Source organism: Pseudomonas sp. m6p (assembly GCF_055760375.1).
Genome location: NZ_CM147084.1, coordinates 399,439 through 456,455 on the forward strand (window position 1 = coordinate 399,439; position 57,017 = coordinate 456,455).

The window sequence follows — 57,017 nt, forward strand, 5'->3', positions numbered from 1 at the left end:
AACTTCCGTAACGAAGGCGTTTCGACCCGTCACAACCCTGAATTCACCATGTTGGAGTTCTACCAGGCTTACGCCGACTACGAAGACAACATGGACCTGACCGAAGAGCTGTTCCGTGAACTGGCGCAACTGGTGCTGGGCAGCACCGACGTGCCGTACGGCGACAAGGTGTTCCACTTCGGCGAGCCGTTTGCCCGTCTGTCGGTGTTCGACTCGATCCTCAAGTACAACCCAGAGCTGACTGCCGATGACCTGAACGACATCGACAAGGCGCGCGCCATCGCCAAGAAGGCCGGCGCCAAGGTGCTGGGCTTCGAAGGTCTGGGCAAGCTGCAGGTGATGATTTTCGAAGAACTGGTCGAGCACAAGCTGGAGCAGCCGCACTTCATCACTCAGTACCCGTTCGAAGTGTCGCCGCTGGCTCGTCGTAACGACGAGAACCCGAACGTCACCGACCGTTTCGAGCTGTTCATCGGCGGCCGTGAAATCGCCAACGCCTACTCCGAGTTGAACGACGCGGAAGACCAGGCCGAGCGTTTCATGGCGCAGGTGGCCGACAAGGACGCTGGCGACGACGAAGCCATGCACTACGACGCCGACTTCGTGCGTGCGCTGGAGTACGGCATGCCGCCAACGGCCGGTGAAGGCATCGGCATCGACCGTCTGGTGATGTTGCTGACCAACTCGCCATCGATCCGCGATGTGATCCTGTTCCCGCACATGCGACCGCAAGCGTAAACGTTTCAGTTAAAAAGCCGCCTAAAACAGGCGGCTTTTTATTGCCTGTCTGGTACAAATGTATCAATTGGTTAATTTTGCAATAGCAGAGGAAGTCCAGTCGTGATGGTTGCAATCGCTCAAGAAGGTGCAGCGGGTATCGCCACTGCGGTCGCTGAAAGTGTTCAGTACCAGGGCCGCAAGGCCAGCCGACAGGGCAGTGAGCAGCGTCGACAGGACATTCTCGACGCGGCGATGCGCATTGTCGTGCGCGACGGCGTGCGTGCCGTGCGCCACCGGGCCGTGGCGGCCGAGGCCGGTGTGCCACTGTCGGCCACCACCTATTACTTCAAGGACATCGATGACCTGCTCACCGATACCTTCGCCCAATACGTCGAACGCAGCGCGGCCTACATGGCCAAGCTGTGGATCAACAACGAAGGCTTGCTGCGCGAGATGGTCGTCAGTGGCGACGGCAGCCCCGAGTCGCGCTCGCAACTGGCCGACGACATCGCGCGGCTGATGGCGGACTATGTGCACCGGCAACTGGTCAACCGTCGCGAGCATCTGATGGCCGAGCAGGCGTTCCGCCAGGAAGCGCTGCTCAACCCGCGCCTGGCGGATCTGGTGCGCTCGCATCAGCAGATTCTGCTGCAGGGCACCTGCCAGTTGTTCCAAGTCCTGGGCTCGCGTGAACCGCAACAGGATGCCAAAGTGTTGACGGCGATTATCGGACGGATGGAATATCAGGGCCTGCTCAACGACGCCGAGCCTTTGGCCGAACAGGACATGCTCGGGATTCTGACGCGGTACATGCATCTGGTCCTGGCCTCGGTGTAACGCCAACCCCTTTGGGAGCGAGCCTGCTCGCGAATGCGGTCTGACATTGAACATCTCTGTTGCCTGACACACCGCTTTCGCGAGCAGGCTCGCTCCCACAGGTGAAATGGGTGATCGTCAGGGCGGGATATGTTCATAGGGAGTGTTGAATGAAAGCCTGGCGTGGCGTGCTGATCGCCTTGTCGTTCCTGCTGCTCAGTGGCTGTCTGGTGACTTTCAAGGATCCGTTGCCCGCCAGTGAGTCGGCGCCCAAGGGCCTGCTGGGCACGTGGTCGAGCACCAATGCCTGGGGCGAGCCGATGAACCTTGAGTTGACCCGCGTCGGCCATGATCGCTATCAGGCCGTCACCTGGTTCAAGGCCCGGCCTCACGAGCGCGAGGCTTACCCGTTCACGGTGTCGCGCCACGGCAGCCGCTGGTACCTGTCGGCGAAAGTGCCGGCGCGTTACGGTGGCCAATACGCCATCGCCGGTTTCGAACTCACCGACAAACACGAACTGGTGGTGTACAACCTCGACCTCGAACAGATCAATCAGGCGATCAAACAGCAAGCCCTCGACGGCAAGGTTTTCCAGACCGAGGACGACGGCGACGGCGTGCAAGTCGACAGTAGCCTCGACAAGGTCTTTGCTTACCTCGACGATCCGGCCAATTCCGACGTATTCGTCGAGGCCGCGCGCTATCAGCGCCAGGCCCGCGCCAAATAATTCAGTTTTCTACAGGAGTTTCGGGTGGACGATTACCAGCAGACGATACGCACGTTGTCCGATCGCATTGTGCTGGCGCAGACGCCGATCCGCGTGCTCGATGCGGTGAAGTGGGACGAGAACATCCGCAAGGGCTTTCTCAAGGCCAAGGGCAAGGAAATGCCGGCGGTGGATCGCGACTACTACCTCAATCGGCCGCTGTCCTTCGATTCGAGCAAGGTCAAACTCGAGTTCCAGAACATCGAACGCGACATCACCCGCCAGCTCGGCCAGTTCAACCCGGTCGGGCAGATCATGCGGCGCATGTGCAAGGAATACCGCATGGTGGTGCGCATGCTCGAAGCGCGCGGCACCGAAGATTTCGGCCTGATCTCGCAAGAGCTGTACGGCGCCGCGTCCGATGCGTTTCACGCCGGCGACCCGACCCTGGCCGACCTCGGCCTGATGATGTCCGACTACCTGAACAACATCGATGGCCGTGGCGACCTGAAGGACGAGCCGAAAGTCCTCACCGCCAAGGACGCCGTGCACCTGCTGCAAACCCGCTTGAACAAGGTGTTTGGCGAGGCCGAGGAAACCATCCGCGTGTTCGAGTCCGACGGCATCGTTGCCGACGCGGCCGCGGGCGCCGATTACATCAAGATCCGCACTGACGCGCTGTTCAACGACCGCGACGTGCGTGCACTGGAAGTCCATGAAGGTCTGGTGCACGTCGGCACCACGCTCAATGGCTTGAACCAGCCGATCTGCACCTTCCTGTCCAAAGGCCCACCCTCGTCGACGGTGACCCAGGAAGGCCTGGCGATCCTGATGGAAATCATCACCTTCGCCTCCTACCCGAGCCGCCTGCGCAAACTGACCAACCGCACCCGCGCCATTCACATGGTCGAGGAGGGCGCGGACTTTTTGCAGGTGTTCGAGTTCTTCCGCGAACAGGGTTTCGAAATGGCCGAAAGCTACGGCAACGCCAGCCGGGTGTTCCGAGGCTCGACGCCAACCGGTCTGCCATTCACCAAAGACTTGTCCTACCTCAAGGGCTTTATCATGGTTTACAACTACATTCAGTTGGCCGTGCGTAAGGGCAAGCTTGAGCAGGTACCGCTGCTGTTCTGCGGCAAGACCACGCTGGAGGACATGCGTACCCTGCGTCAACTGGTCGATGAAGGTCTGGTGGTGCCGCCGAAATACCTGCCGGAACAGTTCCGCGACATGAACGCGCTGTCGGCGTGGATGTGCTTCTCCAACTTCCTCAATCACTTGAGCCTGGACCGGATCGAGGCGGATTACTCCAATATCCTCTGAACTACCAATATTTCCTGTGGGAGCGAGCCTGCTCGCGAATGCGATTTAACATTCAACATGATTGTTGGCTGACACACCGCTTTCGCGAGCAGGCTCGCTCCCACATTTGATTGCGTTAATTCCACTTTTTCGCGAGGTTTCACCGGATGAGAATCCTCGGCATCCTTTGCCTGCTCCTGACCCTCGGCGGTTGCAGTTCGCTGTTGTTTTACCCCGAGCCGGGCCAGGTCTTTACCCCGGAAAGAGCCAAGCTCGAATACCGCACCGTCACCCTGACCACGGCCGACGGCCTCAAGCTCAACGCCTGGTGGCTACCGGCCAAGCCCGGTGTCGAGGTCAAAGGCACCGTCCTGCACCTGCACGGCAACGGCGGTAATCTGCCGATGCACTTGGGTGGCAGTTGGTGGTTGCCGAAAAACGGCTATCAGGTGCTGCTGGTGGATTATCGCGGGTATGGCTTGTCCGAGGGCGAGCCGAGCCTGCCGGCGATCTATCAGGACATCGACGCTGCGTTCGCCTGGCTGGATCAGGCGCCAGAGGTCAAAGGCAAGCCGCTGATCCTCCTCGGCCAGAGCCTCGGCGGCTCAATGGCCGTGCATTGGCTGGTGCAGCACCCCGAGCGGCAGAAACAGCTGAAAGCCTTCGTGCTCGACGGTGTGCCCGCCAGTTACCGCAGCGTCGGTCAGTACGCCCTCAGCACGTCGTGGCTGACCTGGCCGTTCCAGGTGCCGTTGTCGTGGCTGGTGCCGGACGGCGACAGTGCGATCAACTCGATGCCGCAGCTTAACGGCGTGCCGAAACTGATCTTTCACAGCATCGACGACCCACTGGTGCCAATGTCCAACGCCATCCGCCTGTATCAGGCAGCGCCGCCACCACGGGTGTTGCAGTTGACCCGCGGCGGCCACGTACAGACCTTCGGCGACCCGGTCTGGCGCCAGGTGATGCTGCGTTATCTGGAAGATCCCGAGCACTTCAACGGCCTGCGCCGCCTCGGCGAGATTCCCAATTATCCGCAACCCCCGAATTCTGAAGACGAGAGTCCGCAATGACTGAAGAACGTAACGCCATCCCGCTGATCATCACCGGTATCTGCAGCATCCTCGGCACCGTTGGTGCCCTGTGGTATTACGGCTACCTGCACTTCGCCAAACCCGAGGATGCGCTGCTGCTCAACGAATTCACCATGCTCAAGACTGTGCCGGGCGAAGACTACAAAGTCTCGCTGGACCCGGCGCCGCAGGTGGCGCAGTGCATCGATGGCGTACTGGTGCTGTTTGACACCGAGCAGAAAGGCCTGACCGGGGTGCTGATCAATGCGCAGAAAAAAGCCGTGCGTTGCATGGGCCAGGAAACCCCGCAGAAACTCGAGCCTTAAACGCAAAAGATCGCAGCCTTCGGCAGCTCCTGCATTGGAATACGATCCCTGTAGGAGCTGCCGCAGGCTGCGATCTTTTGATCTTCAACAAAAAGCCCCGCCTGATTCAGTCAGGCGGGGCTTTTACGTCACTGCGTGTTGCTTAGTTCGAGCTGACCGCCGAACGTGGCACCACTGGCTGGTTGTCGTTGGAAATGGTCACTTCCACACGACGGTTCATCGCACGACCGGAAACGCTGCCGTTGTCGGCAACCGGGTATTCCTTGCCGTAACCCTGAACCACGATGCGCGAAGGATCTACGCCCATCTTGATCAGCGCGACTTGAACCGAAGTCGCACGACGCTCGGACAGCGACTGGTTGTACGAAGCAGCGCCGGTGCTGTCGGTGTAACCCTCGACGATCACTTTGCGATCCGGATTTTCCTGGAGGAACTGCGCCAGTTTGTTGATGTTCACCAGACCGCTGGATTTCAGGTCAGCCTTGTTGGTGGCGAACAGCACGTCACCGAAAGTCACCAGCGTACCGCGATCGGTCTGCTTGGCGTTCAGGCTCTGCTGCAGTTGTTTGATCTGCTGATCACGAGCGTCCAGACGCGCTTGGGCACGTTGCGCGGCAGCGTTTTTCAGGTTGTTCTCAGCGGTGCGCAGGGCGATGGTCTGCTTGGCCACTTCCACGCGCTGGTTGGTCAGGTAGGCCAGTTGGTCAACCTTGGCTGCGTCTTGCTTGTCCAGATAAGCCTTGTCGGCCTTGTCCAGGTAATCGCTGGCGTCTTTGGTTTCCAGGGCCGCGACTTTGCTCGCCTGTGGGTTGGCCTGCAGGCCGGCGTAGTTGGTGCGCGCCTGTTCCAGGTTCGGGTTAGGCGGGGTGGAGCAGGCAGCCAGGGCAACGCTTGCGGCCAGAAGAGCGGGGATCATCAGTTGCTTACGCATAATTTGTCGTCCTTTCTATCGATAAAAGTTTCAGCTTTGCGATTCGGGATGCGCGCTTACTGCACGGTGCGCTGACTTTCCTGACGCAGTTCCTGAACACCTTTCTGGGAATCCTTCACAGCCTGTTCGGCCTTGGCAGCCTGAGCCTTGCGTTCTGCTACGCGAGCGTCCCATTCGGCTTGTTCGGCGAGGGTACGAGCCTGTTCATACTTCTTGTCGTGCATGGCGATTTCGGCTTGCTTGAGCTTGTCCTGCGCCTGCTTCATTTCTACTGCAGCGAACTCGGTACCACCGGCGCTGACCGCACTGTTGACCGCCGATTGGGTCACGGCGTACTGCTCGGTTGGCGGGTTACCGGCGCAACCGGCCAGTACGAAGCTGGTACCGATGGCCAGAGCAGCCAGTTTCAGACCGCGCAGGTGGGAGAACGAGGTTTGGGTCTTCATGGTCTTCAACTCCATTGTTTAACTCCTGATAAAACCGAAAATCCATCCTGGTCGAGGAGCCGCAAGCGTCGTGTAAAAGCGCGTTTTTGAAACGCTCGTTCCAGGCGTGGTTACAGCTTCCGACCGAAGGCGTTTTTCAAAAGTTCAGAAAAGATGGCCTATCGCCAAAAGTTTTTTTGACCAAGTCGACAAGGCTCTAAACCGGGAACTTTGGAGGAGGGGAGAGGTACGCGCGGGGTAAAAAGCGTGCGATTTTTGAAGTTCGATACAGTCAATGTGGGAGCGAGCCTGCTCGCGAATGCGGTGAATCAGTCGCTATCAATGTCGGCTGAAATACCGCATTCGCGAGCAAGCTCACTCCCACAGTTTGATCTTTGTTGTGTCAGTGTTTCTGCTTGCCGGCAGCGGCGGACAAATACTGCAAATGCCGGCGTGAAAGCGCCAGAAACCGCGGCGTCGGACCGACGTCCTCATACAGCGGATCACCTTCTTCATCCGTCGCCACCACCGTCGAACCTTTCACATACGGCAGGCTCGCCTCGAACTCTTCGAGCGCGGCGCCGATCAGTTCGCCGAGCAGTTCTTCCGGATGACGTTTGGGGTACATCTCGGCAATCGCCGCCAGGCGCGCAGCGGCCTCGACGTCCAGATGAATCGTGTAGCCAGTGTCGGTCAGGCGACCCTTGGCGTTTTCTTCCCAATGCTGGGCGAGTTCACGGATTTTCATGATGACCTCATGTCGTACCTGCTCATGGCAGGATCGGGTGAGTGTCCGGCGCGGCCGGCAAGCCGTTGTGCGGCTTACTGTTGAGACTAGCTTCAGGCCGCAAGGTTTAAAGTCCCTTCGTCGTCTGCTTGTAAGAAGCGCCACAGAGCGGCACTCTCTGGGCAAAGCATTCGTTTCTGAGCCGTCCCGATTACCGCTGGAGAACTGCTGATGACCGATATCGATGCACGCTTGCGCGAGGACGTTCACCTGTTGGGTGAGCTGTTAGGCAATACCATCCGCGACCAGTACGGCGAGGAATTTCTCGACAAGATCGAGCAGATCCGCAAGGGCGCCAAGGCAGATCGCCGTGGCTCGATGGACGCCGAACTCAGCGCCAGCCTCAATCAGTTGAGCGAAGACGAACTGCTGCCGGTGGCGCGGGCGTTCAACCAGTTTCTCAACCTGGCGAACATCGCCGAGCAGTATCAGCTGATTCATCGCCGCGAAGAGTCGCAGCCTGCGCCGTTCGAATCCCGCGTACTGCCGGAACTGCTCGCCCGCCTGCGTAACGAAGGCCACAGCGCCGAATCCCTGGCCCGGCAACTGGCGCGCCTGGAAATCGAACTGGTGCTGACTGCGCACCCGACCGAAGTGGCGCGGCGCACGCTGATCCAGAAGTACGACGCGATCGCCGCGCAATTGGCCGCGCAGGATCACCGCGACCTGACCAGCGCCGAGCGCGAACAGATCCAGAACACCCTGCAACGCTTGATCGCCGAAGCCTGGCACACCGAAGAAATCCGCCGTACCCGGCCGACCCCGGTCGATGAAGCCAAGTGGGGTTTTGCAGTCATCGAACACTCGCTGTGGCAGGCGATTCCCAACCATATGCGCAAGGCCGACAAGGCGCTGTATGAAGCGACGGGCCTGCACTTGCCGCTGGAAGCGGCGCCGATCCGCTTTGCTTCATGGATGGGCGGCGACCGTGACGGCAACCCGAATGTCACGGCAGCGGTGACCCGCGAAGTACTGTTGCTGGCGCGCTGGATGGCTGCCGACCTGTACCTGCGCGATGTCGATCATCTGGCTGCGGAACTGTCGATGCAGCAGGCCAGTGATGCGCTCAAGGCCAAGGCCGGTGACAGCGCCGAACCTTACCGTGCGGTGCTCAAGCAGTTGCGCGAACGCCTGCGTGCCACGCGCAATTGGGCGCATGCCTCGCTCAGCGCCAGCACACCGGCGCCGGCCGACGTGTTGCACAACAACCGCGATCTGCTCGATCCGCTGGAACTGTGTTTCAACTCCCTGCACGAATGCGGCATGGGCGTGATTGCCGACGGGCCGTTGCTCGATTGCCTGCGCCGGGCAGTGACTTTCGGCCTGTTTCTGGTACGCCTCGATGTGCGTCAGGATTCGACGCGGCACTGTTCGGCAATGACCGAAATCACCGATTACCTTGGCCTCGGTCGCTACGAAGACTGGGACGAAGAACAGCGCATCAGCTTCCTCACCCGCGAATTGAGCAATCGTCGCCCGTTGTTGCCGGCGCATTTCAAACCGTCCGCCGACACCGCTGAAGTGCTCGCCACCTGCAAGGAAATCGCCGCCGCGCCGGGCGCCTCGCTGGGCTCTTATGTGATCTCGATGGCGGGCGCGGCTTCCGATGTGCTGGCGGTGCAACTGCTGCTCAAAGAGTCCGGCGTGTTGCGGCCGATGCGCGTGGTGCCGCTGTTCGAAACCCTGGCGGACCTCGACAACGCCGGGCCGGTGATGGAGCGTCTGTTGCTGTTGCCGGGCTACCGCGCAAGGCTGCAAGGCCCGCAGGAAGTGATGATCGGCTATTCCGACTCGGCCAAGGACGCGGGCACCACCGCTGCGGCCTGGGCGCAATATCGCGCGCAGGAGCGGCTGGTGGAGATCTGCCGCGAGCAGCAAGTCGAACTGCTGTTGTTCCACGGTCGCGGTGGCACCGTGGGCCGTGGCGGCGGTCCGGCGCACGCGGCGATTCTGTCGCAGCCGCCGGGGTCGGTGGCGGGGCGATTCCGCACCACCGAGCAAGGCGAAATGATTCGATTCAAATTCGGCCTGCCGGACATCGCCGAGCAGAACCTCAATCTGTATCTGGCCGCGGTGCTCGAAGCGACGCTGTTGCCACCACCGCCGCCGACGCCCGAATGGCGGCACCTGATGGATGAACTGGCCGCCGACGGCGTCGCCGCGTACCGCGCCGTGGTGCGTGAAAATCCGCAGTTCGTCGAGTATTTCCGCCAATCGACGCCGGAGCAGGAACTGGGGCGCTTGCCCCTTGGCAGCCGTCCGGCCAAGCGCCGTGCCGGTGGGATCGAGAGCCTGCGGGCGATTCCGTGGATCTTCGGCTGGACGCAAACGCGGCTGATGCTGCCGGCGTGGCTCGGCTGGGAAAGCGCGTTGAGCAAGGCGCTGGAGCGCGGCGAAGGCGAACTGCTCGGGCAGATGCGTGAACAGTGGCCGTTCTTCCGCACCCGTATCGACATGCTGGAAATGGTCCTGGCCAAGGCCGACGCTGACATCGCGCTGTCGTACGACCAGCGTCTGGTCGAGCCGGACTTGCTGCCGTTGGGCGCGCAGTTACGCGACCTATTGTCGCAGGCGTGTGCGGTGGTGCTTGGTCTGACCGGGCAGTCGCAGCTGCTGGCACATAGCCCGGACACCCTGGAATTCATCCGTCTGCGCAACACTTATCTTGATCCGCTACATCTATTGCAGGCCGAGCTGTTGGCCCGATCACGGCAGCAAAATGTCGAGCAGGGCAGCCCGGTGGAGCAGGCGCTGCTGGTGTCTGTGGCGGGGATTGCCGCCGGGTTGCGCAATACCGGCTAAGGTTTTTGCGGTGGTATCAGGCGCCCGGTGCACAGGCCGGGTGCCGCTTTGTACACGGGCAGAAAGTGCGGGCAGGCGACAGTTAATGATGGGGTTGCGACTTGGGTTACCGCGTCGCAAGGTCGCGGCGGGCGCCGGTTTCTCCGACTTTTGGCGTCTTGTGTGGGCGCAGCCTGCTGTGTATCTTGATCAGCCTTTGGCCGTTTGTGCGGCCACGACCCGTTTTTTTGAGATTGGCCCAAAGAGGCGAATCCCGTTGTTTTCTATATAAAAAATTGAGGAGCACATCGATGCGCGTCATTCTGCTGGGAGCTCCCGGGGCCGGTAAAGGTACTCAGGCTAAGTTCATCACCGAGAAATTCGGCATTCCGCAAATCTCCACCGGCGACATGCTGCGTGCTGCGGTCAAGGCCGGCACTCCGCTGGGCGTTCAAGCCAAGAGCATCATGGATGCCGGCGGCCTGGTGTCGGATGACCTGATCATCGCGCTGGTGCAGGATCGCATCGCTCAACCCGACTGCGTCAATGGCTTCCTGTTCGACGGCTTCCCGCGCACCATTCCACAAGCCGAAGCCCTGGTGACTGCCGGTGTCGAACTGGACGCCGTGGTTGAAATCGCTGTTGAAGACGAAGAAATCGTTCAGCGTATCGCCGGTCGTCGCGTTCACGAGGCCAGCGGCCGCGTTTACCACATCGTCTACAACCCGCCGAAAGTGGCTGGCAAAGACGACGTTACCGGCGACGATCTGGTGCAGCGCAAGGACGACACCGAAGAAACCGTGCGTCATCGCCTGTCGGTCTACCATTCGCAGACCAAGCCGCTGGTGGATTTCTACCAGAAGCTCTCCGCTGCCAACGGCAAGCCGAAGTACAGCCACATCCCGGGCGTTGGTTCGGTTGAAGCGATCACCGCCAAGGTGCTCGAAGCGCTGAGCTGAAAAAGCTGATCCGCTGCATCATCCACGGCCCGCTTGCGGGCCGTAGTTGTTTATACTGACACCCTTTTTCTCCCACCTGTTTTGGAAACATCGATGAGCACCTTGCTGGCCCTGGACACCGCGACCGAAGCTTGCTCCGTTGCCTTGCTGCATGATGGCAAGGTCACGAGCCATTACGAGGTGATCCCGCGTCTGCACGCGCAGAAGCTGCTGCCGATGATCCAGCAACTGCTGGCCGACGCCGGCACCACGTTGCAAGCGGTGGACGCCATTGCCTTCGGTCGTGGGCCGGGGGCGTTTACCGGTGTGCGGATCGCCATTGGTGTGGTGCAAGGTCTGGCGTTTGCGCTGGATCGTCCGGTGCTGCCGGTGTCCAACCTGGCGGTGCTGGCACAGCGCGCATATCGCGAACACGGTGTGAGCCAGGTCGCGGCGGCCATCGATGCGCGGATGGATGAAGTGTATTGGGGCTGCTACCGCGAGACCGCCGGCGAGATGCGTCTGGTCGGTGCCGAAGCGGTGCTGCCACCGGAAGCCGCGGCGCTGCCGGCCGATGCCAGCGGCGAGTGGTTTGGTGCGGGCACCGGTTGGGGCTATGGCGAGCGGATCGCGGTCAGCCTGAGCGGCTCGGATGCCGGCATGCTGCCTCACGCCGAAGACCTGCTGACCCTGGCGCGATTTGCCTGGGAGCGCGGCGAGTCGATCCCGGCCGACGATGCGCAACCGGTTTACCTGCGCGATAAAGTCGCTACTCCAAAGGCTCGCTGAGTCCTGACTTCTAGCGGGGGAAGCCTCTGTGGTGAGGGGATTTATCCCCGATCGGCTGCGAAGCAGTCGCTGATTTTGGGGCCGCTTCGCGACCCATCGGGGATGAATCCCCTCACCACACAAGGCTCTCCACAATCCCCCTGCTTATTCCAAATTCTGCCAATCGTCAGTTTCCAACCCCGCGCTTTAAACCTTTTACGCTTTATGTGTTCTAGTTATCACTCGGCGGTTTGCTAAGTCGGTCAAGTGCCGCTAAATTGCCATCATCGATACCGAGCATGAAATTATGCGTATAGACGGCCTTTCCTCTCAGTCCTACCCCATCAAGCGCAAGCCTCGCAAAGGTAATGTGGCGCTGGATGAGTCCGTCGACGATATCGATGGCGAGCTGGAATTCCCGACTGAAGAGCAACTGGCCGCCCGCGCTGCCAAAGCCTCCGCACAACGCCTGGCCAATCTGCCTGCCCGTCAGCAAGACATGATTTATCACCGCGCCATGAGCAAAAGCGTAGCGATGGCCCTGGCCAGCTACCTGAGCACCGCCGGTTTTGTCGATTGGGATGCGGATGTGCTGGGCCTCGACCTGTACATCTGATGGATCTGCCTTACTACCTCGGTTGTCCGTCCTGGAGCGAAAACGCCTGGCGCGAGTATCTGTACCCCGAAGACGCCAAGACCTCCGACTTCCTCGCTCTCTACTCCCAAGTATTCAATGCCGTCGAAGGCAACACGACCTTCTACGCCAGCCCCTCGCCGGCCACCGTGCAGCGCTGGGCCGAGACCATGCCCGAACATTTTCGCTTCACCGCCAAGTTTCCCGGCGACATCAGCCACAGCGGTGACCTGCGCGATCAACTGACCGCCGCCGAAACCTTCGTAAATCTTCTCAGCCCGCTCGGCGAACGGGTTTCGCCGCTGTGGCTGCAATTGTCGAAAAGCTTCACCCCGCATCGATTGCCCGAGCTGACGGCGTTCATCGACGCGCTGGACCGGCCACTGGCAGTGGAAGTCCGTCACGAACAGTTTTTCGCCAAGGGCGAGAGCGAGCGCCTGCTCAATCGTCTGCTGCTTGAACGTGGCGTGGAGCGCATCTGCCTCGATCCACGGGCGCTGTTCAGTTGCCTGTCGACCGAGTCTTCGGTGATCCACGCGCAATCGAAAAAGCCTCGGGTGCCGACCCGTCCGGCGGCGTTCACTCAATGTCCGCAGGTGCGCTTCATCGGCCACCCGGAGCTGGAAGCCAACGATCCGTTCCTCGTGCCATGGGTGGCGAAAATCGCCGAGTGGATCGAAGAGGGCCGCACGCCGTACATCTTCCTGCACACCGCCGACAACGTGATGGCGGCGAAGCTGGCGCAACGATTTCACGCACAATTGATGCAACGTTTGCCTGGCCTGCCGTCCCTTCCTGAGCTATACAGAGAACCCGCCGCCGAGCAACTCGGCTTGCTCTGAAGGCGGATTTTTCCCCTGCCCAGGAGCCTGCCGATGGACGCCCACGCCCTTCAAGAACAAGCCCGTAAAGCCCAGGCCTTCAAGGCCCTGCATGAAGGTGCGGGGATTTTCGTCATCCCCAACCCGTGGGATGCCGGCTCGGCGAAAATGCTCGCCAGTCTGGGCTATCAGGCGTTGGCGACCACCAGTGCCGGTTATGCGTTTTCCCAAGGCAAAGCCGATGGCGCCCTGAGTCTCGATGACACCTTGGCCAATGTCCGGGCAATTGTCGCAGCCACCGATCTGCCGGTGGCGGTGGACCTGGAAAACGGTTTCGCCGATGACCCCGCCGAGTGCGCGAAAAGCTTGCTGCGTGCCGCCGAGGCGGGCGCGGTGGGCGGTTCGATCGAGGACGCCACGGGCCGTGCCGACGCGCCGATCTACTGCTTCGAACACGCTGTGGCGCGCATCGAAGCCGCCGTCGCCGCAGTGTGCACGCTGCCATTTCCCTTCACTCTGACCGCGCGTGCGGAAAACTACTTGCACGGTAATCCCGATATCCACGACACCATTCGCCGCCTGCAAGCCTTCGCCGAGGCCGGCGCCGACGTGCTGTACGCGCCGGGTTTGCGTAACGCCGAAGAAGTGCTGGCGGTGGTGCGCGCGGTGGCGCCAAAACCGGTCAACGTGCTCATGTCCGGCGGTTTGAAACTGACCGTACAGGAGTTGGAAGAAATGGGTGTGCGCAGGATCAGCACCGGTTCAGCGCTGGCTTTGGCAGCGTTCGGTGAGTTCTTCCGCGCGGCTGAAGAAATCCAGCAGCGCGGTACCTTCGGCTTCACCGCGCAATCGATGCCGTACGCCAAGGCCAATCAGTTTTTCAAAGGCTGAGCATGGGCCGCTGGATCGCGCTGTCGGTACTGTTGATGATTGCTGGCGCCGTGGTCAGCGTCTGGCGCGGCTGGGTCGACGTGCCGGCCGAGTGGAACCCGTGGGCGCCGCTGGACGTGAAGGCAGCGCCGAACTGGTTGACCGGTTTCAAGCTGATGCGCCTGCGCGGCAATCCCGAATTATGCGCACAGGTCCTGAGCAACTCGGGTCTGCGCATCACAGCGCAAGCCGACAGTCCCGATACCAAGTGCCCGCTGATCGGCACCGTGCGCGTGCAGGGCGGTGAGGTGGTGCTGAGCAGCAGCTTCCTCGCCAGTTGTCCGCTGGCGGTGGCTTACGCGATGTTTGAACGGCATACCCTGCAACCCGCCGCGCAATCTGTTTACGGGCAGAACGTGGCGCGCCTTGATCACCTCGGCAGCTTTGCCTGTCGCAACGTCTACAACCGCGAGAGCGGGGCGCTCAGCCGCCACGCCAGTGCCGATGCGCTGGACATCAGCGGTTTTCGTCTGGCGGACGGGCGCAACATCAGTGTGCTCAAAGACTGGCCGAAGCAAAACCAGGACGCGCAGTTTCTGCGTCAGGTGCGCGATGGCGCCTGCGAGGCGTTCAGTGTGGTGTTGAGTCCGGATTACAACGCCGCTCATCGCAATCACTTTCATGTCGATGTCGGGCGCTGGAGCGTGTGTCGCTGAAGTATCAGGCAGCGAGGCGCAGGTTCTGCAGGACGATCGGGCGCGCCCAGCCGTTGTCGAAGTCCAAAGCCTTCTGCTGCTCGACGATTTCTTCCGGCGGGAACGGCGGATAAGGTTTTTGCAGCAGGTCGAGATCGAACTCGGCAATCGGCAGGTACAGCGGCTTCTTCTGCGGTGCCGGACCCGGCTCTGGCACAGGCTGACCGTTGTTGATCACGATCGGACGGACCCAACTGCTGTCGAAGTCCTGCTGCTCCTGCTGAGCCTTGAGTTCTTCTGGCGGGAACGGTGGGAACGGCTTGTCCAGCAGATCGGTTTCGAACTCTGCGATCGGCAGGAACAGCGGCTCTGGCGGACGCACTTCGGTCTCGACCACGTCGCACTGACGCTGCTCGACGATGTGCGCGTGCAGCTCGCTGCCCAGGGTCGGTTCTTCCGGGCTGTTCAGGTCAACCGGTGGAAACGTGCCACACGCCGGCACCACATCACTCGTCTGTTCGGCCATCGCCTGGGCAAAGAAATCCTGCCACAGGTGACTGACGCCGCCCAATGCTTGAGTGTTATGACGGCTGAAGTCGCCCTTGGGCGAAATGTAGCCAATCGATGTGGGAAGTATGCCTGACATTTTTTTCGGTTGACGCTCAGCTCTGGCAAAATGCGCGTTGATTGGTTTATCGGCCACTTTTTGCCGATCCTTAACTTTTTTGAGCGTGTTTTCATGATTGAGCAACCCGCGGCCTGCCGCATCCATGTCCAGGCCCTCGGCCCGACGTTTGAAGCGCAAGCCGAGCAATGGGCCGAGCGCCTGGGCCTGCCGCTGCAGGAGGACGACGGCGAGTTCGCCTTGCAGGTCGGCGAGCAGGGTTTGCAGCTGCAGCAGCTCGGCCCGGATGCGCCGGGACCGGTGCGGGTGGACTTTGTCGAGGGGGGCGCGGCGCACCGGCGTCTGTATGGCGGCGGCAGCGGGCAGATGATTGCCAAGGCGGTTGGCATCGCCCAAGGCGTGCGCCCTCGGGTGCTGGACGCTACGGCGGGGTTGGGCAAGGACGCTTTCGTGCTGGCCAGTCTGGGTTGCGAGATGAGCCTGATCGAGCGCCAGCCGCTGATCGGGGCGTTGCTGGAGGATGGTCTGGCGCGGGCGGCGGAAGATTTCGACGTGGCGCCGATTGTCGCGCGGATGACGCTGCTCAAGGGCAACTCCATTGAGGTCATGCGCAATTGGCAAGGCGAGCCGCCGCAGGTGATCTATCTCGATCCGATGTTCCCGCACCGCGAGAAGACGGCGCTGGTGAAGAAAGAGATGCGTCTGTTCCGGCCGCTGGTCGGGGATGATCCGGATGCGCCGGCGTTGCTAGAAGCGGCGCTGGCCCTGGCGACACACCGGGTGGTGGTCAAGCGCCCGCGCAAGGCGCCATGCATCGAGGGGCCGAAGCCGAGCCATGCGCTGGATGGCAAATCCAGTCGGTATGACATCTACCCGAAGAAAGCGCTCAAGGCTTGAGACCGAGTCGCCTCAATCGCTGGCAAGCCAGCTCCCACAAGTTTTTGTGTCGTTCGCACAATTTGTGTTCAGCACGATCCCTGTGGGAGCTGGCTTGCCAGCGATGACGTCAGAACAGGCGCTAAAAAATCAGGGCCGATACGCCCGCATGAACAACCCCACCACTTCTTGCACATGACTCTCTGCCGCTTCTTCGCTCAGCGGCTCACCGCAGCAATACAGCAAACGAAAATTCCCCGCACCCTTGAGCAGGCAGAAGAAATGCTCGGCGGCATTGCGCGGCAGGTCGATGCTCAGCACGCCGGTCTCGTCGATGCGTTTGAGCAGTCGCTCCATGCCTTGCACCATGCGCTCGGGGCCGGCTTCGAAGAAGATCTGCGACAGCTTCGGATCCTGCGTGCCCAGCGCCATCATCAAGCGGTGCAGATTCACCGACTCGTCGCTGTTGATCAGTTGATGAAAGCCCCGGGCAATGTTCAGCAACACATTTTCCACGGGGATGCCGGCGGGCAATTCGAAGAACAGCGGCGGTAACTGCTCCTCACATTTGGCCATTACCGCGGAGGAGAACAACGTCTCCTTGTCGTTGAAGTGGCTGTAAACCGTCAGTTTCGACACGCCCGCCTCGGCGGCGACCGCGTCCATGCTGGTGTTGGCGTAGCCGTGACTCAGAAACAGGGTTTTCGCCGCATCGAGGATCGCCCGGCGCTTGGCCGGATCCTTCGGACGGCCCGGGCCGTTTGGAGCTGAAAGATTGTTCGACATTCTTCGCTTTTAATACTGGACTGGTGAGTTTGCTATTAATACCATACTGGCCAGTATAAATATTCCAAGCACCATAAGCGAAAGGTCCGTCACCATGTTCCGCTATGCGTTGTCCTTTGCCGTGCCAGTCAGCCTGGCTGTTTTATTGTCCGCTTGCGGTCAGGAAGAGGCGACGCCAGTCAGCGTTCGACCGGCCATGGTGGTGCAGCCAGAGCCTTCGGCGCAGGCGATGGAAAGTTATCCGGGTGAGGTTCGCGCCCGCTACGAGCCCGATCTGGCGTTCCGCATTGGCGGCAAAGTCAGCCGACGACTGGTCGAGGAAGGTCAGCGCGTGAAGGCTGATCAACCATTGGCCGAGCTCGATCCGCAGGACGTGCGCCTGCAACTGGAAGCCACCCGCGCCCAGGTCGCCGCCGCTGAAGCCAATCTGAACTTGGTGCGCGCCGAGCGTGACCGCTACAAAACCTTGATGGAGCGGCAGATGGTCAGCCGTTCCGCCTATGACAACGCGGAAAACCTCTACCGCTCCGGCGAAGCCCGCCTCAAGCAGATCAAAGCCGAATTCAACGTCTCGACCAACCAGGCCAGTTACGCCGTGCTGCGCGCGCCGCAGGACGGTGTGGTGGCCAAGCGTTCGGTGGAAGTCGGGCAGGTGGTCGCCGCCGGGCAAACCGTGTTTACCCTCGCCACCGACGGCGAGCGCGAAGTGTCGATCAGCCTCCCGGAGCAGAGCTTCGGGCGGTTCAAGGTCGGCCAGCCAGTGACCGTTGAACTGTGGACCCAGCAGAACCAGCGCTTCGCCGGGCAGATTCGTGAGCTGTCGCCGGCGGCCGATCCGAAATCCCGTACCTTCGCCGCGCGCATCTCGTTCACCAGCGGCAAGGTCCCGGCTGAACTCGGGCAGAGCGCCCGGGTGTTCGTGCAATCGGCAGACAGTGTGCCGCTGTCAGTACCGCTTTCGGCCCTGACTGCCGAGAACGGTGCGACCTATGTCTGGGTCGTCAGCGCCAACAACACCCTGAAGAAGACCCCGGTGCGCATCGGCCCATTCGGCGAGAAAAGTGTGCCGGTGCTCGAAGGCCTCAACGCCAGCGACTGGGTGGTGGCAGCCGGCGTCCATGTGTTGCTCGATGGTCAGCAGGTGCGTCCCGTGGATCGCTCCAACCGAGTGGTCAATCTGGCGGACAAGGAGTAAGTCCCGATGCGCTTCAACCTTTCCGAATGGGCGCTGCGTAATCGCCAGATCGTCCTGTTCCTGATGCTTTTGCTGGCCATCGTCGGGGCCTTGTCCTACACCAAACTCGGCCAGAGCGAAGACCCACCGTTCACCTTCAAGGCCATGGTTATCCAGACCCGCTGGCCGGGGGCGACCGCGCAGGAAGTCTCGCGGCAGGTCACCGAACGCATCGAAAAGAAATTGATGGAAACCGGCGAGTACGAGCGCATCGTGTCGTTCTCTCGCCCCGGTGAGTCGCAGGTCACCTTCATTGCCCGTGACTCGATGCACTCCAAGGAAATCCCCGACCTCTGGTACCAGGTGCGCAAGAAGGTCAGCGACATTCGCCAGACCTTGCCGCCGGGGATTCAGGGGCCGTTTTTCAACGATGAATTCGGCACCACGTTCGGCAACATTTACGCGCTGACCGGCGACGGTTTCGACTACGCGGTGCTCAAGGATTACGCCGACCGCATCCAGATCCAGCTGCAACGAGTCAAGGATGTCGGCAAGGTCGATCTGCTCGGTTTGCAGGACGAGAAAATCTGGGTCGAGCTGTCCAACGTCAAACTCGCCACCCTCGGTTTGCCACTGGCGGCGGTACAGCAAGCACTGGAAGAGCAGAACGCGGTGTCCACCGCCGGTTTCTTTGAAACCGGCAGCGAGCGGGTGCAACTGCGGGTCTCGGGGAGTTTTCAGACGGTCGAGGAGATCAAGAACTTCCCGATCCGCGTCGGTGACCGGACGTTCCGTATCTCCGATGTCGCCGATGTGCATCGCGGTTTCAACGACCCTCCGGCGCCACGCATGCGCTTCATGGGCGAAGACGCCATTGGCCTCGCTGTCGCGATGAAGGACGGCGGCGACATTCTGGTGCTGGGCAAAGCGCTGGAAGGCGAGTTCTCGCGCCTGCAGAAAAACCTCCCGGCGGGCATGCAACTGCGCAAAGTCTCTGACCAACCGGCGGCGGTAAAGACCGGTGTCGGCGAGTTCGTCCAGGTGCTGGTCGAGGCGCTTGCGATCGTGTTGCTGGTGAGCTTCTTCTCCCTCGGCGTGCGCACCGGCATGGTGGTCGCGCTGACCATTCCGCTGGTGCTGGCGATGACCTTCGCCTGCATGTATTACCTCGGCATCGGTCTGCACAAAATCTCGCTCGGCGCGCTGGTGCTGGCGCTGGGCTTGCTGGTGGACGACGCGATCATCGCCGTGGAAATGATGGCGATCAAAATGGAGCAGGGCTTCGACAGGATCAAGGCCGCAAGCTATGCCTGGACCAGCACCGCGTTCCCGATGCTCACCGGTACGCTGATCACCGCCGCCGGCTTCCTGCCGATTGCCACCGCGCAGTCCGGCACCGGCGAATACACCCGTTCGATCTTTCAGGTGGTGACCATCGCGTTGCTCGCGTCATGGGTGGCGGCGGTGATGTTCGTGCCGTATCTGGGGGAAAAACTGCTGCCGGATCTGGCGAAGATTCATGCGGCCAAACACGGCACGGCTGACGGGCAAGCCGATCCGTACGGCACGCCGTTCTATCAACGGGTGCGGCGTCTGGTGGAGTGGTGCGTGGCGCATCGCAAAACCGTGATCGTGCTGACGGTGGGGCTGTTCATCGCGTCGGTGATGCTGTTCCGTTTCGTCCCGCAGCAGTTCTTCCCGGCCTCCAATCGACTGGAGTTGATGGTCGATCTGAAGCTGGCCGAAGGGGCGTCACTGGCCAACACCACGGCCGAGGTCAAACGCCTGGAAGCGATGCTCAAGGATCACGCCGGCATCGATAACTATGTGGCGTATGTCGGCACCGGTTCGCCGCGCTTCTACCTGCCGCTGGATCAGCAACTGCCGGCGGCGAGCTTCGCCCAGTTCGTGGTATTGGCGAAAAACATCGAGGAGCGCGAGACCCTGCGCACCTGGTTGATCGAGACCCTCAACGAGCAATTCCCGGCCCTGCGCTCGCGGGTCACGCGTCTGGAAAACGGTCCGCCGGTGGGCTACCCGGTGCAGTTCCGCGTCACCGGTGAGCACATCGAGGAAGTCCGTGCGCTGGCGCGCAAAGTGGCGGCCAAGGTGCGCGAGAACCCGCATGTGGTCAACGTGCACCTGGACTGGGAAGAACCGAGCAAAGTGGTGTACCTGAACATCGATCAGGACCGCGCCCGGGCACTCGGTGTGAGCACGGCCAATCTGGCGAAATTCCTCCAGAGCTCGCTGACCGGTTCGAGTGTCAGTCAGTATCGCGAGGACAACGAACTGATCGAGATCCTGTTGCGCGGCACGGTGCATGAGCGTACCGAGTTGTCGTTGCTGCCGAGTCTGGCGGTACCGACCGATAACGGTCGCAGTGTGGCGTTGTCGCAGATTGCCACGCTGGAATACGGGTTTGAGGAGGGGATCATCTGGCACCGTAATCGTCTGCCCACCGTGACGGTGCGTGCCGACATCTATGGCAAGGAGCAGCCGGCGACGCTGGTGAAGCAGATCGCTCCGACGCTGGATCCGATTCGTGCTGAATTGCCTGACGGGTATCTGTTGGATGTCGGCGGGACGGTGGAGGATTCGGAGCGTGGGCAGAAGTCGGTGAATGCCGGGGTGCCGATGTTTATCGTGGTGGTGCTGACGTTGCTGATGGTGCAATTGCGTAGTTTCTCGCGCACGGCGATGGTGTTTCTGACGGCGCCGTTGGGGTTGATCGGGGTGGTGTTGTTTCTGATGGTGTTCCGCCAGCCGTTCGGGTTTGTGGCGATGCTGGGGACGATCGCGCTGTCGGGGATGATCATGCGCAACTCGGTGATTCTGGTGGATCAGATCGAGCAGGATATTGCTTCTGGTCTCAAGCCTTGGCAGGCGATTATCGAGGCGACGGTGCGGCGGTTTCGGCCTATCGTCTTGACGGCTTTGGCGGCGGTGCTGGCGATGATTCCGTTGTCGCGCAGTGTGTTTTTCGGGCCGATGGCGGTGGCGATCATGGGGGGGTTGATTGTGGCTACGGCTTTGACGCTTTTGTTTTTGCCTGCTTTGTATGCGGCTTGGTTCCGAGTGCGTCGGGAGGGGTGAGGCTTTTTTGGACTTGGCGGCCTTTGGGCCGACCAGGTTCTTGGGGTTTTGGGTGTTTATCCGTTGCTTCGGGGGTTGCGGCTGGCGGTTTCGCCCTTACGGCGAGTCACTTTTCCAGACGCCGAAAAGTAACCAAAAGGCTTGGCCCCGGCGTACGGCCCTCGCCTAGGCTCGGGTTCCTTCGTTGCGAGGTTCATCCGGGGGCATCGCCTCCGGTTTGCTTCGCTGCACCTCCTCTCGATGTGTTTGGCTGCGCCAAACGGTCGCTGCGCTCCCACCCCCGGATAAACCCCTCCACTCAGCCTGCCGAAGGGGCCGGCACGGTAAGATCAAAAGCTGCAGCCGAGCTAACGCTCATCCTGTTGAGTGGTGAAAAGCATGCGGTCTGCATGGACTGCTTTGCTTTTTTGTGGGAGCGAGCTTGCTCGCGAAGGCGGCCTATGGGCCGACCAATTTCCAACAGACCGCACCCAATCCACCTGTGGGAGCTGGCTTGCCAGCGAAGGCGGCCTGACAGCCGACCAGTCTCCAGCTGCCAACACCCATTCCCACTGTGGGAGCGAGCCTGCTCGCGAAGACGGCCTATGAGCCGACCAATCTCCAACTGCCTGTACCCAATCCAAATGTGGGAGCGAGCTTGCTCGCGAAGAGGCCCGCCCAGCCACCCAACATCTTTGGTCTTTTTAAAGATGTTCCAGATATCCAGAACTTTCCCATAAGGTTTTCAGGTTGCCTGTCGCAAGCGCGATCTCTAGCCTGAGTCTGTCGCTGCCAATTCACCGACCGGATCTGTAAGCCCGCCCATCATCTTCAAACACCCCCCGAATCCGAACCAGAATGTCCAAGCGACCCTGCACCTTACGCCTTCCTCGACTCGCGCAAGCTCCACGACGCCCTCGGTAAACCGCCTCCTCGATCAAGTCGATCCGCAAGGCTGACACGCAACAAAAAGCCCGCTGACCTTCACCGGTTCAGCGGGCTTTTGCGTGCAGCGACAAAAATTACAAGGTGCCAAACACCTTTTTCGCCAGACCGGTCGCTGCAGCCGCCGGATTCTTGCGGATGGTTTCTTCCTGTTTGCCGATCATTTCGAACAGGCCATTGAGCGCTTGTTCGGTGACGTAGTTTTCGACGTTGGCGCTTTTCGCATCCACCACGCCCAAGGTCGCGGCCTGGCCGGCGAAGGCGTTGTACTTTTGCGCTACGCCGACTTTGTCGGTGGCTTGTTTGACGATGGGCAGGAACCTGGCGCGGATCTGTTCGCGGCTGGTTTTGTCCAGATATTGGGTGGCCGAGTCGGTGCCGCCGCTGAGGATGCCTTTGGCGTCGGCCACGGTCATTTTCTTCACGGCGTCGACGAGGATCGGCTGGGCCTGGGTCACGGCGCTTTCGGCGGCCTTGTTCATGGCGGTTTCGAGTTCGTCGACCTGGGCGCCCATGCCGAAGGCTTTCATCTTGCCGGCGACTTTGCCGAGTTTGCCCGGCAGTTCGATTTTCACCTCCGGGTTGTTGCTGAAGCCGCCTGGGCTGCCGAGTTGTTTGACGGCGATTTGCGCGCCTTGGGTCAAGGCGTCCTTGAGACCACCGGTGGCGTCTTGTTGCGAGAGGTCGCTGAGCGACAGCGCCAGGGCGCTGGCAGAGATCATCAGGCCCGCGCACAGGCCGGCAAAGCGAAGGGTAGGGCGGAGCATGGCAGCTTCCTTGAAAGACAGTTAGCGAATGGCGTCGACGCGGATTTTCAGCGGCTGCGGATCGTTGCCGTCCAGTTGCACGGCGTGGTTCTCGGTGGTGATGAACATCAGCTCGCCGTTGACTTCGATGCGCGCGCTGACCGAGTAGCGGTGGCCGGGTTTGACCTGGGCCGGATCGTAACTCAAGTGGAACGGCAGCGGCACCTGGCCTTTGACCGGGCCTTTCTGCTCGTCGAGGACCACCGCCGGGGCGTCGGCCAGCGATACGTCCTGCAGGCTCACGCTCAACGTCGCGCTCGGTGGCAGGGCGATGCGTTGCAGGTAGAACACTTCACCGTCGAGGCCGACTTTGCCGGCGGGGGTGGTCGACTGGCAGGCGCTCAACAGGGTGGCTGCGGCGAGAAGGGTGAGTTTTTTCATCGGGACCTCTGAGGCAGGTGCGCCGGAAGAATCCCGGCGCCGATGGAAATCTAGCGGATTTTGCTTTCAGCGTCAGTGAACAAACGTAAGGGTTTTTCCAGCCACTGCGCCAGTGTCTGCATGAACCACCCGCGTTGTTCGCGTGGCGGCGGGCACAGTTCTATTCGACCGGGACTGACCGGAATACGCTGGTGGTAGCGATTTTCGATGCCGCTGAGTGCATAACGTTTGCCGGGAGTCACGCTGGCCGGGTCGTATCGCAGATAGAACGAAGTCGCGGTCTGTTCGTCATGGCTGACGCGCACCAGTTCAACTTCAGGGCTGTCGGCTTCATGCAGGCTGATAGTGACCGCTTCTTCGGTCGGGAAACTTTCCGGCTCTTGAACTTCAACATACAGCAGCCCGATCGGGCTCAAGTGCACAGTCTGGCGATGAGGCAGCGTGTTGACGATAACAAAGTGTTCCTGATCAAGCAGCAGGGGGTGGCGGTTGTGGAACATCCGCACAGTAATCCGGTACTTCACGCCGATATTGGTATGGGAATGGGCAAACTCGAACTTCCAGTCGCCTTCGAACAGTCTCGCGAAGCGCTGTTCCCTGGCGGGCGTCGCCAACTTCGGATTAACCACCTCGATACTGACAATGGTTTCATGTTCACCGTCGAAGGGGATTTGAAAGGCTGCAGGCAAGCTGAAGTTTAAAGTCACTGCCGAAGCGGGATCTTGTAACAGGCTCATCTCGATATCCTTATCGTGATTGTTTTAAAGAGCCTATTAATTCACGGATCAACTAACGGGGGAACCCGAGTGGTACCCCGTTAGTTGTCGGCAAGTTTCAGACTTGCGGTGTCACTGCCGTTTCCGCGGCATCTTCACTGCGATGCAGGGCCACTTGACGAATCGACAGACGAATCTCCGCCGGTAACACGCGTTTGGCCGCGCCCTCCGCCAGTTCGCCGAGCAGTTCGTGGTAGCTCAACTTGCCGGCTTCGTCGCGGCGCAGGACGTCGAGGTCGAGCATCGTCTGGATGAAATGACGGAACAGGCTCTTGTCGAAGAACTCCGGGGCATTCAGGCCGTGCAGGATCGACAGGCGCTGGGCCATGACCGTGCACAGGTCTTCCAGCTCTTCGGCGCTGATGCTGTTCTGCCCGGCGTTGAGCAGCAGCGAGACGGTCATGTAGAAGCGCTGCAGGGTCTGCGCGATGCTTTTCGACAGCAGGGTCAGCAGCACAAAGTGCCGCGAACTTGGAGCGGGGCGCAGGTACACGTCCTTTTCGAAACGCAGCAGGCCTTGCTCGACGAACGCTTCCAGCCATTGATCGATTACCGCGTCCAGTTCCTCCAGGCTCCAGCGGATGAACAGCTCCGACTGCAAGTACGGATACAGCGCGCGGGTGTAGCGCAGGATCTGCTCGCGGCTCATGCGCGAGGTGCTCTGGAAGAAGCTCGCCAGCAGCGCAGGCAAGGCGAAGATGTGCAGCACGTTGTTGCGGTAGTAGGTCATCAGGACGGCGTTCTGCTCGTCCAGATACAGAATCTTGCCCAGCGCATCGTTCTGCTCGGACAGCAGGTCCATGTCCTTCACATGCTCGATCAGCGCGCGACCGTCGCCTTCGGGCAACGTGGTGTGCGGCGAGTAAGGGACTTTGCGCAGCAGCGCCAGATACAGATCCAGCACCCGCGCCATGGCCCGATCGTCCAACGCCAGGCGAGTGGTCGAGAGCAGCGCCAGCGCCACCAGATTGACCGGGTTAATTGCCGCCGCTTCGTTCAGGTGCTGCGCGACTTTCTCGCCGAGGCGGTTGGTGGTTTCGTTGAGCCAGGCCGGTTTGTACTGCGGGCCGAGTTCCTGCTGGCGCCAGTCTGGCTGTTCGCTGTCGAGGAACTCTGCAAGTTTGATCGGTTCGCCGAAGTTCACCGCGACCTGACCGAAGCGCTGCTTGAGCGCGCCGATGACTTTGAAGATGTCGAAGATCGACTCTTTCTTCTTGCTCGCGCCACGCAATTCGCCGAGGTAGGTGCGACCTTCCAGCACGCGCTCGTAACCGATGTACACCGGCACGAAGACGATCGGCATCCGCGATGAACGCAGGAAGCTGCGCATCGTGATCGCGAGCATACCGGTTTTCGGTTGCAGCATGCGCCCGGTGCGCGAGCGGCCGCCTTCGACGAAGTACTCGACCGGGAAACCTTTGGTGAACAGGGTGTGCAGGTATTCGTTGAACACCGAGGTGTACAGCGGATTGCCCTTGAACGTACGGCGCATGAAGAACGCGCCACCACGGCGCAGCAGGCTGCCGATCACTGGCATGTTCAGGTTGATCCCGGCGGCAATGTGCGGCGGGGTCAGGCCGTTGCGAAACAGCAGGTACGACAGCAGCAGGTAGTCGATGTGGCTGCGGTGGCACGGCACGTAGATCACTTCGTGACCCTGGGCGACCTTCTGCACGCCTTCGATGTGGTTGACCTTGATCCCGTCGTAGATCTTGTTCCAGAACCAGCTCAGCACCACTTCGAGGAAACGGATCGCGGTGTAGGTGTAGTCCGAGGCGATCTCGTTGCCGTAGCGCAGGGCCTGGGCCTTGGCTTTTTCCAGGGAAATGTTCTCGCGTTCGGCTTCGTCGACGATCGCCTGCTTGACCAGTGGCTGATTGAGCAGACCCTTGACCAGATTGCGCCGGTGGGAAATGTCCGGGCCGATCACTGCCGCCTTCAGGTTGCGGAAGTGCACGCGCAGGATGCGCTGGGCCATGCGTACGGTGCGTTCGTGGCCCTTGTTGTGTTCGATCAGTTCGCGCAGGTGGATTGGCGCCGAGAATTGCACGCGGGTCTTGCGCCCCAGAACGATGATGCTCAGCAGTCGGCGCAGACGCCCGGTGACGGCCCAGCTGTCGGCGAACAGCAACTTCCACGGACTGTTTTCGCTGTCCGGCGACTGGCCCCAGAACACGCTGACCGGAATGATCTGCGCGTCTTCGGCGGCGTTCTGCGTCAGGGCGCTGACCAGACGGGTCAGGGTCGGCGGTGCACCGCGCTTGTCCTGACGGCCGAGCCAGTCCGGGTCCGGCGTCAGGTAGAAAAACGCCGCCGGTTCGATCAACGGCCCCACCGACACCGGCAGTACCGGACGCGGCAGACCGGCCTTGGTGCACTCGGTGTCGACCACCGCCAGATCAGTCAGCGATGGGTTTTGCAGGACGTAGAACACCGGACGACTGCGGTCGAGGTTGAGGGTGAGCGACGACTGGTTGATCGTCTCCGAGCGAACCCAGAGGTACAACAGTCGGCGCAAGGTGCCAAACACAAGACGGCGGAACGGGGAACGGGTCATACGGCTTCTGCGTGAGTGAATAAAACCGAGCGTTTGCTCGGGCGGTCGACAGTTTGCCGTATTAGTCGAAAATCGGCAAAAAAGCGGCGAAGTAATCTCCTGTTGAGAGTTTTTGCGCCTGTCATATACTCGGCAATCTGTCGCCGGGGCCCTTTATGGACGTCGGGCGCAGGCTGACGTTCCGCAAAGGCTTTCCTGCGAAAAGCCTGTTCAATAATAAAAAAGGAGTATGAACAGATGGCAACACGTGAAACCGGCAATGTGAAGTGGTTCAACGACGCCAAGGGCTACGGCTTCATTCAGCGCGACGACGGGGTGGACGTGTTCGTGCACTACCGCGCGATTCGCGGCGAAGGGCATCGCTCGCTGACTGAAGGTCAGCAGGTTGAGTATGCGGTGATTACTGGCGAGAAGGGTTTGCAGGCTGAGGATGTTGTAGGCCTGTAACTTTCAAGATCAAAAGATCGCAGCCTGCGGCAGCTCCTACAGTTTGGAATGCATTCCCCTGTAGGAGCTGCCGAAGGCTGCGATCTTTTGCTTTCAGGCAGTCTTCCAGGTGATCTCTTCTTCACCGTCGGCGCTGATACGAATCCAGCGATCCGCCGTTTCCTCACCTTCTTCCTCGACCCACGTGCCCGGTGCGCAACGCACTTCCACGTTCAGCGCGGCAAAGGCTGCACGGGCGCAGGCGATGTCGTCGTCCCACGGCGTCGCGTCGCTTTCCAGGTACAGGCTGTTCCATTTGCCCACGGCCTTCGGCAGCCAGGTCACCGGGATGTTGCCGGCCTTGCACTTGTAGGTCTGGCCTTTCTGTACCCAGTCGCTGCACGGGCCCAGAGCCTCACCGAGCCAGGCGGAAATCGCCTTGTGGTCGACGTCGGCGTCTTTCAGGTAAATCTCGATATCCGGTTGGCGCATGGATGTCCTCACTGCGGGTCTGAAAAATCCATTCGCGGATTTAGCCGGCCCCGGGCACTCGCCCGAGACCAAAAGTTATTGAAGAACGAAATAATCGTAGCGCATCGACACGGTGGTCACGAACGGCTCGGGCTGTTCGATCACGGCGGCGCGGCGTTCGGCACTGGCGCGCCAGCCGTGGGGTGTCATCGCCAACAGGTTGGCGCGGTCCTCGGGCTTGTCCAGTGTCAGTTGGAATTCCAGGGTTTCGCTGTGCGCCAGCGTCATGCCTTCGGGCACTAATGCCAGATGCTTGTCGTCGGTGTATTCGCGCACTTCGTCGTACAGGCGTTCGCGCAGTTCCATCAGATGGCCGCTGGTCGGGCCGACTTTCATCAGGCCGCCGCCGACGCTGAGCAGGCGCTTGGCTTCTGCCCAGTCCAGAGGGCTGAAAACGCTGGCGAGAAACTGGCAACTGCCCGACGCCAATGGCACGCGGGCCATGCTGGCGATCAACCAGGTGATTGCCGGATTACGCTTGCAGGCGCGTTTGACCGCCTCGCGGGAGATGTCCAGTGCGTAGCCATCGACGTCCGGCAGGGCATCGGCGATCTGTGCGGTGTAGTAACCCTCGCCGCAACCGATATCGACCCAGCGTGCCGGCGCATAACTCGCCGCCAGCTCGGCCAGACGCTTGGCTACCGGTGCGTAATGCCCGGCGTTCAGGAAGTCGCGGCGCGCCTCGACCATCGCCTGATTGTCGCCAGGATCACGGCTGTTCTTGTGCTGCACCGGCAACAGGTTCAGGTAGCCCTGACGCGCACGGTCGAAGCGGTGGCCGGCGGGGCAGACCACGCCGTTGTCCACGCGGCTGAGCGGTTCACTGCAGATCGGGCACGCGAGCATCAGGCGAGCAACTTGATCAGGGTCTGGTAGTAAATCTCGGTCAACACGTCGAGATCGGCTGCCAGCACACGCTCGTTGACCTGGTGAATGGTCGCGTTGACCGGCCCCAGCTCAACCACTTGCGTACCCATGGTGGCGATGAAACGACCGTCGGAGGTACCGCCACTGGTCGACGCGTGGGTCTCGCGGCCGGTGATGTCCTTGATGCTCGACGACACCGCGTCGAGCAGCGCGCCCGGCTCGGTGAGGAACGGCAGGCCGGACAGCGCCCAGTCGATGTGCCAGTCCAGGTTGTGTTTGTCGAGGATGTCGGCCACGCGTTTCTGCAGGCCTTCGACGGTGGATTCGGTGGAGAAGCGGAAATTGAACACCGCCACCAGATCACCCGGAATCACGTTGGTCGCGCCGGTGCCGGAGTTGAGGTTGGAAATCTGGAAACTGGTCGGCGGGAAGAAATCGTTGCCGTGATCCCAGTGCTCGGCGGCCAGTTCGGCCAGCGCCGGAGCCGCGAGGTGGATCGGGTTCTTCGCCAGATGCGGATAGGCCACGTGACCCTGCACGCCGCGCACGGTGAGCTTGGCGCCCAGCGAGCCGCGACGCCCGTTTTTCACCACGTCACCGACCAGCGTGGTGCTCGACGGTTCGCCGACGATGCACCAGTCCAGACGTTCCTTGCGCGCCACCAGACGTTCAACCACCGCTTTGGTGCCATGGTGCGCCGGGCCTTCTTCGTCGCTGGTGATCAGGAACGCGACCTTGCCCTTGTGGTTCGGGTAGTCGGCGACAAAGCGCTCGGCGGCGACGGTCATCGACGCCAGGCTGCCTTTCATGTCCGCTGCGCCACGGCCACAGAGCATGCCGTGTTCATCGATCACCGCGTTGAACGGGTCGATCTGCCAGGCAGTCACCGGACCGGTCGGCACCACGTCGGTGTGGCCGGCGAAGCACAGCACCGGGCCGTCGTCGTTGCCGTGGGTGGCCCAGAAGTTGTCCACATCTTCGATACGCATCGGCTCGAGGGTGAAACCGGCATCGCCCAGGCGCTGCATCATCTGCTTCTGGCAATCGGCGTCGACCGGCGTCACGGACGGACGGCGGATCAGGTCGATGGCGAGTTGGAGGGTCGGCGAAAGGTCGGCGTGGGCCGTCATGGAAAACTCCGGAGTCATGAATGTGGGCGCGGACTAACAATGTGGGAGCGAGCCTGCTCGCGAATGCGGTGTGTCAGTCAACATAATCGGTGAATGTTACAAAGCCTTCGCGAGCAGGCTCGCTCCCACAGGGATTAGAGGAGTGCCCCGCAAAATGGCGGTTATCTTAAAGCAAAACGGCGACCATTGGCCGCCGTTTAGTGGATCAAAGAGGAATTAGACGACAGGCGCCGGTTCAGGCTCCGCCGCAGGTTTTGGCAGCGACGAGAGGAACGCCATGATCAGCGCCGCGACGTACGGTAGCGACTGCACCAGCAGCATCGCCACCCAGAAGCGCATGTCGTTGCTCGGAATGCCTTGCACCAGGTAAATCCCCAGCGCCGCGCCCCACAACAGCAGCATGATGAACAGCTCTTCCCGGGCTTCGGAAATCGCCACCCAGAAGCCGTGGTTGTCGGCGTTTTTCGGTGTGCGGAAAAACGGAATGCTGCTGGTGAAGAAGCCGTACAGCACCGCTTTGGCGATGGTGTGCGACAACGCCAGTCCGGCCAGTGCCGCGCAGAACGCATCCTTGAGGTTCACGCCGACGGCGCGACGGTAGAGGAAGATGATCTTGCCGACCTTGAACACGAACAGCGCCAGCGGCGGGATGGCGAAAATCAGCAGCGGCGGATCGACCCGCTGCGGCACGATGATCATCGCCGCCGACCACAACAGCGCGCCGACGGTGAAGAAAATGTTCATGCCGTCCGCCACCCACGGCAGCCAGCCCGCAAGGAAGTGGTAACGCTGGCCACGGGTCAGCTCGGTGTCCTTGCCGCGCAGCAAGCTGCGGGTGTGGCGCTTGATGATCTGGATTGCGCCGTAGGCCCAGCGGAAACGCTGCTTCTTGAAGTCGATAAACGTATCCGGCATCAGACCCTTGCCGTAGCTGTCGTGGTAATACGCCGCCGACAGGCCTTTTTCGAACACGCGCAGACCGAGTTCGGCGTCTTCACAGATGCACCAGTCGGCCCAGCCCAGCTCTTCCAGAACCGAACGCCGGGTCATGGTCATGGTGCCGTGCTGGATGATTGCGTCGCGGTCGTTGCGGGTGACCATGCCGATGTGGAAGAAGCCCTTGTATTCGGCGTAGCAGAGCTTCTTGAAGGTGCTTTCGTTCTGGTCGCGGTAATCCTGCGGCGACTGCACCACGGCGATTTTCGGATCGGCGAAATGCGGCACCATGTGCTTGAGCCAGTTCGGGTGTACGCAGTAGTCGGAGTCGATCACCGCGATCACTTCGGCGTCCTTGGCGGTGTGCGGGATCAGGTAGTTCAGCGCGCCGCCCTTGAAACCGGCCAGGGGCGAGACATGGAAGAACTTGAAGCGCGGGCCGAGGGTCGCGCAGTAGTCGCGCACCGGCTCCCAGACCGCCGGGTCCTTGGTGTTGTTGTCGATGATCAGGACTTCATAGTCCGGGTAATCGAGGGCCGCGAGGGCGTCGAGGGTCTGTTTGACCATGTCCGGCGGCTCGTTGTAGCAGGGCACGTGGATCGAGACTTTCGGCCGGTAGTCCGAATCACCGATCACCGGCAGGAATTCCCGACGACGCTTGTGAATCCACACGGCTTCGGCCAGTTCATGCGCCTCGGTCAGCAACACGATGAACACCCCGAGCGCACCCAGCGCCAGCAGGAAACCCACCGTCAGGCTGAACCACGTGCTGTATTGCTGGCTGTAGTCGTAGCCGATCCACACCAGTACCGAACCGCAAAGGAACGCGATAAAGGTCAGGAAGGTGCGGCCACGCTGGCGCAGGGCCGAGCCGTCGATCATCAGCAGGGTCAGCGACAACAGCGCCAGCACCACCGAACCGATGGCCAGCACGCGCCATTGCGGGATGGCGACGACCGGGCCTTCGAAGTTGAATTTCTGCTGGCGCGCGGCGTTGAACACGCCCCAGTAGGCGCCCACCGAACCTTCGTCACTGGCCTTCCACGGCTGGTCGAACGCTTCAATCACGAAGTAGTTGAAGCCTTGACGGTTGAGTTTGTTGACCAGCGTGCGCAGGTAGATCGCCTGATCCGCCGGCGACGCATCGGCGCCACCGCGCATGCGCCCGTTGCTCGGCCAGCCGACTTCGGACAGCAGCAACGGTTTTTTCGGGAACAGCTTTTTCAAGTCGCGGGCGCGGTCGAAGACGAACTGCCCGGCCTTGTCCACCGGAATGAATTCCCAGTAAGGCAGCACGTGGGCGGCGATCAGGTCGACGTGTTTGGCCAGTTCCGGGTGTTCTTCCCAGACGTGCCATTGCTCGGAGGTGGTCACCGGCACTTTCACCGCTGCGCGCACCCGATCCAGCAGCACGCTCAGTTGCTCGGCAGTGATTTCCTTGCGGAAAATCGCCTCGTTACCGACCACCACCCGCACCACGCTGCGCGAGGTGTTGGCCAGTTCGATGGCGCGCTGGATTTCGCGCTCGTTGCGTTCCTGATCGGGGCTGATCCAGATCCCGAGGGTCACGCGCAGACCAAACTCTTCCGCCAGTTTCGGGATGTCCTGCAGCGAACCGTCGACCGAGTAGATGCGGATGTTGTCCGTCAGCTTGCTCATGATCTCCAGGTCACGGCGCATTTCATCGTCAGTCGGATACTGATCCTTCTGCGGGAATTGGCCCTGCTGGAATGGCGAATAGGAGAAACCGGAGATCTGCTCCGGCCAGTTGGGCGCGGAGACCGGGCGGTTGATCAGCGCCCAGAAACCGGTGAACAGGGCGGCGATTGCCAGAACCACCACCAGGTTGAGACCAAATTTACGCGATGACATAGCTATTTCGGGTTCCAAAGGCTGTGGAACGAAGGAACGGTTGGCAAGCGCCAAAAGGGCGCGAATCCTACACCGGCAGTTCACTGCTCGTACACCGGACAGGGAAATGCCCGACATTGGGCAGTCCAACCTGATTTAAGTTCTTTAGTAACAGCTTGTAAGAGAAAACTTTGTTATTCAGTTATAGCAATTCCCGGTGGCGAGGGAGCTTGCTCCCGCTGGACTGCGAAGCAGGCCGCTTTCAAAGGGCCGTTTCGCGACCCGGCGGGAGCAAGCTCCCTCGCCACAAAGGTTGTGTGAAAACGCCTGCGTTCACCGTTCATAGCGTCAAAGATGCTCTTGGCCGCCGACGGCCCTATAATGCGCGCCGGTTTTTGGGGTAATGGTCATGAGTACAGAAGATCCGCGGTTTGCAGGCATCGCCCGTTTGTATGGCATCGAGGGCCTCGAGCGCCTGCGTGCGGCCCATGTGGCGATTGTCGGCGTCGGTGGCGTCGGTTCCTGGGCGGCGGAGGCCATGGCCCGCTGTGGCGTGGGCGAGATTTCGCTGTTCGACCTCGACGACGTCTGCGTCAGCAACGCCAACCGCCAGTTGCATGCGCTGGACAGCACCGTCGGCAAGCCCAAGGTCGAGGTGATGGCCGAGCGTCTGCGCGGGATCAACCCGGACTGCACCGTGCACGCGGTGGCGGATTTCGTCACTCGCGACACCATGGCCGAGTACATCACACCGAACATCGACTGCGTGATCGACTGCATCGACGCGGTCAACGCCAAGGCTGCGCTGATCGCCTGGTGCAAGCGGCGCAAGATCCAGATCATCACCACCGGCGGTGCCGGCGGACAGATCGATCCGACGCTGATTCAGGTCTGCGACCTCAACCGCACATTCAACGATCCACTGGCCTCGAAAGTGCGTTCGACGTTGCGTCGTGACTATGGCTTCTCGCGTACCGTGACTCGCCATTACAGCGTGCCGTGTGTGTTCTCCACCGAACAACTGCGCTATCCGAAACCGGACGGCAGCATCTGCTTGCAGAAGAGTTTTGTCGGCGACGGGGTGAAGCTCGACTGCGCCGGCGGGTTTGGCGCGGTAATGATGGTCACGGCGACGTTCGGCATGGTCGCGGCGACCAAGGCGGTGGACAAGATTGTGGCGGGTGTGCGGCGGCCGGCTGACCGAGTAAAACCTCAGGTTTGATCTGTGAGGCTGATGACCTCATCGCTGGCAAGCCAGCTCCCACACCTCCCTTGTAGGAGCTGCCGAAGGCTGCGATCTTTTGATCCTGATTTTAAAAAACAAGATCAAAAGATCGCAGCCTGCGGCAGCTCCTACGGGGTGGTGGCCAACTCATTCATGCGTTTGAGCACGGCATTCAAGCCATTACTGCGCGACGGCGACAACTGCCGCGACAGTCCCAGCTGATTGAACCAGTCCGGCAGGTCCACTTGCTGCAACTCGACAGCGCTCAAACCGTTGACCCGCAACAGCAGCAACGCCACCAACCCACGAATCATCCGCGCATCGCTGGCAGCGCTGAAGTGCCAGTGACCGTCCTGCAACTCACCCACCAGCCACATTTGACTCTCACAGCCATGCACCCGATTGGCTTCGCATTTGTCCGCGTCATTCAGCGGCGGCAGACGATCGCCAAACTGCATCAGCAACCGTGCGCGTTGTTCCCAACCCGCGGCATTCTGAAAGGTCTGCAGCGCTTCGGCGGCGGCGAGCGGCAGGTTCATCGCAGCAACTCCAAGGCCTGATCCAGCGCGTCGAAGAAACGCTCCAGATCCTCGGAGTCGTTGTACAGTGCCAGCGACACGCGGATCGCCCCGGCCAGTTCGAAGCTTTTCAGCAACGGCATGGCGCAGTGATGCCCGGCGCGCACGGCGATGCCTTGCTCGGTGAGCAGGTGCGCCAGATCGGCGTTGTGCACACCCTCGACGACAAAACTGGCCAGCGCCAGTTGCGGCTTGCCCAGCAGACGAATGCCGTTACGCGCAGCCAGGCCTTGCAGCAGGTAGGCGTGCAGCGCCGCTTCGTGAGTGGACACCGCGTCCTGATCCAGCCCGGCCAGATAATCGAGCGTGGCACCGAGGCCAATCACGCTGGCGATCGGCGGCGTGCCCGCCTCGAACCCCAGCGGGGCAGGGCGGAAGCGTGAATCGTGATAATTGGCTTCCAGCACCATTTCGCCGCCGAACTGCCAGGGCTGCAGTTGCTCAAGCGCCTTGTTGCGCCCGAACAGCACGCCGAGGCCATCGGGGCCGTACAGCTTGTGGCTGGAAAACACATAGAAGTCGCAACCCAGCGCCTGCACGTCGTGGCGACCATGCACCACACCCTGGGCGCCATCGACCACGGTCAGCGCGTTGTGCGCCTTGGCCATCGCCAGCAGCGCCGGCAGCGGTTGCCAGGCACCGAGCACGTTGGACAGCTGACTGACCGCCAGCAAGCGAGTGCGTGGACCGATCAGGTGAACGGCAGCAGCGAGGTCGATCACCCCGTCTTCGTCCAGTGGCAGGATCACCAGTTTCAGCTCGCGACGCTGCGCCAGTTGCTGCCACGGCAGCAGGTTGGCGTGATGCTCCAGGGCGCTGATGACAATTTCATCGCCCGGGTGGAAAAGATGTTCCAGGCCGTAAGCCAGGAGATTCAGCGCGCTGGTGGCGCCGTGGGTGAAGATGATCTGCCCGCTGTCACCGGCATTCAGCCACTGGGCAACCTTGAGCCGACTGTCTTCGAACGCCTGTGTGGCGTGGGCGCCGGGCAGATGCTGCGCACGATGCACATTGGCCGCGCCGTTGGCGTAGTAATGCGTCAGTGCGTCAAGCAGGGCCTGGGGTTTTTGCGTGGTGGCGGCGTTGTCCAGATAGGTCTGGTCTTGCCGTTGCAGGGCGGCGATGGCCGGAAAGTCGGCACGCCACGGGGAGGGAATCATCACAGTTTTCAGCCCAGGTGAAGAGGGGCGGGATGTACGCCGAACCTTGTGGGAGCGAGCCTGCTCGCGAAGGCGTCCTTGAGGACGCTAAAAGCTTCGCGAGCAGGCTCGCTCCCACAGGTTATCAATGTGCTGCTTAGTTGTGAGCGTGCAGCGCTTCGTTCAGCTCGATCGCCGATTTGTGGGTCTTGCATTCCACGGCACCGGTTTCCGAATTGCGACGGAACAGCAGGTCGGTCTGACCTGCCAGTTCACGCGCCTTCACCACTTTGACCAGGTTGTTGTGCTCGTCCAGCAGCGCGACCTTGGTGCCGGCGGTCACGTACAGGCCCGACTCGACGGTGTTGCGGTCGCCCAACGGAATACCGATACCGGCGTTGGCGCCGATCAGGCAGCCTTCGCCAACCTTGATCACGATGTTGCCGCCGCCCGACAAAGTGCCCATGGTCGAGCAGCCGCCGCCCAGGTCCGAGCCCTTGCCGACGAATACGCCAGCGGAAACGCGGCCTTCGATCATGCCTGGGCCTTCGGTGCCGGCGTTGAAGTTGATGAAGCCTTCGTGCATCACGGTGGTGCCTTCGCCCACGTACGCACCCAGACGCAGGCGTGCGGCGTCAGCGATACGCACGCCGGCCGGCACCACGTAGTCGGTCATTTTCGGGAACTTGTCCACCGAGAACACTTCCAGCAGCTCGCCGCGCAGGCGGGCTTCGAGTTGCAGCTCGGCCAGTTCGCTCAGGTCGATCGCACCCTGGCTGGTCCAGGCCACGTTCGGCAGCAGCGGGAAGATCCCGGCCAGGCTCACGCCGTGCGGCTTGACCAGACGATGGGACAGCAGGTGCAGCTTCAGGTACGCCTCTGGCGTCGAGGTCAGCTGTGCGTCTTCGGCCAGCAGGGTGGCGACCAGCGGCTTGTGGCTCTCGGCCAGACGGGTCAGCAGTTTGCCTTGAACGGCGTCGATGCCTTTGACCGCTTCAGCCAGTTGCGCAGCCTGCGCGGTGGTGAAGGTGATGGCCTGGTTGCCTTCGGTGTAGCCGAGGATCGGCGCAACGGCAGCGACCAGTTCGGCCGACGGGTTGAGCAGTGGCTGGGCGTAGAACACTTCCAGCCAGGCACCTTGACGGTTTTGCGTGCCGACACCAAAGGCGATGCTGAACAGAGAGTTGGACATGTGAATACCTCTAGCAATAAGTGACGGGCTGCTTACTTGAGTGCGGCCGCGTAGATGTCTGGTTTGAAGCCAATCAGGGTTCGGTCACCGAGATCGAGCACCGGGCGCTTGATCATCGAGGGCTGCGCGAGCATCAGTTCGATGGCTTTCGACTGGTCGAGATCGGCTTTACGTTCGTCGTCGAGTTTGCGAAAGGTCGTGCCGGCACGGTTCAACACCGTTTGCCAGCCGTGCTCGTTGCACCATTGAGTCAGGTGCTCACGGTCGATACCGGCGGTTTTGTAGTCGTGAAAGTCGTAGCTGACAGCGTGTTCATCGAGCCAGGTGCGCGCCTTCTTCATGGTGTCGCAGGCTTTGATGCCGAAAAGGTGCAACGTTTTACTTGAAACGGTCAAGGAATCGCCCCCTTTACAGGTGCTGGAAAAAAATGGTGTCGGATTATGCCATGACCAACGCGTTTCGGGCGGCCACGGTTGTCGTAACGGTGCAAAACCTGTGGGAGCGAGCCTGCTCGCGAAGGGGCCGTGTCAGGCAATATCTCTGTTGAATCAGACACCGCATTCGCGAGCAGGCTCGCTCCCACAAGGGGACTGCGTTCCAGCAGTGCGACATAGGTGCAACGGTCAGACGTATCCTGAGCGGCTAATATGACCGTTCAACGCTGTCGATTGTCTGAGATTTCCGCTTTATGCAAACCGCTTATACCGTCCTGATCCTGCTGATGCTGGTCAGCGTCTCGCGGCTGGTCGGACGGGTCATCCCGCTGCCGCTCCCCCTGGTGCAAATCGCCGCCGGTGCCTTGCTGGCCTGGCCGACATTGGGCCTGCACGTAGCGCTGGATCCGGAGCTGTTCCTGTTTCTGTTTCTGCCGCCGCTGCTGTTTTCCGACGGCTGGCGGATGCCCAAACGCGAGTTCTGGCATTTGCGTGGGCCGATCCTGACGCTGGCGGTCGGTCTGGTGCTGTTTACCGTGGTCGGTGCCGGGTACTTCATTCACTGGCTGTTGCCGACAATTCCACTACCGGTGGCCTTCGCGCTCGCCGCTGTGCTGTCGCCGACCGACGCCGTGGCGGTGTCGGCGATCTCGCAGAACCGTTTGCCGACGCCGCTGATGCATATCCTGCAAGGCGAGGCGCTGATGAACGACGCTTCTGGACTGGTGACGTTCAAGTTTGCCCTGGTCGCGGCGGTGACCGGAGTGTTCTCACTGGCCAATGCCAGCCTGACCTTCGTGCTGGTGGCGGTCGGAGGCTTGGCCGTCGGCGTGGTGCTGAGCTGGCTGGTCGGGCGTTTGCGCGCGTGGATGATCGCCCGGGGCTGGGACGATCCGGCCACCCACGTGGTGTTCATGTTGCTGCTGCCGTTCGCGGCTTATGTGCTGGCCGAACGGTTGGGCGCTTCCGGCATCCTGTCGGCGGTGGCGGCGGGAATGATGCAGAGCTGGCTCGATCTGTTGCCACGACAGACCAGCACTCGCTTGCTCAACCGTAGCGTCTGGTCGCTGCTCGAATTTGCCTTCAACGGTCTGATCTTCCTGCTGCTGGGTCTGCAATTGCCGGACATCATCAAAGCGGTGGTCAGCCACGAGCCGACGTTGTGGCCGACGCTGCTGTACCGTGGCCTCGACGTGGTGGCGATTTTCCTCGCGCTGGTGCTGTTGCGCTTTATCTGGGTGCAGAGCATCTGGCGCCTGTCGGTGCTGCTGCGGCGTTTGCGCGGCAAGGGCGACCTGACGCAAGTGCCGACCGCGCGATCCTGCTGGCTGCTGACCGTCGGCGGTGTGCGCGGTGCGGTGACGCTGGCCGGTGTGATGTCGGTGCCGATGCTGATGGGGGCCGAGGCGTTCCCCGAGCGCGATCTGCTGATCTTCATCGCCGCCGGGGTGATTCTGTTGTCGCTGATTTGCGCCTGCATCGCTTTGCCATTGCTGCTGCGTGGCATCGAGAAAAGTCCGGACGACAAGCGCCGTCAGGAAGTGCGCGACGCCTGGCGCAAGACCGCCGAGGCGGCGATCCATGCGCTGGAAACCGAAGAGGTCGCGCCGCAGGACGCCGCGCAGGCAGCACTCTCGGCCGAACTCAAGGCGCGGATCATGTCCGAGTACCGGCATCAGCTTGAGGTGTTCAACGATTCGGCTGAAGCCCAGGCGCTGGCGTTCCAGATGGATCTGCTGGAGCGCCGTTTGCGACTCAAGGCGCTGCGGGCGCAACGCCTTGAGTTGTATAGCCTGAGCCGTCATCACCAGATTGGTGATGATGTGCTCAGAGAAGTATTGAGCGAGCTTGATTTGAGCGAGGCAAATCTGGGGCAGGTCAAATAGTCCGATACGGACCTGACAGGCTCACTGACTCGCGGGGTAGGGGTAAGCGTTCGACATGAAGGTTTTATCCTGTTCGCTGAGACCCAGATTGATGAAGATCTGGAAGTCACCGAGCGTCCACGACTGGCTGACGGGATAGTGCATGATCGACTTCTGGTCGTACTCTGAGTAAATGCTTTCGTCGGGATTGCCGACGTCAAAGTACCAATCGTGCAGTCGTTTGCGCGTCACGCTGGCCTGGTAGTTGTCTTCTTCCGGGTCGGCAGTTATTCCGTGTTGTTTATAAATGGCCGGTTTGTCCCAGGGAATGTTTGCCGTGGGGTTGGTCTGTTCATGTTCTGCACCGAGCATGTGACCGAACTCATGCATGACATTGGCCGCGAAGTAGCGTGCCTGACTGGGCGCGTGGGGCCAGAGTCTCATGGTCGGCTCATCGGGATGTAAGAGAGCATCGGTACCGATCAGAGAGGAAAACGTTCCCGGTTGACTGAGTATGCGGATATCGCCTTCTTCACCTTCGACGAAATCGAACTTCAAGTTGATGTGCGGCAACCAGTTGCTGGCGGCGGCGATCGTTTCGTCCTTGAATGCCTGCGTACCGTTGAGGAAGGCGATGCGAAGTGTGCTGCCGGGAGTCCAGAATTTTGCCGGATTGTTTTTAGCCCACATGTTTTTGAATCTCCCAAGTACATTTAATGTTGCGGGAGATGCGTGTGTGTTCGAATTGTTTGTTTGGCTGAAGCCAAGTTGATTGCATTACGGAACATCCATGTTTTCATTCTTCAGGTTTAACTTATCCGGTTGCTTATTGTTCCCGGAAAGTTGCTTTGAATGAGGGATGCTAGTGACTGAGCTGGAGTCGGTAAATTGAATATATGTACGGTTTTATGACCGGTTACCGTGCCAGCGGAACTGGCACGGTAAAGACACTTACGACTGGCGAGAGACAAAGGCGCGAATCCGCTCTGCGGCCTCGACGCATTCAGCCAGTGGCGCAACCAGCGCCATGCGCACTCGACCGGCGCCCGGATTCACACCGTCTACCTCGCGGGACAGGTACGAGCCTGGCACCACGGTCACGTGTTCCTGTTCGAACAGGTCGCGACAGAACGCCGCGTCGTCACCTTGTACGTTCGGCCAAAGATAGAAACTGCCGTCCGGACGCTGCACGTCCATCACCGGGCTGAGGATCGCCAAGACAGCGTCGAATTTCTCGCGGTACAGCGCACGGTTGGCGCGCACGTGCACTTCGTCATTCCACGCCGCAACGCTGGCCAGTTGGGTTTGCACCGGCATCGCGCAGCCGTGGTAGGTGCGGTAGAGCAAAAAGCCTTTGAGGACATCGGCGTCGCCCGCGACGAAACCGGAACGCAGCCCCGGCAGGTTGGAGCGCTTGGACAGGCTGTGGAACACCACGCAACGCTTGAAGTCCTTGCGGCCCAGTTCGACACACGCACTGAGCAGGCCCGGCGGTGGGGTCTGTTCGTCGAAGTACAGTTCGCTGTAGCACTCGTCGGCGGCGATCACGAAGTCGTGTTCGTCGGCCAGGGCGATGAGTTTTTTCAGCACATCGACCGGGATCAGCGCGCCGGTCGGATTGCCCGGCGAACACAGGAACAGGATCTGGCAGCGTTTCCAGATGTCTGGCGAGACTGCGTCGAAATCCGGGTTGAAGCCGTTTTCGTCCAGGCACGGCAGGTAGTGCGGCTTGGCGCCGGCGAGGAACGCTGCCCCTTCGTAGATCTGATAGAACGGGTTCGGGCTGACCACCAGTGCATCATCACCGCGATTGACCACGGTCTGGGTGAAGGCGAACAGCGCTTCGCGGGTGCCGTTGACCGGCAGCACGTTGCGCGCCGGATCAATCCAGCCGCTTGGTACGCCGAAGCGACGTTCGCACCAGCCGGCGATGGCTTCGCGCAGGGCCGGAATGCCGAGGGTGGTCGGGTACACCGCCATCTGATCCAGATTGTTCGCCAGCGCTTCGGCGACAAAGCTTGGCGAACGATGTTTCGGCTCGCCGATCGACAGGGCGATCGGGCGTTTGTCCGGGTTCGGCGTCACGCTGCCGAGCAAGGCGCGGAGCTTTTCGAACGGGTAGGGCTGGAGCTGGTTCAGAGCGTTGTTCATGGGGGCCTCGTTCAATGTGGAGAGAACTCCGTGGCGAGGGGATTTATCTCCGATCGGCTGCGCAGCAGCCGCAAAACCATCGCGTGCGGTGTAACGGATACTCCGCGATTGCCGGTTCGGGGCTGCTTCGCAACCCATCGGGGATGAATCCCCTCACCACAAAAGCCCCGGCAGCTATATCTGCCTCCACAGGGTAGTTTGCTGATTCAAATACTGATGCGCGAAAGCTTGATATCCGGTTCCTGATTGACGCTCAGTTGCTCGACGATTGCGTCCTGCAAGCGGCTGCACAGCAGCGGGTCGGAGAGCGGCTGGTTGTGGGCGTCAGTGATGAAGAACACGTCTTCCACGCGTTCGCCCAGGGTCGCAATCTTGGCGTTCTGCAGCGACAGGTCGAACTCGAGAAAGATCCCGCCGACCCGCGCCAGCAGGCCCGGGCGATCAGGGGCGGTGAGTTCCAGCACCGTCACCGGACGCTGAGCGTCGTTGTGGATCGTTACCTGCGGCGCGAAGGCGAAGTGCTTGAGCTGGCGCGGCACCCGACGCTGGATGATCGTCGGGTAGTCGTCCGGGTTGCGCAACGCTTCGGTCAAACCGTCGCGAATCTGTTTGATCCGTGTCGGGTTGTCGCCGATGGATTCACCGTCGTTGTCGAGCACGATATAGGTGTCGAGGGTGAACTGGCTGCTTGAGGTGATGACCCTGGCGTCATGAATGTTCAGGTTGAGCTGATCCATCGCGGCCACGGTCACGGCGAAGAAGTCGTGCTGATCCGGTGCATAGATGAAGATCTGCGTGCCGCCCTCGAACTCGCGCTGGGTGGTTTCCTTGATCAGCACCAGCGGGCCGCCATCGGCCGGTTGCTGCAGGATCGCGTCACTGTGCCAGGCCACGTCGCCAGCGGTGTGACGCAGGAAATAGTCATCGCCCAGTTGTGCCCACAACTGCTCGACGTCGTCCGGATCGGTGCCGCCACGCACGAGGATGTCCAGTGCGGCGCTCTGGGTCTGGCGGATCTGCTCTTCGCGATCCACCGGGTTTTCCAGGCCACGGCGCAGAGCGCGTTTGGTCTCGGTGTAGAGCTGGCGCAGCAGGCTGGCGCGCCAGGAGTTCCACAGCGTCGGGTTGGTCGCGTTGATATCGGCAACCGTCAGCACGTACAGGTAGTCCAGACGGGTTTCGTCGCCGACGATCTGCGCGAAATCATGGATCACCTGCGGATCGGACAGATCCTTGCGCTGCGCGGTGGTCGACATCACCAGGTGATTCTGCACCAGCCAGACGATCAGGCGGCTGTCCCACAGCGGCAACTGATGGCGCTGGCAGAACGCTTCGGCATCGACCGCGCCGATGTCCGAGTGATCGCCATGCCGGCCCTTGCCGATGTCATGGTACAGGCCGGCCATGTAAATGAGCTCAGGCTTGGGCAGTTTGGCCATGAGCTTGGCGGCCAGCGGGAATTTTTCCGACACCTGGGTGTACTGCAACTTACGCAGGTGTTTGATCAGGTTCAGGGTGTGCGCATCGACCGTATAAATGTGGAACAGGTCGTGCTGCATTTGCCCGACGATAAAGCCGAACTCCGGCAGATAACGCCCGAGGATGCCGTAGCGGTTCATCCGGCGCAGGTTGCGGTGCACGCCGATCTTGCATTTGAACAGCTCGATGAACAGGCTGGTATTGCGGATATCGTTGCGGAAATTGTCGTCGATCAGGTGCCGGTTCTCGCGCAGCAGACGAATGGTGTCGGCGCGCACACCTTTGATTTCCGGCTGCTGGGCCATCAACACGAAAATCTCGAGCATGGCGAACGGCGTGCGACGGAACACGTTGTCGTTGCGCGCTTCGATGTAGCCGTCGTGCAACTGGAAGCGCGAGTTGATCGGCTGCGGCGGCGCTTCGTCTTCCGGGGCGAGGATGACTTCCTCGAAATGCTGGATGATCAGGTCGCTGAGCTGGGCAATGCTCATCACCACGCGGAAATACTGCTGCATGAAGTTTTCGACCGCCTGTTTGGCGTCGTCGCCTTCAAAGCCGAGCAGACCGGCAATGGTCCGTTGATGATCGAACAGCAGACGGTCTTCGGAGCGACCGGCGAGCATGTGCAGGGCGTAACGCACTTTCCACAGAAATTCCTGGGATGACGCCAGCAGGGCGTTTTCGCTCTCGACCAGAAAACCTTCGCCGGCGAGGGCGCGCAGGTTCAGGGTGCCGTACTGACGCCGGGCCACCCACAGAATCGTCTGGATATCCCGCAGGCCGCCGGGCGAGCCTTTGACGTTGGGTTCCAGGTTGTATTCGGTGTCGTTGTACTTGTGGTGGCGGGCCTTCTGTTCGGCGCGCTTGGCCAGGAAAAACTCCTTGGCCGGCCACATGTGGGCCGTGCTGGTGACATCAAGCATGCGCTGACGCAGGCGCTCGGGGCCGCAGATGGTGCGGCTTTCCATCAGGTTGGTGACCACGGTCAGGTCGGCACGGGCTTCCTCGGCGCATTCATCGACCGAGCGTACGCTCTGGCCGACTTCCAGGCCGATGTCCCACAGCAGCGTCAGAAAACGCTCGATGGAGTCGCGGAAAACTTCGTGATCGGCGCTGTCCAGCAGGATCAGCAAGTCGATGTCAGAGTAGGGATGCAACTCGCCCCGGCCATAGCCACCGACCGCGACCAGCGCGATGTCGGCGTCTTCGCTCCAGTTGAACTGCTCCCAGGCCTTTTGCAGGATGTTGTCGACGAACCATGCGCGGTCTTCGATCAGGCGGCGGATGTCGCGGCCATTGCGAAAACGCGTGTCGAGGACCTCGCGCGCCTGGCGGATCGCCTTTTTGAACGCCGCGATAGGACTCGCTTTCAGGGCCAGTTCAGCCTGGAACTGGCCGCGGTCGAAGAGTTCGGGATCCACCTGCGGCATCGATTGGCTTTCCTTCTATAAAGGTGGGAGCGTTCTACGGGTCAGGCCGAGACGCGCGGGATGGTGTCGTCGGCGCGCAGGGTGAAGATCTCGTAGCCGGTGTCGGTCACCAGCAGGGTGTGTTCCCACTGCGCCGAGAGCTTGCGGTCCTTGGTGATCGCGGTCCAGCCGTCGCCCAGCACCTTGGTGTCGGCTTTGCCCTGGTTGATCATCGGCTCGATGGTGAAGGTCATGCCGGCCTTCAGTTCCATACCGGTGCCGGCGCGGCCGTAGTGCAGGATCTGCGGTTCTTCGTGGAACACCTTGCCGATGCCGTGGCCGCAGAACTCGCGAACCACCGAGAAACCGTTCTTTTCCGCGTGCTTCTGGATGACTTCACCGATGTCGCCGAGGCGGCAGCCGGGCTTGACGATCTCGATTGCCTTGTACATGCATTCCTGAGTGATCTGCGACAGGCGCTCGGCCCAGACAGGTACTTCGCCAACGTGGAACATGCGGCTGGTGTCGCCGTGGTAGCCGTCCTTGATCACGGTGACGTCGATGTTCAGGGTGTCACCGTTTTTTAGCGGCTTATCGTTCGGAATGCCGTGGCAGACCACATGGTTGATCGAGGTGCAGATCGACTTCGGAAAACCCTTGTAGTTGAGCGGGGCCGGGATGGCCTGCTGCACGTTGACGATGTAGTCGTGGCAGATCTGGTTCAGTTGATCGGTAGTCACGCCCGGTTTGACGTGTTCGGCAATCATTTCCAGCACATCGGCGGCCAGTTTGCCGGCGACACGCATGCCAGCGATGTCCTCGGGGGTTTTGAGGTTGACGGTCATACAGGCTCTCTCTGCGCTCGGCGGCGCTTGCTGATACGGATAGGGTGGCAGGTGTACGTTTCGCGACCCTGAAAAACCCGATTCTAACAGACGAAAGGCGCAAATCCGCGCCTGCGTACATCGTCTCTCTCTATACAATGGTGTGCCTGACGGCGATTCCAAGGGGGCTGCGCCCATGTCTCTGGTGCGAATACAGATTCCGGGTTCCGTTTCTGTGCACCTTGTGGTATAAAATGCGCCGCTTTCCGGGGATGCCCCGAGAAGCTTAAATCCACACACGTGTCGACACGATGACCTGGGTGCTTTTGGCTTTATGCCACTGGTTGGTCATTGGGATACGTGGAGGCCAAACCCGACTTATTAAGGAACTATCATGTCCCAAGTCAACATGCGCGATATGCTGAAGGCCGGTGTGCACTTCGGTCACCAAACCCGTTACTGGAATCCGAAAATGGGTAAGTACATTTTCGGCGCGCGTAACAAGATTCACATCATCAACCTTGAAAAAACCCTGCCAATGTTCAACGAAGCTCTGACTTTCGTAGAGCGTCTGGCCCAGGGCAAAAACAAGATTCTGTTCGTCGGCACCAAGCGTTCCGCTGGCAAGATCGTTGCTGAAGAAGCAGCACGTTGCGGTTCGCCGTACGTCGACCACCGCTGGTTGGGCGGCATGCTGACCAACTTCAAAACCATTCGTGCTTCCATCAAGCGTCTGCGTGACCTTGAAGTTCAAGCCGAAGACGGTACTTTCGCCAAGCTGACCAAGAAAGAAGCGCTGATGCGCTCCCGTGACCTGGAAAAGCTGGATCGCTCCCTGGGCGGCATCAAGGACATGGGCGGTCTGCCAGACGCACTGTTCGTGATCGACGTTGACCACGAGCGCATCGCGATCACCGAAGCCAACAAGCTGGGCATCCCGGTCATCGGCGTTGTCGATACCAACAGCAGCCCGGAAGGCGTTGACTACATCATCCCAGGCAACGATGACGCAATCCGCGCTATCCAGCTGTACATGGGTTCGATGGCTGACGCAGTGATCCGTGGTCGCAACAATGTTGCTGGCGGCACTGTTGAATTCGCAGCTGAAGAAACTCAGGCTGCAGCTGAGTAATCGACGCCCTGGCGTTGGCTCAGTAAGCAAAAAGGGGGCTTGGCCCCCTTTTTGCCACCTCGAAAACCGTTTGTTGGCGCCCACGTGTGGCAGCGCACCTCCTGCATTTGTAACGTGCAGCAGCTACAAGGTGTTTCGGGAAGAATTGAACGCCCGTTCGATCGGGTGGAATGGTTGAAAACCTATCCAAGAGGAATTTGAAAATGGCAGCAATTACTGCAGCGTTGGTTAAAGAACTGCGCGAGCGTACCGGCGAAGGCATGATGGACTGCAAGAAAGCCCTGGAAAAGGCTGACGGCGACATCGAAAAAGCCATTGATGACATGCGTGCTTCGGGCGCGATCAAGGCTGCGAAAAAGGCTGGCAACGTTGCCGCTGAAGGCGCAATCGCAATCAAGGACGACGGTAAAGCTGCCGTTATCCTGGAAGTGAACTCGCAGACCGACTTCCTGGCTCTGCAAGACGACTTCAAAAACTTTGTTGCTGCCAGCGTAGAAAAAGCCTTCGCTGACAAGCTGACCGACGCTGCTCCGCTGATCGCTGCTCAAGAAGCCGCTCGCGAAGCACTGGTTGCCAAAGTAGGCGAAAACGTCAACATCCGTCGTCTGACCCGTATCGAAGGTGACGTTGTAGGTTCCTACCTGCACGGCAACAAGATCGGTGTTGTTGTGGCTCTGAAAGGCGGCGACGTCGAGCTGGCCAAAGACATCGCGATGCACGTAGCTGCAAGCAACCCTGAGTTCCTGCTGCCTTCGCAGGTTTCGGCTGAAGCGATCGAGCGTGAAAAAGCTGTGTTCCTGCAGCTGAACGAAGAGAAGATCAAAGGCAAGCCGGAAAACATTGTTGAGAACATGGTCAAAGGCCGTATCAGCAAGTTCTTGGCAGAAGCGAGCCTGGTTGAGCAGGCGTTCGTCAAGAACCCTGAAATCAAGGTTGGCGAGCTGGCCAAGAAAGGCGGCGCAGAAATCGTTTCCTTCACTTACTTCAAAGTAGGCGAAGGCATCGAGAAGCCGGTCGACAACTTCGCTGAAGAAGTTGCTGCCCAGCTGGCTGCCGCCAAGCAATAAGACGGTTTTTCAACTGTCGCCCGAAAGAGGCTGCCCGCTCACGCGCGCAGCCTCTTTTCAGATGGGTTACCAATTTTTAATTGGTTTCCACTGGGAACTGACTTACAAAGCCAGGTTCCGATGGCGCTGAAGCAGCGCCAAGCTAGAGTGAACGGCAGCTGTAAAACAGCTTGCACAGAATTTTTTAAATACGCCGCAGGAGAGATTCGCAATGGCTCAGCAGGGCAGTGGTTATCAGGCTCGCTATAAACGCATTCTACTCAAGCTTAGCGGCGAGGCCCTGATGGGCTCGGAAGAGTTCGGGATCGATCCAAAAGTGCTGGATCGGATGGCGCTGGAAGTCGGCCAGCTGGTCGGCATCGGCGTGCAGGTCGGTCTGGTGATCGGCGGTGGCAACCTGTTTCGTGGCGAGGCCTTGAGCAAGGCCGGCATGGATCGGGTGACAGGCGACCACATGGGCATGCTGGCCACTGTGATGAACGCCCTGGCCATGCGCGACGCGCTGGAACGTGCCAATATCTCGGCCATCGTGATGTCTGCCATTTCCATGGTTGGCGTGACCGATCACTATGATCGCCGCAAAGCCATGCGCCACCTGAACTCCAAGGACGTGGTAATTTTCGCGGCCGGTACCGGTAATCCGTTCTTTACCACGGATTCGGCAGCCTGCCTGCGTGCCATCGAAATCGATGCCGACGTCGTGCTGAAAGCGACCAAGGTCGATGGCGTCTACACTGCCGACCCATTCAAGGATCCGCATGCCGAGAAGTTCGATCATCTGACATATGATGAAGTGCTGGATCGCAAGCTGGGTGTGATGGATCTGACAGCTATTTGCCTGTGCCGCGATCACAAGATGCCGCTGCGCGTATTCAACATGAACAAGCCTGGCGCCCTGCTGAACATCGTACATGGCGGCGCTGAAGGAACCCTGATCGAGGAAGTTCAACAATGATCAACGAAATCAAGAAAGACGCCAAAGAGCGCATGCAGAAGTCGGTGGAATCGCTGTCCCACAGCTTCGGTCGCATCCGTACCGGTCAGGCGCACCCAAGCATCCTGGAAGGCGTGATGGTGCCGTACTACGGCGCTGACACCCCGATCAAGCAAGTGGCCAACATCACTGTCAAAGACGCCCGTACCCTGCAAGTCGTTGCGTTCGAACGCAACATGCTGGGCGCCGTCGACAAGGCGATCGGCAGTGCAGGTCTGAACCTGAACCCGACCAACCTCGGCGAGTTGCTGCTCATCAGCATGCCGGCCCTGACCGAAGAAACCCGTCGTGGCTTCACCAAGCAAGCGCGTGACGTTGCTGAAGACGCGCGTGTTGCCGTGCGCAACATTCGTCGTGACGCGAACAGCTCGCTGAAGGATCTGGTCAAGGAAAAAGAGATCAGTGAAGACGAAGAGCGTCGCGCGACTGGCGAGATCGACGATCTGACCAAGAAATTCGTGGCTGAAATCGACGCGAAGCTGGCAGAGAAAGAAAAAGACCTGATGGCCGTATAAGGGTCGCGTTTCAATGGAAAAGACCAAGCAGTCTGCGCCGTCCGCGGTGCCGCGCCATGTCGCGATCATCATGGATGGCAATAATCGCTGGGCGAAAAAACGCTTTATGCCGGGTGTCGCCGGGCATAAAGCCGGCGTGGATGCTGTGCGGGCGGTAATCGAGGTGTGCGCCGAGGCCAAGGTCGAAGTGCTCACCCTGTTCGCCTTTTCCAGTGAAAACTGGCAGCGCCCGGCCGATGAGGTCAGTGCCTTGATGGACCTGTTCTTCAAGGCCCTGCGTCGTGAGGCCAAGCGCCTCAACGACAACAACATCAGCTTGCGCATCATCGGTGATCGCTCGCGCTTCCACCCTGAGCTTCAGGCGGCGATGCGCGAAGCCGAGGCCATGACCGCGGGTGCCAACCGCTTTATTCTGCAGATCGCCGCCAACTACGGCGGTCAGTGGGATATTGCTCAGGCAGCGCAACGTCTGGCGCGTGAGGTTCAGGCCGGGCATCTGCGTCCGGAAGACATCACTCCGGAGCTGTTGCAAACCTGTCTGGCGACCGGCGACCTGCCGCTGCCGGACTTGTGCATCCGTACCGGTGGCGAGCACCGCATCAGCAACTTCCTGCTGTGGCAACTGGCGTATGCCGAGTTGTACTTCTCCGACCTGTTCTGGCCGGACTTCAAACACGAAGCCATGCGCACTGCGCTGGCCGATTTCGCTTCGCGCCAGCGTCGCTTCGGTAAAACGAGCGAACAGGTCGAAGCTGGAGCCCGGGTTTAATGCTTAAACAACGAATCATCACTGCGCTGATCCTGCTGCCGATCGCTCTGTGCGGTTTTTTCCTGCTCGAGGGGTCCGGTTTTGCGCTGTTCATCGGTCTGGTCGTGAGCCTGGGTGCCTGGGAATGGGCGCGTCTGGCTGGCTTTACCGCGCAGTCGTTCCGTGTCGGCTTTGCCGCTGTCGTCGCGCTGATGCTGTTCGTCATGTACGTCCTGCCGGGTCTTGCCCCTTGGGTGTTGGGCGCTTCGGTATTGTGGTGGGCGGTGGCGACTTACCTGGTGCTGACGTATCCACGCTCGAGCGAGCATTGGTCCACCGCAGCCACCAAACTGGTGATCGGCTTGCTGATCCTGCTGCCGGCCTGGCAGGGGCTGGTGCAGATCAAACAATACCCACTGGGTAACTGGCTGATCATGGCGGTGATGGTGTTGGTCTGGGGTGCCGACATCGGTGCTTACTTCTCCGGTCGTGCTTTCGGCAAGCGCAAACTGGCGCCGCAAGTCAGTCCGGGCAAAAGCTGGGAAGGCGTTTACGGTGGCCTGGCGCTGAGTCTGGTGATCACCGCGATCGTCGGTCTGGTTCGCGACTGGACGGTGGCTGAGCTGCTCAAGGGGCTGGTCGGTGCTGCGCTGATCGTCTTTATTTCGGTGGTGGGCGACCTCACCGAAAGCATGTTCAAGCGCCAGTCCGGCATCAAGGACAGCAGTAACCTGCTGCCCGGTCATGGCGGCGTGCTTGATCGCATCGACAGCCTGACCGCGGCGATCCCGATTTTCGCTGTCTTGCTGTGGATGGCTGCACCGTGAGCCGTCCTCAACAGATCACTGTTCTGGGGGCTACCGGTTCGATTGGCCTGAGCACCCTCGACGTCATCGCGCGTCATCCCGAGCGTTATCAGGTGTTCGCCCTGAGCGGTTTCACGCGCCTGAGCGAGTTGCTGGCCTTGTGCGTGCGCCATGTGCCGCAATTCGCAGTCGTGCCGGAAGCGGCAGCGGCGCGCGGTTTGCAGGATGACCTGCGGGCTGCCGGTCTGTCCACTCGCGTATTGGTCGGGGAGGAGGGCCTGTGTCAGGTTGTCTCTGCACCTGAAGTCGATGCCGTGATGGCGGCCATCGTCGGTGCCGCGGGCCTGCGCCCGACGCTGGCGGCGGTGGAGGCTGGGAAGAAAATCCTGCTGGCCAATAAAGAGGCGCTGGTGATGTCCGGCGCGCTGTTCATGCAGGCCGTGCACAAGAGCGGCTCGGTGCTGTTGCCGATCGACAGCGAGCACAACGCGATCTTCCAGTGCATGCCGCAGGATTTTGCCCGTGGCCTGAGTACTGTCGGCGTGCGACGGATTTTGCTCACGGCTTCGGGCGGGCCTTTCCGCCAGACGCCGTTGAGCGAGCTGGCGCACGTTTCGCCTGATCAGGCGTGTGCGCACCCGAACTGGTCCATGGGGCGCAAGATTTCCGTGGACTCGGCCAGCATGATGAACAAGGGCCTGGAGTTGATCGAGGCCTGCTGGCTGTTCGACGCCAAGCCGTCGCAGGTCGAGGTGGTGATCCATCCGCAGAGTGTGATTCACTCGCTGGTCGACTATGTGGATGGCTCGGTGTTGGCGCAGTTGGGCAACCCTGACATGCGCACACCGATTGCCAATGCGCTGGCATGGCCCGAACGTATCGACTCAGGCGTGGCGCCGCTGGATCTGTTTGCTGTTGCGCGCCTGGATTTCGAAGCGCCGGATGAAGAACGTTTCCCTTGTTTGCGTCTGGCGCGACAGGCGGCCGAGGTGGGTAACAGCGCGCCTGCCATGCTCAATGCGGCCAACGAAGTGGCGGTCGCGGCGTTTCTCGACGGACGCGTGGGTTATCTGGAAATCGCGAGTATCATCGAGGATGTGTTGAGTCTCGAGCCTGTGGTTGCGCTGGAAGATCTGGATGCGGTGTTTACCGCAGACGCGAAAGCGCGGATTCTGGCCGAACAATGGCTGAGTCGTCACGGCCGATAGCCGTTGCAACACCTTGGCGTCACGCGGCACTGAACAGGATTGCGGAGAAAGTAGATGAGCGCGCTCTATATGATTGCCGGCACCCTGATCGCTTTGGGTGTGCTGGTCACCTTTCACGAGTTCGGCCATTTCTGGGTCGCGCGTCGCTGTGGCGTCAAGGTTCTGCGTTTTTCCGTGGGCTTCGGCATGCCGTTGTTGCGCTGGCACGACAAGCAGGGCACCGAGTTTGTCGTCGCGGCAATTCCGTTGGGTGGCTACGTCAAAATGCTCGATGAGCGTGAAGGCGAAGTCCCGGCCGATCAGCTTCATCAGTCTTTCAATCGCAAATCGGTTCGCCAGCGTATCGCTATCGTCGCGGCCGGGCCGATTGCCAACTTTTTGCTGGCCTTGGTGTTTTTCTGGGTGCTGGCCATGCTCGGCAGCGAGCAGATCCGCCCGGTCATCGGTGCCGTAGAGTCCGGCAGCATTGCAGCCAGGGCCGGCTTGAGTGCCGGTCAGGAAATCGTTGCCATCGATGGCGAGCCGACGTCTGGTTGGGCGGCGGTCAATTTGCAGTTGGTCCGTCGTCTGGGGGAAAGCGGTTCCCTGCAATTGCTCGTGCGCGAGCAAGGCTCAACGGCAGATACGCCGCGCGAACTGGCGCTGGATCACTGGCTCAAAGGGGCTGATGAACCCGATCCAATCCGCTCGCTGGGCATTCGCCCATGGCGCCCGGCCTTGCCGCCGGTGCTGGCGGAACTCGATCCAAAAGGTCCGGCGCAGGCTGCTGGTCTGAAAACCGGCGATCGTCTACTGGCGCTTGATGGTCAGGCGTTGAATGACTGGCAGCAGGTGGTAGATACCGTTCGTACGCGTCCTGATACCAAAATCATGCTGAAAATTGAGCGTGACGGTGCTCAAATCGACATCCCGGTGACCTTGGCGGCACGCGGAGAAAGCAAGTCGCCGAGCGGTTATCTCGGTGCAGGTGTAAAAGCCGTAGACTGGCCGCCGGAAATGATCCGCGAGGTCAGTTATGGTCCGCTGGCCGCGATTGGCGAGGGTGCCCGTCGTACCTGGACCATGAGCGTGCTGACGCTGGACTCGTTGAAGAAAATGCTGTTTGGCGAGCTCTCGGTAAAAAACTTGAGTGGGCCGATAACCATTGCTAAAGTGGCGGGCGCTTCTGCCCAGTCGGGCGTTGCTGATTTCCTGAATTTCCTTGCTTATCTGAGTATTAGCCTGGGGGTTCTGAATTTGCTGCCCATTCCAGTACTGGATGGGGGGCATTTGTTGTTTTATCTGATTGAGTGGGTGCGTGGTCGCCCCTTGTCGGATCGGGTGCAAGGTTGGGGGGTGCAGATCGGTATCAGTTTGGTGGTCGGAGTGATGTTGCTTGCTCTGGTCAATGATCTGGGTCGACTGTAAAGCTTCGCTGAATTGCGAATCTGCCGCATTTTGCGGCAGTTTGTTTATTGCCAGTTGGAATAAGAAAGGACTTCATGAAACGTCTGCTGCTAACTGCGGTTCTCACCGTATTGATGATCGCCGAAGTTCACGCCGAGTCCTTCACTATCTCTGATATTCGCGTCAATGGCCTCCAGCGGGTCTCCGCGGGTAGCGTCTTTGGTGCCTTGCCGTTGAACGTCGGCGAGCAGGCGGATGATCGTCGCCTGGTGGAATCCACTCGTGCGTTGTTCAAAACCGGTTTCTTTCAAGATATCCAGCTGGGCCGCGAAGGCAACGTTCTGGTGATCACGGTCGTCGAACGTCCGTCGGTTGCCAGTATCGAGATCGAGGGCAACAAGGCGATCTCTACCGAAGACCTGATGAAAGGCCTGAAGCAGTCCGGTCTGTCCGAAGGTGAAATCTTCCAGCGCGCCACCCTCGAAGGTGTCCGTAACGAGCTGCAGCGTCAGTACGTTGCCCAGGGCCGTTACTCGGCGACCGTCGATACCGAAGTGGTCTCGCAGCCGCGCAACCGCGTGGCGCTGAAAGTGAAGATCAACGAAGGCACCGTGGCCGCGATCCAGCACATCAACGTGGTGGGTAACACGGTCTTCCCTGATGACGACCTGATCGACCTGTTCGAGCTGAAAACCACCAACTGGCTGTCGTTCTTCAAGAACGATGACAAGTACGCCCGTGAAAAGCTGTCCGGTGACCTGGAGCGTCTGCGTTCCTACTACCTGGACCGTGGTTACATCAACATGGATATCGCTTCGACCCAGGTGTCCATCACCCCGGACAAGAAGCACGTCTACATCACCGTCAACATCACCGAAGGCGAGAAGTACACCGTACGTGACGTCAAGCTCAGCGGTGACCTGAAAGTCCCTGAAGACCAGGTCAAGTCGCTGTTGCTGGTGCAGAAAGGCCAGGTGTTCTCGCGCAAGCTGATGACCACCACTTCCGAACTGATCACTCGTCGCCTGGGTAACGAGGGCTACACCTTCGCCAACGTCAATGGCGTTCCTCAGCCGCATGACGACGATCACACCGTGGACATCCTGTTCGCCGTCGATCCGGGCAAGCGTGCCTACGTCAACCGTATCAATTTCCGTGGCAACACCAAGTCCGAAGACGAAGTGCTGCGTCGTGAAATGCGTCAGATGGAAGGTGGCTGGGCTTCGACCTACCTGATCGACCAGTCCAAGACCCGTCTTGAACGTCTGGGCTTCTTCAAGGAAGTGAACGTCGAGACGCCGGCTGTACCGGGTGTCGACGACCAGGTGGACGTGAACTACGCCGTTGAAGAACAAGCTTCCGGTTCGATCACCGCCAGCGTTGGTTTCGCCCAGAGCGCCGGTCTGATCCTCGGTGGTTCGATCACCCAGAACAACTTCCTGGGTACCGGTAACCGTGTGAGCGTGGGCCTGACTCGCAGCGAATACCAGAGCCGCTACAACTTCGGCTACGTTGACCCCTACTGGACCGCCGATGGCGTGAGCCTGGGTTACAACGCGTTCTATCGCACCACCGACTACAAAGATCTCAACATCGATGTAGCCAGCTATGCGGTAGACAGCCTGGGTGCCGGCGTCAACGTTGGCTATCCGATCAGCGAGACTTCGCGTCTGACCTTCGGTCTGTCCGCACAGCAGGACAAGATCAAGACCGGTCAGTATACCGTTGACGAGATCTTCGACTTCGTGAACAAGGAAGGCGATCAGTACCTGAACTTCAAGGCGTCGGCCGGCTGGTCCGAGTCGACCCTGAACAAGGGTGTATTGCCGACCCGTGGCCGTTCCCAGAGCCTGACACTGGAAACCACGATCCCAGGCAGCGACCTGTCGTTCTACAAACTCGACTACCGTGGTCAGCTGTTCCAGCCGATCACCGAGAACTACACCCTGCGTCTGCACACCGAGCTGGGTTATGGCGACGGCTATGGTTCGACCGATGGCTTGCCGTTCTATGAAAACTACTATGCTGGTGGTTTCAACTCGGTTCGCGGTTTCAAGGACAGCACGCTGGGTCCTCGTAGTACGCCGAGTCGTGGTACCAACCCGGGCACTTCGATTGACCCTGACCAGGATCCGCTGCCGTTCGGTGGTAACGTCCTGATCCAGGGCGGTGCCGAGGTTCTGTTCCCGCTGCCGTTCGTCAAGGATCAACGCTCCTTGCGTACCTCGGTATTCTGGGACGTGGGTAACGTTTTCGATTCGCAGTGCAAGGACACCACCAACGCAAATGGCTCGACGTCCAACACCAAGTGCAACGACATCAGCCTGAGCAATATGGCCAGTTCCGTTGGTGTGGGTGTGACCTGGGTCACCGCACTGGGTCCTCTGAGTTTTGCTCTGGCGATGCCGGTCAAGAAACCGGATAACGCTGAAACTCAAGTGTTCCAATTCTCCCTCGGCCAGACGTTCTAAGCGTCTGACCCAAGATAACGACAATGGATTTTGTAGGAGTGCATCGTGCGTAAGTTGACTCAATTGGTTCTCCTGGCCTCCGTACTGGTGGCAGGCCCGGCGTTCGCCGACATGAAAATCGCCGTTCTGAACTATCAGATGGCATTGCTGGAGTCCGATGCGGCCAAGAAATACGCGGTGGATGCCGAGAAGAAGTTCGGTCCGCAACTGACCAAGCTCAAGACGCTGGAAAGCAGCGCCAAAGGCATTCAGGACCGTCTGATGGCCGGCGGCGACAAGATGCAGCAGGGCGAGCGTGAGCGTCTGGAGCTTGAGTTCAAGCAAAAGGCCCGTGACTTCCAGTTCCAGTCCAAGGAACTGAACGAAGCCAAGGCAGTTGCCGACCGCGAAATGCTCAAGCAACTGAAGCCGAAACTGGATAGCGCAGTGGAAGAAGTCATCAAGAAAGGTGGTTTTGACCTGGTGTTCGAGCGTGGCGCAGTGATCGATGTCAAACCTCAGTACGACATCACGCGCCAGGTTATCGAGCGCATGAATCAGCTGAAGTAACCCATGACCGTGACTATCAAGCTCGGCCAGTTGGCCGAGTTCCTCGGCGCCACCCTGCGTGGCGACCCCGAGACGCAAATTACTGGGCTAGCCACCTTGCAGGAGGCTGGCCCAGCTCAGTTGAGCTTTCTGGCAAATCCTCAATATCGCAAATACCTGGCAAGTTCCCAGGCGGCTGCGCTATTGCTCAAGGAGGCTGATGCCGACGGTTTTGCCGGTCACGCACTGGTGGTGCCGGATCCTTACCTGGCTTATGCACGCATCTCGCACCTGTTCGATCCGAAACCGAAAGCCACTGCGGGTGTTCATCCCACAGCGGTGATTGCGCCGGATGCAGTGGTTGATCCAAGCGCCAGCATTGGCCCGTTCGTGGTGATCGAGGCGGGTGCGCGCATCGGTGCGCAGGTCACGTTGGGCGCCCATTGCGTCATCGGTGCCCGCAGTGAAATCGGTGAGGGCGGCTGGCTCGCTCCGCGGGTGACGCTGTACCACGACGTGCGCATCGGCAAGCGCGTAGTGATCCAGTCCGGTGCCGTGCTCGGTGGTGAAGGTTTCGGTTTTGCCAACGAGAAAGGTATCTGGCAGAAGATCGCCCAGATCGGTGGCGTGACCATCGGCGACGATGTCGAGATCGGCGTGAACACCGCCATCGACCGTGGTGCGCTGGCAGATACCGTGATCGGCAACGGCGTGAAGCTCGACAACCAGATCCAGATCGCGCACAACGTTCAGGTCGGTGATCACACCGCCATGGCGGCGTGTGTCGGTATCTCCGGCAGCACCAAAATCGGCAAGCATTGCATGCTCGCCGGTGGTGTCGGCCTGGTTGGGCACATCGATATTTGCGACAACGTTTTCCTGACCGGGATGACCATGGTGACCCACTCGATTACCGAGCCGGGTGCCTATTCGTCCGGCACAGCCATGCAACCGGCGGCCGAATGGCGCAAAAGCGCGGCCCGCATCCGTCAGCTCGATGACCTCGCGCGACGTTTGAAGCAGCTGGAAAAGCGCGTCGGGGAAGTGACCCCCGGCAGCAATGCTTCATCTGATGGCTGATACCATTTCCATATCAAGTGTGCACAGCCTCTAGACTGCCTCCTTGATTTGCTAGAGGAGTGCGCGTCAGTCGCGCTCCCAATCTTTACATAGGCTTCCCCCCGAAATGATGGACATCAACGAGATTCGCGAATACCTGCCTCACCGTTACCCGTTCCTTCTGGTGGACCGGGTGGTGGAACTGGACACTGAAGGCAAGCGCATTCGCGCCTACAAGAATGTCAGCATCAATGAGCCATTCTTCAACGGCCACTTCCCGGCGCACCCGATCATGCCGGGCGTACTGATCATCGAAGCGATGGCCCAGGCTGCCGGGATCCTCGGTTTCAAAATGCTTGACGTAAAACCGGCCGACGGCACCCTGTACTACTTCGTCGGTTCCGACAAACTGCGTTTCCGCCAGCCAGTGCTGCCGGGCGACCAGTTGATCCTTGAAGCCAAGTTCATCAG

52 protein-coding genes (2 of these 52 only partly in view) are annotated in these 57,017 nt (G+C 60.4%); 31 read left to right on the forward strand and 21 right to left on the reverse strand.

Annotation, left to right across the window (positions count from 1 at the left end; translation table 11 throughout):
* The 6 genes from lysS to ACYZUM_RS01825 all read left to right on the forward strand — a co-directional run.
* Positions 1-738, forward strand: partial view of a lysine--tRNA ligase gene (lysS, locus tag ACYZUM_RS01800; protein ID WP_041063265.1) — the end only. The gene continues 765 nt to the left of window position 1, outside the view; the window shows 738 of its 1,503 coding nt (coding positions 766-1,503); the start codon falls outside the window, past its left edge; the stop codon is at positions 736-738.
* Between the two features lie 105 nt (positions 739-843).
* Positions 844-1,557 carry a TetR/AcrR family transcriptional regulator gene (locus tag ACYZUM_RS01805; protein WP_007964212.1) on the forward strand — a complete coding sequence of 238 codons (714 nt, stop codon included), beginning with the start codon at positions 844-846 and terminating at the stop codon, positions 1,555-1,557.
* A 149-nt stretch (positions 1,558-1,706) separates the two neighbouring features.
* Positions 1,707-2,264: a hypothetical protein gene (locus ACYZUM_RS01810; RefSeq protein WP_108181800.1), complete on the forward strand. Its 558-nt coding sequence runs from the start codon at positions 1,707-1,709 to the stop codon at positions 2,262-2,264.
* 24 nt (positions 2,265-2,288) lie between these two features.
* Positions 2,289-3,566 carry a flavohemoglobin expression-modulating QEGLA motif protein gene (locus ACYZUM_RS01815; protein WP_095667407.1) on the forward strand — a complete coding sequence of 426 codons (1,278 nt, stop codon included), beginning with the start codon at positions 2,289-2,291 and terminating at the stop codon, positions 3,564-3,566.
* Positions 3,567-3,712: 146 nt separating this feature from the next.
* A complete protein-coding gene (locus ACYZUM_RS01820) occupies positions 3,713-4,618 on the forward strand; it encodes an alpha/beta hydrolase (protein ID WP_041063273.1) in 906 nt (301 codons plus the stop codon).
* Complete coding sequence (locus ACYZUM_RS01825; RefSeq protein ID WP_007964217.1) at positions 4,615-4,944, forward strand: hypothetical protein; 330 nt, start codon at positions 4,615-4,617, stop codon at positions 4,942-4,944. The genes ACYZUM_RS01820 and ACYZUM_RS01825 overlap by 4 nt, the downstream gene beginning before the upstream one ends.
* A 142-nt stretch (positions 4,945-5,086) precedes the next feature.
* On the opposite strand, the gene lptF is transcribed toward ACYZUM_RS01825, so the two are convergent.
* From lptF to ACYZUM_RS01840, 3 genes are all read right to left on the reverse strand, one after another.
* Positions 5,087-5,875, reverse strand: a complete 789-nt coding sequence (gene lptF / locus ACYZUM_RS01830; RefSeq protein ID WP_041063276.1) for a lipotoxin F family OmpA-related lipoprotein LptF — start codon at positions 5,873-5,875, stop codon at positions 5,087-5,089.
* A 56-nt stretch (positions 5,876-5,931) separates the two neighbouring features.
* The gene (locus ACYZUM_RS01835; protein WP_007964219.1) at positions 5,932-6,336 is read right to left on the reverse strand and encodes a DUF4398 domain-containing protein; all 405 of its coding nucleotides are present in this window, start codon (positions 6,334-6,336) and stop codon (positions 5,932-5,934) included.
* A gap of 367 nt (positions 6,337-6,703) precedes the next feature.
* Positions 6,704-7,048, reverse strand: a complete 345-nt coding sequence (locus ACYZUM_RS01840; RefSeq protein WP_108181801.1) for a pilin assembly protein — start codon at positions 7,046-7,048, stop codon at positions 6,704-6,706.
* A 210-nt stretch (positions 7,049-7,258) separates the two neighbouring features.
* Here ACYZUM_RS01840 and ppc point away from each other — a divergent pair, with 210 nt between their 5' ends.
* The 7 genes from ppc (at position 7,259) to ACYZUM_RS01875 (ending at position 14,615) form a co-directional block, all read left to right on the forward strand.
* Positions 7,259-9,889, forward strand: a complete 2,631-nt coding sequence (gene ppc / locus ACYZUM_RS01845; RefSeq protein WP_108181802.1) for a phosphoenolpyruvate carboxylase — start codon at positions 7,259-7,261, stop codon at positions 9,887-9,889.
* 290 nt (positions 9,890-10,179) lie between these two features.
* The gene (adk, locus tag ACYZUM_RS01850) at positions 10,180-10,827 is read left to right on the forward strand and encodes an adenylate kinase (protein ID WP_025112233.1); all 648 of its coding nucleotides are present in this window, start codon (positions 10,180-10,182) and stop codon (positions 10,825-10,827) included.
* A gap of 93 nt (positions 10,828-10,920) precedes the next feature.
* The gene (gene tsaB, locus ACYZUM_RS01855) at positions 10,921-11,595 is read left to right on the forward strand and encodes a tRNA (adenosine(37)-N6)-threonylcarbamoyltransferase complex dimerization subunit type 1 TsaB (protein ID WP_108181803.1); all 675 of its coding nucleotides are present in this window, start codon (positions 10,921-10,923) and stop codon (positions 11,593-11,595) included.
* Between the two features lie 286 nt (positions 11,596-11,881).
* A complete protein-coding gene (locus ACYZUM_RS01860; RefSeq protein ID WP_003222071.1) occupies positions 11,882-12,190 on the forward strand; it encodes a hypothetical protein in 309 nt (102 codons plus the stop codon).
* Positions 12,190-13,050 (forward strand): DUF72 domain-containing protein, encoded by an 861-nt coding sequence (locus ACYZUM_RS01865; RefSeq protein WP_041063287.1) that lies wholly within the window; start codon positions 12,190-12,192, stop codon positions 13,048-13,050. Before ACYZUM_RS01860 ends, ACYZUM_RS01865 begins: the two co-directional genes overlap by 1 nt.
* A gap of 33 nt (positions 13,051-13,083) precedes the next feature.
* Positions 13,084-13,920: an isocitrate lyase/PEP mutase family protein gene (locus tag ACYZUM_RS01870; protein WP_108181804.1), complete on the forward strand. Its 837-nt coding sequence runs from the start codon at positions 13,084-13,086 to the stop codon at positions 13,918-13,920.
* 2 nt (positions 13,921-13,922) lie between these two features.
* Positions 13,923-14,615, forward strand: coding sequence for an extensin-like domain-containing protein (locus tag ACYZUM_RS01875; RefSeq protein WP_108181805.1), 693 nt, complete (start codon positions 13,923-13,925; stop codon positions 14,613-14,615).
* A 4-nt stretch (positions 14,616-14,619) separates the two neighbouring features.
* Here ACYZUM_RS01875 and ACYZUM_RS01880 read toward each other — a convergent pair whose 3' ends face one another.
* Complete coding sequence (locus tag ACYZUM_RS01880) at positions 14,620-15,240, reverse strand: hypothetical protein (protein WP_041063310.1); 621 nt, start codon at positions 15,238-15,240, stop codon at positions 14,620-14,622.
* 93 nt (positions 15,241-15,333) lie between these two features.
* On the opposite strand from ACYZUM_RS01880, the gene ACYZUM_RS01885 reads away from it, so the two are divergent.
* On the forward strand, positions 15,334-16,116 hold the full coding sequence (locus ACYZUM_RS01885) for a class I SAM-dependent methyltransferase (RefSeq protein WP_108181806.1): 783 nt from the start codon (positions 15,334-15,336) through the stop codon (positions 16,114-16,116).
* Between the two features lie 129 nt (positions 16,117-16,245).
* Here the strand turns inward: ACYZUM_RS01885 and ACYZUM_RS01890 are convergent, their stop codons facing one another.
* Complete coding sequence (locus tag ACYZUM_RS01890) at positions 16,246-16,881, reverse strand: TetR/AcrR family transcriptional regulator (RefSeq protein ID WP_108181807.1); 636 nt, start codon at positions 16,879-16,881, stop codon at positions 16,246-16,248.
* Between the two features lie 94 nt (positions 16,882-16,975).
* Between ACYZUM_RS01890 and ACYZUM_RS01895 the strand changes: the two genes are divergently transcribed.
* Positions 16,976-18,076, forward strand: a complete 1,101-nt coding sequence (locus ACYZUM_RS01895) for an efflux RND transporter periplasmic adaptor subunit (RefSeq protein WP_041063297.1) — start codon at positions 16,976-16,978, stop codon at positions 18,074-18,076.
* Positions 18,077-18,082: 6 nt separating this feature from the next.
* Entirely contained in the window at positions 18,083-21,151 is a 3,069-nt protein-coding gene (locus tag ACYZUM_RS01900) for an efflux RND transporter permease subunit (RefSeq protein WP_108181808.1), read from the forward strand.
* A gap of 1,001 nt (positions 21,152-22,152) precedes the next feature.
* Here ACYZUM_RS01900 and ACYZUM_RS01905 read toward each other — a convergent pair.
* The 4 genes from ACYZUM_RS01905 to plsB form a co-directional block, all read right to left on the reverse strand.
* On the reverse strand, positions 22,153-22,842 hold the full coding sequence (locus tag ACYZUM_RS01905) for a DUF4197 domain-containing protein (RefSeq protein WP_108181809.1): 690 nt from the start codon (positions 22,840-22,842) through the stop codon (positions 22,153-22,155).
* Between the two features lie 21 nt (positions 22,843-22,863).
* Entirely contained in the window at positions 22,864-23,262 is a 399-nt protein-coding gene (locus tag ACYZUM_RS01910) for a YbaY family lipoprotein (protein WP_003222082.1), read from the reverse strand.
* A gap of 50 nt (positions 23,263-23,312) precedes the next feature.
* Positions 23,313-23,999, reverse strand: a complete 687-nt coding sequence (locus ACYZUM_RS01915) for a hypothetical protein (RefSeq protein WP_108181810.1) — start codon at positions 23,997-23,999, stop codon at positions 23,313-23,315.
* Between the two features lie 97 nt (positions 24,000-24,096).
* Positions 24,097-26,595, reverse strand: coding sequence for a glycerol-3-phosphate 1-O-acyltransferase PlsB (gene plsB / locus ACYZUM_RS01920; RefSeq protein WP_041072371.1), 2,499 nt, complete (start codon positions 26,593-26,595; stop codon positions 24,097-24,099).
* A 237-nt stretch (positions 26,596-26,832) separates the two neighbouring features.
* Here plsB and ACYZUM_RS01925 point away from each other — a divergent pair, with 237 nt between their 5' ends.
* Complete coding sequence (locus ACYZUM_RS01925; protein ID WP_016771489.1) at positions 26,833-27,042, forward strand: cold-shock protein; 210 nt, start codon at positions 26,833-26,835, stop codon at positions 27,040-27,042.
* Between the two features lie 93 nt (positions 27,043-27,135).
* On the opposite strand, the gene ACYZUM_RS01930 is transcribed toward ACYZUM_RS01925, so the two are convergent.
* From ACYZUM_RS01930 to ACYZUM_RS01945, 4 genes are all read right to left on the reverse strand, one after another.
* On the reverse strand, positions 27,136-27,513 hold the full coding sequence (locus ACYZUM_RS01930; RefSeq protein WP_007964251.1) for a hypothetical protein: 378 nt from the start codon (positions 27,511-27,513) through the stop codon (positions 27,136-27,138).
* 75 nt (positions 27,514-27,588) lie between these two features.
* A complete protein-coding gene (locus ACYZUM_RS01935; RefSeq protein WP_108181811.1) occupies positions 27,589-28,398 on the reverse strand; it encodes a putative RNA methyltransferase in 810 nt (269 codons plus the stop codon).
* Positions 28,398-29,549, reverse strand: a complete 1,152-nt coding sequence (dapE, locus tag ACYZUM_RS01940) for a succinyl-diaminopimelate desuccinylase (RefSeq protein ID WP_041072365.1) — start codon at positions 29,547-29,549, stop codon at positions 28,398-28,400. Before dapE ends, ACYZUM_RS01935 begins: the two co-directional genes overlap by 1 nt.
* Before the next feature lie 216 nt (positions 29,550-29,765).
* Complete coding sequence (locus ACYZUM_RS01945; RefSeq protein ID WP_108181812.1) at positions 29,766-32,357, reverse strand: glycosyltransferase; 2,592 nt, start codon at positions 32,355-32,357, stop codon at positions 29,766-29,768.
* Positions 32,358-32,739: 382 nt separating this feature from the next.
* On the opposite strand from ACYZUM_RS01945, the gene tcdA reads away from it, so the two are divergent.
* Positions 32,740-33,558: a tRNA cyclic N6-threonylcarbamoyladenosine(37) synthase TcdA gene (gene tcdA, locus ACYZUM_RS01950; protein ID WP_003222099.1), complete on the forward strand. Its 819-nt coding sequence runs from the start codon at positions 32,740-32,742 to the stop codon at positions 33,556-33,558.
* Positions 33,559-33,689: 131 nt separating this feature from the next.
* Here the strand turns inward: tcdA and ACYZUM_RS01955 are convergent, their stop codons facing one another.
* From ACYZUM_RS01955 to ACYZUM_RS01970, 4 genes are all read right to left on the reverse strand, one after another.
* Complete coding sequence (locus ACYZUM_RS01955) at positions 33,690-34,100, reverse strand: SufE family protein (RefSeq protein ID WP_108181813.1); 411 nt, start codon at positions 34,098-34,100, stop codon at positions 33,690-33,692.
* The gene (locus ACYZUM_RS01960; RefSeq protein ID WP_108181814.1) at positions 34,097-35,302 is read right to left on the reverse strand and encodes an aminotransferase class V-fold PLP-dependent enzyme; all 1,206 of its coding nucleotides are present in this window, start codon (positions 35,300-35,302) and stop codon (positions 34,097-34,099) included. The genes ACYZUM_RS01955 and ACYZUM_RS01960 overlap by 4 nt, the downstream gene beginning before the upstream one ends.
* A 133-nt stretch (positions 35,303-35,435) precedes the next feature.
* Positions 35,436-36,470, reverse strand: coding sequence for a 2,3,4,5-tetrahydropyridine-2,6-dicarboxylate N-succinyltransferase (dapD, locus tag ACYZUM_RS01965; RefSeq protein ID WP_007954762.1), 1,035 nt, complete (start codon positions 36,468-36,470; stop codon positions 35,436-35,438).
* 32 nt (positions 36,471-36,502) lie between these two features.
* Entirely contained in the window at positions 36,503-36,865 is a 363-nt protein-coding gene (locus ACYZUM_RS01970) for an ArsC family reductase (RefSeq protein ID WP_041072357.1), read from the reverse strand.
* A gap of 293 nt (positions 36,866-37,158) precedes the next feature.
* Between ACYZUM_RS01970 and ACYZUM_RS01975 the strand changes: the two genes are divergently transcribed.
* Entirely contained in the window at positions 37,159-38,790 is a 1,632-nt protein-coding gene (locus ACYZUM_RS01975) for a Na+/H+ antiporter (RefSeq protein ID WP_041072355.1), read from the forward strand.
* 21 nt (positions 38,791-38,811) lie between these two features.
* Here the strand turns inward: ACYZUM_RS01975 and ACYZUM_RS01980 are convergent, their stop codons facing one another.
* The 4 genes from ACYZUM_RS01980 to map all read right to left on the reverse strand — a co-directional run bounded on the left by ACYZUM_RS01980 (position 38,812) and on the right by map (position 44,653).
* Complete coding sequence (locus tag ACYZUM_RS01980) at positions 38,812-39,459, reverse strand: zinc metalloprotease (RefSeq protein ID WP_108181815.1); 648 nt, start codon at positions 39,457-39,459, stop codon at positions 38,812-38,814.
* Positions 39,460-39,720: 261 nt separating this feature from the next.
* Complete coding sequence (gene dapC, locus ACYZUM_RS01985; protein ID WP_095667396.1) at positions 39,721-40,920, reverse strand: succinyldiaminopimelate transaminase; 1,200 nt, start codon at positions 40,918-40,920, stop codon at positions 39,721-39,723.
* 206 nt (positions 40,921-41,126) lie between these two features.
* Positions 41,127-43,829 carry a [protein-PII] uridylyltransferase gene (locus ACYZUM_RS01990; protein WP_047291863.1) on the reverse strand — a complete coding sequence of 901 codons (2,703 nt, stop codon included), beginning with the start codon at positions 43,827-43,829 and terminating at the stop codon, positions 41,127-41,129.
* A 41-nt stretch (positions 43,830-43,870) separates the two neighbouring features.
* A complete protein-coding gene (gene map, locus ACYZUM_RS01995; RefSeq protein WP_108181816.1) occupies positions 43,871-44,653 on the reverse strand; it encodes a type I methionyl aminopeptidase in 783 nt (260 codons plus the stop codon).
* A gap of 373 nt (positions 44,654-45,026) precedes the next feature.
* Between map and rpsB the strand changes: the two genes are divergently transcribed.
* The 12 genes from rpsB to fabZ all read left to right on the forward strand — a co-directional run.
* Positions 45,027-45,764 (forward strand): 30S ribosomal protein S2, encoded by a 738-nt coding sequence (rpsB, locus tag ACYZUM_RS02000; protein ID WP_003222119.1) that lies wholly within the window; start codon positions 45,027-45,029, stop codon positions 45,762-45,764.
* Between the two features lie 203 nt (positions 45,765-45,967).
* The gene (tsf, locus tag ACYZUM_RS02005; protein WP_025110889.1) at positions 45,968-46,831 is read left to right on the forward strand and encodes a translation elongation factor Ts; all 864 of its coding nucleotides are present in this window, start codon (positions 45,968-45,970) and stop codon (positions 46,829-46,831) included.
* A 211-nt stretch (positions 46,832-47,042) separates the two neighbouring features.
* Entirely contained in the window at positions 47,043-47,786 is a 744-nt protein-coding gene (gene pyrH / locus ACYZUM_RS02010; protein WP_011332683.1) for a UMP kinase, read from the forward strand.
* On the forward strand, positions 47,783-48,340 hold the full coding sequence (frr, locus tag ACYZUM_RS02015) for a ribosome recycling factor (RefSeq protein WP_108181817.1): 558 nt from the start codon (positions 47,783-47,785) through the stop codon (positions 48,338-48,340). Before pyrH ends, frr begins: the two co-directional genes overlap by 4 nt.
* 13 nt (positions 48,341-48,353) lie before the next feature.
* Entirely contained in the window at positions 48,354-49,109 is a 756-nt protein-coding gene (gene uppS / locus ACYZUM_RS02020) for a polyprenyl diphosphate synthase (protein ID WP_041072340.1), read from the forward strand.
* Positions 49,109-49,915, forward strand: a complete 807-nt coding sequence (locus ACYZUM_RS02025; protein WP_108181818.1) for a phosphatidate cytidylyltransferase — start codon at positions 49,109-49,111, stop codon at positions 49,913-49,915. The genes uppS and ACYZUM_RS02025 overlap by 1 nt, the downstream gene beginning before the upstream one ends.
* Positions 49,912-51,102 (forward strand): 1-deoxy-D-xylulose-5-phosphate reductoisomerase, encoded by a 1,191-nt coding sequence (gene ispC, locus ACYZUM_RS02030; protein WP_108181819.1) that lies wholly within the window; start codon positions 49,912-49,914, stop codon positions 51,100-51,102. The genes ACYZUM_RS02025 and ispC overlap by 4 nt, the downstream gene beginning before the upstream one ends.
* Before the next feature lie 54 nt (positions 51,103-51,156).
* Positions 51,157-52,509 carry a sigma E protease regulator RseP gene (rseP, locus tag ACYZUM_RS02035; RefSeq protein ID WP_108181820.1) on the forward strand — a complete coding sequence of 451 codons (1,353 nt, stop codon included), beginning with the start codon at positions 51,157-51,159 and terminating at the stop codon, positions 52,507-52,509.
* Between the two features lie 74 nt (positions 52,510-52,583).
* Positions 52,584-54,959 carry an outer membrane protein assembly factor BamA gene (gene bamA / locus ACYZUM_RS02040; RefSeq protein ID WP_108181821.1) on the forward strand — a complete coding sequence of 792 codons (2,376 nt, stop codon included), beginning with the start codon at positions 52,584-52,586 and terminating at the stop codon, positions 54,957-54,959.
* Between the two features lie 45 nt (positions 54,960-55,004).
* Complete coding sequence (locus ACYZUM_RS02045; RefSeq protein ID WP_003222140.1) at positions 55,005-55,508, forward strand: OmpH/Skp family outer membrane protein; 504 nt, start codon at positions 55,005-55,007, stop codon at positions 55,506-55,508.
* A gap of 3 nt (positions 55,509-55,511) precedes the next feature.
* Positions 55,512-56,567, forward strand: a complete 1,056-nt coding sequence (gene lpxD / locus ACYZUM_RS02050; RefSeq protein WP_041072330.1) for a UDP-3-O-(3-hydroxymyristoyl)glucosamine N-acyltransferase — start codon at positions 55,512-55,514, stop codon at positions 56,565-56,567.
* Between the two features lie 106 nt (positions 56,568-56,673).
* Positions 56,674-57,017 carry the 5' portion of a 3-hydroxyacyl-ACP dehydratase FabZ gene (gene fabZ, locus ACYZUM_RS02055; protein ID WP_003222142.1) on the forward strand. 97 nt of this gene lie beyond the right edge of the window, so only the first 344 of its 441 coding nucleotides appear in the window; its start codon is at positions 56,674-56,676; the stop codon falls past the right edge of the window.

Excerpts from the sequence above, each read along its gene's own strand:
- ACYZUM_RS01875 (WP_108181805.1), top strand. The coding sequence starts at position 13,923 with ATGGGCCGCTGGATCGCGCTGTCGGTACTGTTGATGATTGCTGGCGCC.
- ACYZUM_RS01880 (WP_041063310.1), bottom strand. The coding sequence starts at position 15,240 with ATGTCAGGCATACTTCCCACATCGATTGGCTACATTTCGCCCAAGGGC.
- pyrH (WP_011332683.1), top strand. The coding sequence starts at position 47,043 with ATGGCTCAGCAGGGCAGTGGTTATCAGGCTCGCTATAAACGCATTCTA.
- dapD (WP_007954762.1), bottom strand. The coding sequence starts at position 36,470 with ATGTCCAACTCTCTGTTCAGCATCGCCTTTGGTGTCGGCACGCAAAAC.
- tsaB (WP_108181803.1), top strand. The coding sequence starts at position 10,921 with ATGAGCACCTTGCTGGCCCTGGACACCGCGACCGAAGCTTGCTCCGTT.
- ACYZUM_RS01825 (WP_007964217.1), top strand. The coding sequence starts at position 4,615 with ATGACTGAAGAACGTAACGCCATCCCGCTGATCATCACCGGTATCTGC.
- ACYZUM_RS01905 (WP_108181809.1), bottom strand. The coding sequence starts at position 22,842 with ATGCTCCGCCCTACCCTTCGCTTTGCCGGCCTGTGCGCGGGCCTGATG.
- ACYZUM_RS01890 (WP_108181807.1), bottom strand. The coding sequence starts at position 16,881 with ATGTCGAACAATCTTTCAGCTCCAAACGGCCCGGGCCGTCCGAAGGAT.
- ACYZUM_RS01900 (WP_108181808.1), top strand. The coding sequence starts at position 18,083 with ATGCGCTTCAACCTTTCCGAATGGGCGCTGCGTAATCGCCAGATCGTC.
- ACYZUM_RS02025 (WP_108181818.1), top strand. The coding sequence starts at position 49,109 with ATGCTTAAACAACGAATCATCACTGCGCTGATCCTGCTGCCGATCGCT.
- ACYZUM_RS01820 (WP_041063273.1), top strand. The coding sequence starts at position 3,713 with ATGAGAATCCTCGGCATCCTTTGCCTGCTCCTGACCCTCGGCGGTTGC.
- ACYZUM_RS01945 (WP_108181812.1), bottom strand. The coding sequence starts at position 32,357 with ATGTCATCGCGTAAATTTGGTCTCAACCTGGTGGTGGTTCTGGCAATC.
- lpxD (WP_041072330.1), top strand. The coding sequence starts at position 55,512 with ATGACCGTGACTATCAAGCTCGGCCAGTTGGCCGAGTTCCTCGGCGCC.
- dapC (WP_095667396.1), bottom strand. The coding sequence starts at position 40,920 with ATGAACAACGCTCTGAACCAGCTCCAGCCCTACCCGTTCGAAAAGCTC.
- plsB (WP_041072371.1), bottom strand. The coding sequence starts at position 26,595 with ATGACCCGTTCCCCGTTCCGCCGTCTTGTGTTTGGCACCTTGCGCCGA.
- tcdA (WP_003222099.1), top strand. The coding sequence starts at position 32,740 with ATGGTCATGAGTACAGAAGATCCGCGGTTTGCAGGCATCGCCCGTTTG.
- tsf (WP_025110889.1), top strand. The coding sequence starts at position 45,968 with ATGGCAGCAATTACTGCAGCGTTGGTTAAAGAACTGCGCGAGCGTACC.
- ACYZUM_RS01955 (WP_108181813.1), bottom strand. The coding sequence starts at position 34,100 with ATGAACCTGCCGCTCGCCGCCGCCGAAGCGCTGCAGACCTTTCAGAAT.
- rseP (WP_108181820.1), top strand. The coding sequence starts at position 51,157 with ATGAGCGCGCTCTATATGATTGCCGGCACCCTGATCGCTTTGGGTGTG.
- ACYZUM_RS01910 (WP_003222082.1), bottom strand. The coding sequence starts at position 23,262 with ATGAAAAAACTCACCCTTCTCGCCGCAGCCACCCTGTTGAGCGCCTGC.
- ACYZUM_RS01975 (WP_041072355.1), top strand. The coding sequence starts at position 37,159 with ATGCAAACCGCTTATACCGTCCTGATCCTGCTGATGCTGGTCAGCGTC.
- ppc (WP_108181802.1), top strand. The coding sequence starts at position 7,259 with ATGACCGATATCGATGCACGCTTGCGCGAGGACGTTCACCTGTTGGGT.
- adk (WP_025112233.1), top strand. The coding sequence starts at position 10,180 with ATGCGCGTCATTCTGCTGGGAGCTCCCGGGGCCGGTAAAGGTACTCAG.
- ACYZUM_RS01860 (WP_003222071.1), top strand. The coding sequence starts at position 11,882 with ATGCGTATAGACGGCCTTTCCTCTCAGTCCTACCCCATCAAGCGCAAG.
- uppS (WP_041072340.1), top strand. The coding sequence starts at position 48,354 with ATGGAAAAGACCAAGCAGTCTGCGCCGTCCGCGGTGCCGCGCCATGTC.
- dapE (WP_041072365.1), bottom strand. The coding sequence starts at position 29,549 with ATGACGGCCCACGCCGACCTTTCGCCGACCCTCCAACTCGCCATCGAC.
- frr (WP_108181817.1), top strand. The coding sequence starts at position 47,783 with ATGATCAACGAAATCAAGAAAGACGCCAAAGAGCGCATGCAGAAGTCG.
- ACYZUM_RS01810 (WP_108181800.1), top strand. The coding sequence starts at position 1,707 with ATGAAAGCCTGGCGTGGCGTGCTGATCGCCTTGTCGTTCCTGCTGCTC.
- ACYZUM_RS01915 (WP_108181810.1), bottom strand. The coding sequence starts at position 23,999 with ATGAGCCTGTTACAAGATCCCGCTTCGGCAGTGACTTTAAACTTCAGC.
- ACYZUM_RS01885 (WP_108181806.1), top strand. The coding sequence starts at position 15,334 with ATGATTGAGCAACCCGCGGCCTGCCGCATCCATGTCCAGGCCCTCGGC.
- ACYZUM_RS01990 (WP_047291863.1), bottom strand. The coding sequence starts at position 43,829 with ATGCCGCAGGTGGATCCCGAACTCTTCGACCGCGGCCAGTTCCAGGCT.
- lptF (WP_041063276.1), bottom strand. The coding sequence starts at position 5,875 with ATGCGTAAGCAACTGATGATCCCCGCTCTTCTGGCCGCAAGCGTTGCC.
- ACYZUM_RS01870 (WP_108181804.1), top strand. The coding sequence starts at position 13,084 with ATGGACGCCCACGCCCTTCAAGAACAAGCCCGTAAAGCCCAGGCCTTC.
- ACYZUM_RS01805 (WP_007964212.1), top strand. The coding sequence starts at position 844 with ATGGTTGCAATCGCTCAAGAAGGTGCAGCGGGTATCGCCACTGCGGTC.
- ACYZUM_RS01935 (WP_108181811.1), bottom strand. The coding sequence starts at position 28,398 with ATGCTCGCGTGCCCGATCTGCAGTGAACCGCTCAGCCGCGTGGACAAC.
- ACYZUM_RS01840 (WP_108181801.1), bottom strand. The coding sequence starts at position 7,048 with ATGAAAATCCGTGAACTCGCCCAGCATTGGGAAGAAAACGCCAAGGGT.
- ACYZUM_RS01835 (WP_007964219.1), bottom strand. The coding sequence starts at position 6,336 with ATGGAGTTGAAGACCATGAAGACCCAAACCTCGTTCTCCCACCTGCGC.
- ACYZUM_RS01925 (WP_016771489.1), top strand. The coding sequence starts at position 26,833 with ATGGCAACACGTGAAACCGGCAATGTGAAGTGGTTCAACGACGCCAAG.
- bamA (WP_108181821.1), top strand. The coding sequence starts at position 52,584 with ATGAAACGTCTGCTGCTAACTGCGGTTCTCACCGTATTGATGATCGCC.
- ACYZUM_RS01930 (WP_007964251.1), bottom strand. The coding sequence starts at position 27,513 with ATGCGCCAACCGGATATCGAGATTTACCTGAAAGACGCCGACGTCGAC.
- rpsB (WP_003222119.1), top strand. The coding sequence starts at position 45,027 with ATGTCCCAAGTCAACATGCGCGATATGCTGAAGGCCGGTGTGCACTTC.
- ACYZUM_RS01980 (WP_108181815.1), bottom strand. The coding sequence starts at position 39,459 with ATGTGGGCTAAAAACAATCCGGCAAAATTCTGGACTCCCGGCAGCACA.
- ACYZUM_RS01895 (WP_041063297.1), top strand. The coding sequence starts at position 16,976 with ATGTTCCGCTATGCGTTGTCCTTTGCCGTGCCAGTCAGCCTGGCTGTT.
- map (WP_108181816.1), bottom strand. The coding sequence starts at position 44,653 with ATGACCGTCAACCTCAAAACCCCCGAGGACATCGCTGGCATGCGTGTC.
- ACYZUM_RS01865 (WP_041063287.1), top strand. The coding sequence starts at position 12,190 with ATGGATCTGCCTTACTACCTCGGTTGTCCGTCCTGGAGCGAAAACGCC.